The 56,348-nt window shown below is 42.0% G+C and carries 59 protein-coding genes and 3 tRNA genes (1 of these 62 running past the window's edge); 30 read left to right on the top strand and 32 right to left on the bottom strand.

The window, feature by feature from the left end; translation table 11 throughout:
- The 3 genes in view from OK344_RS09500 to OK344_RS09490 are tightly spaced (at most 40 nt apart) and all read left to right on the top strand, a layout consistent with a single transcriptional unit that may run on beyond the window.
- Positions 1 to 424, top strand: the 3' portion of a protein-coding gene (locus OK344_RS09500) for a dihydrofolate reductase family protein (RefSeq protein WP_265144565.1). The gene continues 143 nt to the left of window position 1, outside the view; 424 of the gene's 567 nt are visible here — the last part of the coding sequence; its start codon lies beyond the left edge, outside the window; the stop codon is at positions 422 to 424.
- Between the two features lie 40 nt (positions 425 to 464).
- Entirely contained in the window at positions 465 to 605 is a 141-nt protein-coding gene (locus OK344_RS09495) for a VOC family protein (RefSeq protein WP_265144564.1), read from the top strand.
- Positions 590 to 922: a VOC family protein gene (locus OK344_RS09490; protein ID WP_265144563.1), complete on the top strand. Its 333-nt coding sequence runs from the start codon at positions 590 to 592 to the stop codon at positions 920 to 922. The genes OK344_RS09495 and OK344_RS09490 overlap by 16 nt, the downstream gene beginning before the upstream one ends.
- Positions 923 to 988: 66 nt before the next feature.
- Here the strand turns inward: OK344_RS09490 and OK344_RS09485 are convergent, their stop codons facing one another.
- The 3 genes from OK344_RS09485 to OK344_RS13490 form a co-directional block, all read right to left on the bottom strand.
- Positions 989 to 3,193 (bottom strand): T9SS-dependent choice-of-anchor J family protein, encoded by a 2,205-nt coding sequence (locus OK344_RS09485; RefSeq protein ID WP_265144562.1) that lies wholly within the window; start codon positions 3,191 to 3,193, stop codon positions 989 to 991.
- 350 nt (positions 3,194 to 3,543) lie between these two features.
- Entirely contained in the window at positions 3,544 to 5,259 is a 1,716-nt protein-coding gene (locus OK344_RS09480; protein ID WP_265144561.1) for a T9SS-dependent choice-of-anchor J family protein, read from the bottom strand.
- Between the two features lie 331 nt (positions 5,260 to 5,590).
- Complete coding sequence (locus OK344_RS13490; RefSeq protein ID WP_507161291.1) at positions 5,591 to 5,701, bottom strand: T9SS type A sorting domain-containing protein; 111 nt, start codon at positions 5,699 to 5,701, stop codon at positions 5,591 to 5,593.
- A 538-nt stretch (positions 5,702 to 6,239) separates the two neighbouring features.
- On the opposite strand from OK344_RS13490, the gene OK344_RS09475 reads away from it, so the two are divergent.
- The 4 genes from OK344_RS09475 to arsB are packed head-to-tail and all read left to right on the top strand — an operon-like array spanning position 6,240 to position 8,815.
- The gene (locus tag OK344_RS09475) at positions 6,240 to 6,572 is read left to right on the top strand and encodes an ArsR/SmtB family transcription factor (protein WP_265144560.1); all 333 of its coding nucleotides are present in this window, start codon (positions 6,240 to 6,242) and stop codon (positions 6,570 to 6,572) included.
- 26 nt (positions 6,573 to 6,598) lie between these two features.
- Positions 6,599 to 7,063 (top strand): DUF6428 family protein, encoded by a 465-nt coding sequence (locus tag OK344_RS09470; RefSeq protein ID WP_265144559.1) that lies wholly within the window; start codon positions 6,599 to 6,601, stop codon positions 7,061 to 7,063.
- A gap of 58 nt (positions 7,064 to 7,121) precedes the next feature.
- On the top strand, positions 7,122 to 7,751 hold the full coding sequence (locus OK344_RS09465; protein WP_265144558.1) for an arsenate-mycothiol transferase ArsC: 630 nt from the start codon (positions 7,122 to 7,124) through the stop codon (positions 7,749 to 7,751).
- The gene (gene arsB, locus OK344_RS09460) at positions 7,751 to 8,815 is read left to right on the top strand and encodes an ACR3 family arsenite efflux transporter (RefSeq protein ID WP_265144557.1); all 1,065 of its coding nucleotides are present in this window, start codon (positions 7,751 to 7,753) and stop codon (positions 8,813 to 8,815) included. Before OK344_RS09465 ends, arsB begins: the two co-directional genes overlap by 1 nt.
- Positions 8,816 to 8,826: 11 nt before the next feature.
- Here arsB and OK344_RS09455 read toward each other — a convergent pair whose 3' ends face one another.
- The gene (locus OK344_RS09455; protein WP_265144556.1) at positions 8,827 to 9,288 is read right to left on the bottom strand and encodes an Lrp/AsnC family transcriptional regulator; all 462 of its coding nucleotides are present in this window, start codon (positions 9,286 to 9,288) and stop codon (positions 8,827 to 8,829) included.
- A 156-nt stretch (positions 9,289 to 9,444) separates the two neighbouring features.
- Between OK344_RS09455 and OK344_RS09450 the strand changes: the two genes are divergently transcribed.
- The 3 genes from OK344_RS09450 (at position 9,445) to OK344_RS09440 (ending at position 13,275) form a co-directional block, all read left to right on the top strand.
- Entirely contained in the window at positions 9,445 to 10,647 is a 1,203-nt protein-coding gene (locus OK344_RS09450) for an aminotransferase class I/II-fold pyridoxal phosphate-dependent enzyme (RefSeq protein WP_265144555.1), read from the top strand.
- 322 nt (positions 10,648 to 10,969) lie between these two features.
- On the top strand, positions 10,970 to 11,527 hold the full coding sequence (locus OK344_RS09445; RefSeq protein ID WP_265144554.1) for a tRNA methyl transferase PRC-barrel domain-containing protein: 558 nt from the start codon (positions 10,970 to 10,972) through the stop codon (positions 11,525 to 11,527).
- Between the two features lie 2 nt (positions 11,528 to 11,529).
- Entirely contained in the window at positions 11,530 to 13,275 is a 1,746-nt protein-coding gene (locus OK344_RS09440) for an endonuclease (protein ID WP_265144553.1), read from the top strand.
- A 129-nt stretch (positions 13,276 to 13,404) separates the two neighbouring features.
- Here OK344_RS09440 and OK344_RS09435 read toward each other — a convergent pair whose 3' ends face one another.
- Genes OK344_RS09435 through OK344_RS09425 form a run of 3 tightly spaced genes read right to left on the bottom strand, consistent with a single transcriptional unit; the run spans position 13,405 to position 15,511 of the window.
- The gene (locus OK344_RS09435) at positions 13,405 to 13,668 is read right to left on the bottom strand and encodes a hypothetical protein (protein WP_265144552.1); all 264 of its coding nucleotides are present in this window, start codon (positions 13,666 to 13,668) and stop codon (positions 13,405 to 13,407) included.
- 58 nt (positions 13,669 to 13,726) lie between these two features.
- Entirely contained in the window at positions 13,727 to 14,485 is a 759-nt protein-coding gene (locus OK344_RS09430; protein WP_265144551.1) for an NUMOD4 domain-containing protein, read from the bottom strand.
- Between the two features lie 42 nt (positions 14,486 to 14,527).
- A complete protein-coding gene (locus OK344_RS09425; RefSeq protein WP_265144550.1) occupies positions 14,528 to 15,511 on the bottom strand; it encodes a hypothetical protein in 984 nt (327 codons plus the stop codon).
- Between the two features lie 175 nt (positions 15,512 to 15,686).
- On the opposite strand from OK344_RS09425, the gene OK344_RS09420 reads away from it, so the two are divergent.
- Entirely contained in the window at positions 15,687 to 16,364 is a 678-nt protein-coding gene (locus OK344_RS09420) for a DedA family protein (RefSeq protein ID WP_088469040.1), read from the top strand.
- A gap of 59 nt (positions 16,365 to 16,423) precedes the next feature.
- Here OK344_RS09420 and OK344_RS09415 read toward each other — a convergent pair.
- Positions 16,424 to 16,505 (bottom strand) — tRNA-Leu (locus tag OK344_RS09415).
- Positions 16,506 to 16,703: 198 nt separating this feature from the next.
- Between OK344_RS09415 and OK344_RS09410 the strand changes: the two genes are divergently transcribed.
- Together OK344_RS09410 and OK344_RS09405 are read left to right on the top strand one after the other, a co-directional pair.
- Positions 16,704 to 17,417 (top strand): 3-ketoacyl-ACP reductase, encoded by a 714-nt coding sequence (locus OK344_RS09410; protein ID WP_265144549.1) that lies wholly within the window; start codon positions 16,704 to 16,706, stop codon positions 17,415 to 17,417.
- 308 nt (positions 17,418 to 17,725) lie between these two features.
- Positions 17,726 to 18,265: a hypothetical protein gene (locus OK344_RS09405; RefSeq protein ID WP_265144548.1), complete on the top strand. Its 540-nt coding sequence runs from the start codon at positions 17,726 to 17,728 to the stop codon at positions 18,263 to 18,265.
- 72 nt (positions 18,266 to 18,337) lie between these two features.
- Here OK344_RS09405 and OK344_RS09400 read toward each other — a convergent pair whose 3' ends face one another.
- Both OK344_RS09400 and OK344_RS09395 read right to left on the bottom strand, forming a co-directional pair.
- Complete coding sequence (locus OK344_RS09400) at positions 18,338 to 18,838, bottom strand: FKBP-type peptidyl-prolyl cis-trans isomerase (RefSeq protein WP_265144547.1); 501 nt, start codon at positions 18,836 to 18,838, stop codon at positions 18,338 to 18,340.
- Positions 18,839 to 18,948: 110 nt separating this feature from the next.
- Complete coding sequence (locus OK344_RS09395; protein WP_265144868.1) at positions 18,949 to 21,066, bottom strand: type IA DNA topoisomerase; 2,118 nt, start codon at positions 21,064 to 21,066, stop codon at positions 18,949 to 18,951.
- A gap of 380 nt (positions 21,067 to 21,446) precedes the next feature.
- Between OK344_RS09395 and OK344_RS09390 the strand changes: the two genes are divergently transcribed.
- Complete coding sequence (locus tag OK344_RS09390) at positions 21,447 to 22,010, top strand: YeeE/YedE family protein (protein ID WP_265144546.1); 564 nt, start codon at positions 21,447 to 21,449, stop codon at positions 22,008 to 22,010.
- Positions 22,011 to 22,074: 64 nt separating this feature from the next.
- Positions 22,075 to 22,521, top strand: coding sequence for a DUF6691 family protein (locus OK344_RS09385; RefSeq protein WP_407936709.1), 447 nt, complete (start codon positions 22,075 to 22,077; stop codon positions 22,519 to 22,521).
- A 28-nt stretch (positions 22,522 to 22,549) separates the two neighbouring features.
- Here the strand turns inward: OK344_RS09385 and OK344_RS09380 are convergent, their stop codons facing one another.
- The 7 genes from OK344_RS09380 to ku all read right to left on the bottom strand — a co-directional run bounded on the left by OK344_RS09380 (position 22,550) and on the right by ku (position 28,919).
- Positions 22,550 to 22,810: a hypothetical protein gene (locus OK344_RS09380; RefSeq protein WP_265144544.1), complete on the bottom strand. Its 261-nt coding sequence runs from the start codon at positions 22,808 to 22,810 to the stop codon at positions 22,550 to 22,552.
- A 33-nt stretch (positions 22,811 to 22,843) separates the two neighbouring features.
- Positions 22,844 to 23,947, bottom strand: coding sequence for a DNA topoisomerase IB (locus OK344_RS09375; protein WP_265144543.1), 1,104 nt, complete (start codon positions 23,945 to 23,947; stop codon positions 22,844 to 22,846).
- A 16-nt stretch (positions 23,948 to 23,963) separates the two neighbouring features.
- The gene (locus OK344_RS09370; protein WP_265144542.1) at positions 23,964 to 24,821 is read right to left on the bottom strand and encodes an SDR family oxidoreductase; all 858 of its coding nucleotides are present in this window, start codon (positions 24,819 to 24,821) and stop codon (positions 23,964 to 23,966) included.
- Between the two features lie 20 nt (positions 24,822 to 24,841).
- Positions 24,842 to 25,006: a phosphatidate cytidylyltransferase gene (locus OK344_RS09365; RefSeq protein WP_265144541.1), complete on the bottom strand. Its 165-nt coding sequence runs from the start codon at positions 25,004 to 25,006 to the stop codon at positions 24,842 to 24,844.
- A gap of 49 nt (positions 25,007 to 25,055) precedes the next feature.
- Positions 25,056 to 25,493 (bottom strand): DUF6526 family protein, encoded by a 438-nt coding sequence (locus tag OK344_RS09360; RefSeq protein ID WP_265144540.1) that lies wholly within the window; start codon positions 25,491 to 25,493, stop codon positions 25,056 to 25,058.
- Positions 25,494 to 25,571: 78 nt separating this feature from the next.
- Entirely contained in the window at positions 25,572 to 28,115 is a 2,544-nt protein-coding gene (gene ligD / locus OK344_RS09355) for a DNA ligase D (RefSeq protein WP_265144539.1), read from the bottom strand.
- 24 nt (positions 28,116 to 28,139) lie between these two features.
- Positions 28,140 to 28,919, bottom strand: a complete 780-nt coding sequence (gene ku, locus OK344_RS09350) for a non-homologous end joining protein Ku (RefSeq protein WP_265144538.1) — start codon at positions 28,917 to 28,919, stop codon at positions 28,140 to 28,142.
- A gap of 120 nt (positions 28,920 to 29,039) precedes the next feature.
- Here ku and xth point away from each other — a divergent pair, with 120 nt between their 5' ends.
- Complete coding sequence (gene xth, locus OK344_RS09345) at positions 29,040 to 29,810, top strand: exodeoxyribonuclease III (protein WP_265144537.1); 771 nt, start codon at positions 29,040 to 29,042, stop codon at positions 29,808 to 29,810.
- Between the two features lie 59 nt (positions 29,811 to 29,869).
- On the opposite strand, the gene OK344_RS09340 is transcribed toward xth, so the two are convergent.
- Entirely contained in the window at positions 29,870 to 31,420 is a 1,551-nt protein-coding gene (locus OK344_RS09340; protein ID WP_265144536.1) for a M20/M25/M40 family metallo-hydrolase, read from the bottom strand.
- Positions 31,421 to 31,569: 149 nt separating this feature from the next.
- On the opposite strand from OK344_RS09340, the gene OK344_RS09335 reads away from it, so the two are divergent.
- The 3 genes from OK344_RS09335 to OK344_RS09325 all read left to right on the top strand — a co-directional run bounded on the left by OK344_RS09335 (position 31,570) and on the right by OK344_RS09325 (position 34,513).
- On the top strand, positions 31,570 to 32,037 hold the full coding sequence (locus OK344_RS09335) for a DUF2147 domain-containing protein (RefSeq protein ID WP_265144535.1): 468 nt from the start codon (positions 31,570 to 31,572) through the stop codon (positions 32,035 to 32,037).
- A 25-nt stretch (positions 32,038 to 32,062) separates the two neighbouring features.
- Positions 32,063 to 32,407, top strand: a complete 345-nt coding sequence (locus OK344_RS09330; RefSeq protein ID WP_088469056.1) for a phage holin family protein — start codon at positions 32,063 to 32,065, stop codon at positions 32,405 to 32,407.
- Positions 32,408 to 32,518: 111 nt separating this feature from the next.
- Positions 32,519 to 34,513, top strand: coding sequence for a S9 family peptidase (locus OK344_RS09325; RefSeq protein ID WP_265144534.1), 1,995 nt, complete (start codon positions 32,519 to 32,521; stop codon positions 34,511 to 34,513).
- A gap of 63 nt (positions 34,514 to 34,576) precedes the next feature.
- Here the strand turns inward: OK344_RS09325 and OK344_RS09320 are convergent, their stop codons facing one another.
- Complete coding sequence (locus tag OK344_RS09320; RefSeq protein ID WP_265144533.1) at positions 34,577 to 35,125, bottom strand: hypothetical protein; 549 nt, start codon at positions 35,123 to 35,125, stop codon at positions 34,577 to 34,579.
- A 58-nt stretch (positions 35,126 to 35,183) separates the two neighbouring features.
- Here OK344_RS09320 and OK344_RS09315 point away from each other — a divergent pair, with 58 nt between their 5' ends.
- From OK344_RS09315 to OK344_RS09280, 8 genes are all read left to right on the top strand, one after another.
- Complete coding sequence (locus OK344_RS09315; protein WP_306400484.1) at positions 35,184 to 35,687, top strand: DNA-deoxyinosine glycosylase; 504 nt, start codon at positions 35,184 to 35,186, stop codon at positions 35,685 to 35,687.
- Positions 35,684 to 36,331: a hypothetical protein gene (locus OK344_RS09310; RefSeq protein WP_265144532.1), complete on the top strand. Its 648-nt coding sequence runs from the start codon at positions 35,684 to 35,686 to the stop codon at positions 36,329 to 36,331. Before OK344_RS09315 ends, OK344_RS09310 begins: the two co-directional genes overlap by 4 nt.
- A 100-nt stretch (positions 36,332 to 36,431) precedes the next feature.
- The gene (gene queA / locus OK344_RS09305) at positions 36,432 to 37,481 is read left to right on the top strand and encodes a tRNA preQ1(34) S-adenosylmethionine ribosyltransferase-isomerase QueA (protein WP_088469060.1); all 1,050 of its coding nucleotides are present in this window, start codon (positions 36,432 to 36,434) and stop codon (positions 37,479 to 37,481) included.
- A gap of 76 nt (positions 37,482 to 37,557) precedes the next feature.
- The gene (locus OK344_RS09300; protein ID WP_265144531.1) at positions 37,558 to 37,905 is read left to right on the top strand and encodes a four helix bundle protein; all 348 of its coding nucleotides are present in this window, start codon (positions 37,558 to 37,560) and stop codon (positions 37,903 to 37,905) included.
- 50 nt (positions 37,906 to 37,955) lie between these two features.
- On the top strand, positions 37,956 to 38,990 hold the full coding sequence (rlmN, locus tag OK344_RS09295) for a dual-specificity RNA methyltransferase RlmN (RefSeq protein WP_265144530.1): 1,035 nt from the start codon (positions 37,956 to 37,958) through the stop codon (positions 38,988 to 38,990).
- On the top strand, positions 38,990 to 39,709 hold the full coding sequence (locus tag OK344_RS09290) for a YoaK family protein (protein WP_265144529.1): 720 nt from the start codon (positions 38,990 to 38,992) through the stop codon (positions 39,707 to 39,709). Before rlmN ends, OK344_RS09290 begins: the two co-directional genes overlap by 1 nt.
- Entirely contained in the window at positions 39,706 to 40,569 is an 864-nt protein-coding gene (locus tag OK344_RS09285) for a YncE family protein (protein ID WP_265144528.1), read from the top strand. Before OK344_RS09290 ends, OK344_RS09285 begins: the two co-directional genes overlap by 4 nt.
- A gap of 120 nt (positions 40,570 to 40,689) precedes the next feature.
- On the top strand, positions 40,690 to 41,667 hold the full coding sequence (locus OK344_RS09280; RefSeq protein ID WP_265144527.1) for a polyprenyl synthetase family protein: 978 nt from the start codon (positions 40,690 to 40,692) through the stop codon (positions 41,665 to 41,667).
- A gap of 2 nt (positions 41,668 to 41,669) precedes the next feature.
- Here the strand turns inward: OK344_RS09280 and OK344_RS09275 are convergent, their stop codons facing one another.
- The 9 genes from OK344_RS09275 to OK344_RS09235 all read right to left on the bottom strand — a co-directional run bounded on the left by OK344_RS09275 (position 41,670) and on the right by OK344_RS09235 (position 49,414).
- Positions 41,670 to 42,395, bottom strand: coding sequence for a DUF72 domain-containing protein (locus tag OK344_RS09275; RefSeq protein WP_265144526.1), 726 nt, complete (start codon positions 42,393 to 42,395; stop codon positions 41,670 to 41,672).
- The gene (locus OK344_RS09270; protein WP_265144525.1) at positions 42,385 to 42,987 is read right to left on the bottom strand and encodes a hypothetical protein; all 603 of its coding nucleotides are present in this window, start codon (positions 42,985 to 42,987) and stop codon (positions 42,385 to 42,387) included. Before OK344_RS09270 ends, OK344_RS09275 begins: the two co-directional genes overlap by 11 nt.
- A gap of 15 nt (positions 42,988 to 43,002) precedes the next feature.
- The gene (locus OK344_RS09265) at positions 43,003 to 43,542 is read right to left on the bottom strand and encodes a type 1 glutamine amidotransferase domain-containing protein (protein ID WP_265144524.1); all 540 of its coding nucleotides are present in this window, start codon (positions 43,540 to 43,542) and stop codon (positions 43,003 to 43,005) included.
- Positions 43,543 to 43,613: 71 nt separating this feature from the next.
- Positions 43,614 to 44,147, bottom strand: a complete 534-nt coding sequence (locus OK344_RS09260) for a ferritin-like domain-containing protein (protein WP_088469074.1) — start codon at positions 44,145 to 44,147, stop codon at positions 43,614 to 43,616.
- An 86-nt stretch (positions 44,148 to 44,233) separates the two neighbouring features.
- The gene (locus OK344_RS09255) at positions 44,234 to 46,879 is read right to left on the bottom strand and encodes a copper-transporting P-type ATPase (protein ID WP_265144523.1); all 2,646 of its coding nucleotides are present in this window, start codon (positions 46,877 to 46,879) and stop codon (positions 44,234 to 44,236) included.
- A gap of 75 nt (positions 46,880 to 46,954) precedes the next feature.
- Positions 46,955 to 47,515, bottom strand: coding sequence for a helix-turn-helix domain-containing protein (locus OK344_RS09250; protein WP_265144522.1), 561 nt, complete (start codon positions 47,513 to 47,515; stop codon positions 46,955 to 46,957).
- Positions 47,512 to 47,907 (bottom strand): acyl-CoA thioesterase, encoded by a 396-nt coding sequence (locus OK344_RS09245; RefSeq protein ID WP_088469077.1) that lies wholly within the window; start codon positions 47,905 to 47,907, stop codon positions 47,512 to 47,514. The genes OK344_RS09250 and OK344_RS09245 overlap by 4 nt, the downstream gene beginning before the upstream one ends.
- 28 nt (positions 47,908 to 47,935) lie before the next feature.
- Positions 47,936 to 48,694 (bottom strand): peroxide stress protein YaaA, encoded by a 759-nt coding sequence (yaaA, locus tag OK344_RS09240; RefSeq protein ID WP_088469078.1) that lies wholly within the window; start codon positions 48,692 to 48,694, stop codon positions 47,936 to 47,938.
- A 108-nt stretch (positions 48,695 to 48,802) separates the two neighbouring features.
- The gene (locus OK344_RS09235) at positions 48,803 to 49,414 is read right to left on the bottom strand and encodes an L-threonylcarbamoyladenylate synthase (protein WP_088469079.1); all 612 of its coding nucleotides are present in this window, start codon (positions 49,412 to 49,414) and stop codon (positions 48,803 to 48,805) included.
- 90 nt (positions 49,415 to 49,504) lie between these two features.
- Here OK344_RS09235 and OK344_RS09230 point away from each other — a divergent pair.
- From OK344_RS09230 to OK344_RS09220, 3 genes are all read left to right on the top strand, one after another.
- A tRNA-Met gene (locus tag OK344_RS09230) sits at positions 49,505 to 49,577 on the top strand.
- Positions 49,578 to 49,632: 55 nt separating this feature from the next.
- Positions 49,633 to 49,705, top strand: a tRNA-Met gene (locus tag OK344_RS09225).
- 248 nt (positions 49,706 to 49,953) lie between these two features.
- Positions 49,954 to 50,646, top strand: a complete 693-nt coding sequence (locus OK344_RS09220; protein ID WP_265144521.1) for a class I SAM-dependent methyltransferase — start codon at positions 49,954 to 49,956, stop codon at positions 50,644 to 50,646.
- Here OK344_RS09220 and OK344_RS09215 read toward each other — a convergent pair.
- The 4 genes from OK344_RS09215 to mef(C) all read right to left on the bottom strand — a co-directional run bounded on the left by OK344_RS09215 (position 50,643) and on the right by mef(C) (position 56,119).
- Positions 50,643 to 52,229, bottom strand: a complete 1,587-nt coding sequence (locus OK344_RS09215; RefSeq protein ID WP_265144520.1) for a glycoside hydrolase family 10-like protein — start codon at positions 52,227 to 52,229, stop codon at positions 50,643 to 50,645. The genes OK344_RS09220 and OK344_RS09215 overlap by 4 nt on opposite strands.
- A 329-nt stretch (positions 52,230 to 52,558) precedes the next feature.
- On the bottom strand, positions 52,559 to 53,197 hold the full coding sequence (locus OK344_RS09210; RefSeq protein WP_265144519.1) for a DUF6266 family protein: 639 nt from the start codon (positions 53,195 to 53,197) through the stop codon (positions 52,559 to 52,561).
- An 810-nt stretch (positions 53,198 to 54,007) separates the two neighbouring features.
- Complete coding sequence (mph, locus tag OK344_RS09205) at positions 54,008 to 54,892, bottom strand: Mph(E)/Mph(G) family macrolide 2'-phosphotransferase (RefSeq protein ID WP_225540531.1); 885 nt, start codon at positions 54,890 to 54,892, stop codon at positions 54,008 to 54,010.
- Positions 54,893 to 54,895: 3 nt separating this feature from the next.
- Positions 54,896 to 56,119 carry a macrolide efflux MFS transporter Mef(C) gene (gene mef(C) / locus OK344_RS09200; protein WP_225540529.1) on the bottom strand — a complete coding sequence of 408 codons (1,224 nt, stop codon included), beginning with the start codon at positions 56,117 to 56,119 and terminating at the stop codon, positions 54,896 to 54,898.
- Between the last annotated feature and the right edge of the window lie 229 nt (positions 56,120 to 56,348).

Below are 56,348 nucleotides of genomic sequence, written 5' to 3'. Positions count from 1 at the left end.
TGAACTCATGCAGTACTGGCAGACCGTGCTGACTCATCCGACAGGGATCAGAGAACAGGATGATTTCGCGCATGCCATCGACCGGATCCGGAAGGTTGTTTTCTCGCGCCACCTCAAACAAACCGGCTGGGAGACCGCTACCCTTGCCACTGAACCTCCGGAAGTGCTTGCAGTTGATTTAAAACAGCAGTCCGGACGTGATATTCTTATCGGCAGCCCGGGTTTAATCATCCGGTTTCTGCAGCTTCATCTGATCGATGAGCTGCAGCTCTGTGTACATCCGGTTATTGCCGGCAGCGGAAGACTTTTATTTGAAGACCTGAAGGACCGCCATCTGTTCAGGCTTATTAAAACCAAAGCGCTGCACAGCGGAGCGGTAATACTGTATTATCAATCCACAGGCAACGATGAAGGAACACGGTAGCAGATGAATATGAAACTGTTTCACTTTAAGAATAGTAAACATGAACGCACAGGATGTAGTCCGAATGGACAATACGGGAATCGTGGTGGAAGCTCTGGATGATGCCATTGCATTTTTTCAGGAACTGGGCATGACGCTGGAGGGAAAAACGATGATTAAAGGAGAGTGGGCGGCCGTGTAACGGGTCTCGGGGACCAGGCCGTAGAAATTGCCATGATGGTTACTCCGGACGGGCACAGCCGCCTTGAACTTTCAAGATTTATCTCTCCCCCAATCGCTTCCGATCACCGAAAGGCGCCTGTGAATGCTTTAGGCTATCTGCGCGTGATGTTTGCTGTTGCAGATCTGGAGGGAACGCTGGCGCGGCTTTATTCGCACGGGGCAGTGATGATGGGAGAAGTGGTGAGGTATGAGAATTCCTATAAACTCTGTTATATCCGCGGACCGGAAGGGATTCTGATCGGTTTGGCGGAGCCATTTTCAGACCTAAAAAAATAGGGTTAATCGATACAAAAAGCCACTGCAGCAATGCAGTGGCTTTACATTAATAATGAACTGAAATATCTATTTTTTAATCAGCTTCACCGTTTGGAGTCCCTCATCGGTAAAGATCTGAAGCAGGTAGATTCCCTGGGTAAGATCCTGAATATTTATTTTGCGGTCGGCGTTCAGTGTTTTTTCAGCTGCTTTTCTTGCATCGGCCGAGAAAATCACCACGCGGCTTATTTTCGCATTTCCCGTGAAGGCAACGGTTTCGCGTGCGGGATTTGGGTATATCTGAATTTTAAGGTGACCGGCTGCCTGCTCAGTACCCAAAGACACATTATACGCAAGAACCGCTAATGAGGATGTAGACTCGCATCCGCTTACCGTCTGCGTCGCATAGTAGGTGGTGTTGTTTACAATAAGGGTCTGGGCCGGAAGTTCATTCTGATGCAGTGCCGCATCCACTGCTGAAGCGTACCATTTGATATTGCTTCCGTTAACCGTCAATGCACTAAGCGCATCACCGGCATTAAAACTCTGTGTCGCCTGTCCCGTAGGAGCGGAGGTAGAATTTACCGTGAGTACCGCAGTAGTGGTAGCTGCTGCTGGCGTACATGTTCCTGTTGCGATTAACCGGTATACATATCCGTTCATTGAAGTGGTAACGCCCGTAATATTCAGACTCGCGGACGTCACTCCGGAATAGATTCCTCCGTTGCTGATATTTGTAAATCCTGCACCCTGATCTACCTGCCACTGATAGCCTGTAGCATTTACTACAGTAGCGGAGAATGTTGTAGCCGCACCTGCACAGACTGTTTTTGCCCCAGGCTGCGCGGTAATAGCCGGCGCGGATTTCACGATAAGTACTGCGCTGTTGGAGATGGCTGGCTCACAGAGACCTGTGGCTACCATACGGTATTTGCTGCCATTAAGGGACGCCGGTGCACCGGTGATGGTAAGGGTAGAAGTGGAGGCACCCGAGTAGATACCACTGTTGGTGATGTCCGTAAATCCAGCGCCGCTATCCACCTGCCACTGATATCCTGTAGCATTGCTGGCGGCAGCGAAAATCTGCGTGCTGCCTCCTGAACATAAGGTGCTTCCTGTAGGCTGTGCTGTGATGGTTATTGCTGGATTTACAACGATTGTTTTACTTATGCTATACGTGCAGCCGTAAGGGTCTGTATAGGTGTAGGTGATGGCCTGGGTTCCTACGGCAGGATCAAACTGGCCACCGGTTACGCCGGTTCCGCTGTATGTTCCTCCTGCAGGAAAACCTTCGGACAGGGTATAAATTGCACTATTGGTACAAAGAACCGGGAAATCGGAAAGTGTGGCGACGTTGCTTCGGCAGAGCGAAGTTATAGAATAGCTCGCCGATCCAGAACATCCGCTCGCATCATTGACGGTCACAGTGAAATTGAAGGTTCCTGTAGCGGTAGGGGTTCCGGAGATTGTTCCTGCTGCTGAGAGCGATAATCCCGGCGGAAGCGCCCCTGAGGTCACCATAAAATTCGGTGCTCCAAGCGCACCGGTCTGCGTAAGCTGTGCAGTGTAGGCAACCCCTGCCTGCGCATTGGCCAGTGATCCGGAAGGGGTCATGGCAAATGCCTGGCATACATACGGGGTGTAATCCACCTGATCAATCCCGATATAATCTGAATTGGTGCCTAAACTTCCGGCACCTGTTACAAAATAGCGGAAGGCAATCCGTCCGGATGTTGGTGCAGGGAGTCCTGAAACGGTAATCGTAAACTTAGTCCAGACCTGAGGGTAAACATTCGCCACCAATGTGGGATTGATGCTGAGAAGCACGGTGGTGAAATCACCAACAGCCGTGGCACCCGCGCCTACATTGGTGCTTGCGCCATTGGTGCTCATACGGACTTCCAGACGGTCCGGATAATCGGTCTGTCCACCTCCTATAGTTGGTTTCCGGGTATAAAAAGTAAATACATCACCATTTCTTAAGGTTCGGTTTGGAGTCATGAGCCAGTTGCTAATGGTCCCTGTACTCCCCGTACTGTTGAAGTTGACTGCAATGTAGGAGTTTGCTGCGCCATTAAATGAGTTAAAAGGCCCGGGCGTTGGAGTCGCGGTGGTGGAGGTGCCCTGAAACCAGCTGAGCGATCCCACCGGCGAACTGTTGTTCTGCATCACCCAACCGCTTGCTGAAAGCGTGGTGATGTCATCGAAATTCTGTGAAAATGACTGTGCGAAATTCATCTGTGCACAGAACAGAAAAACAGAGAGTAGTAATTTAAGATAAAGTTTTCTCATTGTTCATTGTTTAATAGTTATCTGATTATTTGAGGACGGATTTTTTTTAGGTTAATCTCACCGGTCATTCTTTTGTCACCTTGCAGAATAACCGACGGCAAAATAAAGTGAATGCATGCATTCTGACAAAAAAGCAGGGGGGACAAATGGGGGACAAATTTATTTTTCACTATTATTCTGCTGTGATTGAATACTTTATATATGGGCGTCGCCGGGCTTTTGAAGTCTGATCAGGATTTCAGGACCGGAAAATCTTTACTGACCGTGTGAAAATTATCCCGGCAGTTTTAAAATTTCCTCCACAGAAAAAGGTTACCGGAATGGTAACCTTTGATCATTTTAAAGAACACTTATTTCTTAATGAATTTCACCTGCTGTTCACCTTTCGCGGTGGTGAGTTTAAGCACATACATCCCTGCAGGAAGCTGAGTCACATCCAGGTGATCGAGTGATGGGTTAGATTTTACCTTCACCACTTTGCCGTCTGCAGCGTAGACCTGAAGATTCAGTACTTTCTCTTTTGAAGCGATCTTAAGAACATCAGTTACCGGGTTCGGATAAATGTTGATCAGTTTGGAGAGATCTGCCGCGGAGGTTCCCAACGTAGGATCCTGCTGTACTTCGAGTCTTAAGGCGTACGATTTAGCAAAATTGCTTCCAAAATCCTCATTGTGTGCCCAGACGCCTAAAGGATTACCCGGCCAGTTCACGAAAGTAGTTCCCGGCGTGAAGATATCGTTGGTCATGCCAACGGTAAGTATGGCATCAAGTTCTACCGCGGTAAGCACATAGGTGCCCGGCGCTAGAACTACCGGTGCGCCTGCAAAAGAAAGGGTAGTGGTCAAAGCTGCGGTACCTTTGGTCTGGGTCGCCGTTTCTGCGATAATGGTCAGTGGTTTGCCCGTGGCAGGATCCACATTCCATAAAGCCAGACGGTAGGTGGCAGCTTCTGCACTTTCACCGAAACTCACCGTGGCTCCTGTAGCCACAGACGTTACTTTGGTTGTGAAGGCCTGCCCCAGATACCCCTGCGTATTGGCACCAATTCCCAAAGTGCCTGCAGGAACACCGCTGTCGCGAGCCATGGTAGATTCTGTAATTTGCAATTCCAGGGATTGCTTCATGTTGTTCGTAGGGTTTTGGTCCGGAGAAGCCAGAGCCACTTCGTAACGGATCCGGTATTTTCCCTTCGCCAGCACCGGCATCGCCGGAAAATCCGGTGAAGATTCCTGTTGCGGATTCAGCGTCATGGCCACTGACAGCACTGTAGCGATAACCTGGTCCGTTTCGTTAATCAGACTGGCTCTGATGCGGGCACCGGTAAGCGTTGCCGATCCCATGTTTTTAATCGTGGCATTTAAAGGGAGGCCTGCGGCAGAATGAGAAAGTGGGTATTGGGTATATTCGTAATTCTTTACCGCAGTAATGGCAGCGTCAGTATTGTTCAGAGCAGACACTTCAACATCATCAATGACAAGAATAAATTTATCGGTGGAATTATTGCGGAAGGCAATTCTGAAGGTTTTGTTTCTGTAACTGTTCAGGCTCACACTTCTTTCAGTCCAGCTGCTGTTTTCTGCCGCAATGTTAAAGAGCTGAACCGATGAGGTGAGCTGATTGCCCATCACTCCAGGTCCGCCGGTAGGCTCTGTAGGATCCACCATAATTCTCACCTCATATCCATCCGCATATGCTGGATCATAGGCTTTGGCATTCCACTTTAAGACTACATCGGCACCGGTATCGGGTACCGTGATTTTTGGGGTCCACATCCAGTCGTCTGCCTGTCCTGCCGGTTCGTAGTACGAGGTACTGAACGCTACGGAATCAATCACGTTGGTCTGAAAATCTTCCCTTCTTTCCCACGCCTCATTCACATAGCCAACCTGGCTGAAGGGAGTTTTATTATCGACGTTCCGGAGCAGCCAGCCCGGAGGGAAGTTATAGGTACCCGGACCGCCGGTGGCAGATCCGCTGATTCCGTCGAACGTTTCTTTGAAAATTACCTGTGAATAACTGAAAATTCCCAGCATAATCAACAGGAAAACTGATAATCGTTTTTTCATAATAATGGTTTAAAAAATTTGTCGCTAAAAGTAACATCAGTGATCGAATGCACCAAAAACGAGAGGGGGACAAATGAGGGACAAAATGTTGTGCAAATCAGTGATATTGGTAATCAGCTGTTTAGCTGTTATTCGCTCCTGGTAAATGATGAACTTTATGCACTTGCAGACTGAAACACGATAGGAGAAAGGGCAATCTGTGGAAATACGCTTAGTCCATCACCAAAGGAACGTGATGGACTGTACAGAACAAACCTCCTTTAAATGGTTTTGAAGAAGGTTTTGCAGTGTTAAGATTTCGGATGAGCTTTATCCTTTTCGTGGCATCAGTTTACAGCTTCATCAGTTTTGTAATCTTCGGACTTTCGCTGCTGTTAATTTTTAACAGATAGTTGCCCTTCGGAAGGTCAGAAATCTGATATTCATCGGCACTTCTCAGCAATTTTACCGTTCTTCCGCCGGCATCTTAAAGGCTTTCAGCGTCTTTCTTTGTATAGGGAATCTCCGGTAATGTACATAGAACTTCGCTCATCATCGGGCTTTCAACAGGTATATTATACGCATGGCAGAGGTGCAGATCTGCTTTCAGGCCTATCGCAAGGTTCAGGGCTAAACGTGCAGCGTTTCTGGAAGGATTTCAGAAAGCGGAGGTACAATAATCGTTCTCACAACTTGTGTTTTTAGTGATTGAGTAATTTCCAACCTCGCGTATTCCCTAGAATTTGAACCCTGTAAAGAAAAGATCAGTAAAACACAGGATTGTCTTTGTTATGTTTTATTTATATATTAAAGTTACGAAATTTCATGTGTGATGTAAATTATTTTTTCAACTTATTTATAGACGGATATGAACGGTAATCTTGTTTGAATGTAAATATTTACTGAAGAGTCATATTTAAAGTTTTTAAAAAAATGTATGATGGTATTTATATTTATCGTAATATTGCAATATTAAAACGCGATCAAATAATTCAATCATTATGGGACTCACTAAAACAGAACATTTTACTGATGAACAGAACGAGATGGCTGTACTACTGAAAGCCATGGCTCATCCTGCGAGAATTGCCATTATTGAATATCTGCTCACGACCAACACCTGTATCTGCAATGATATTGTGGATGTTTTGCCGCTCGCACAGCCTACGGTATCGCAACATCTCAGGGAACTGAAAAATGCCGGAATTATACAGGGAAGTATCGACGGGAAAGCCATCAACTACTGTATCAATAAAGAAACGATTAAGAAATTTGATACATTCATCAGTCATATTTTCCACAAGATCGATACGCTAGAAAACAACAAGTGTTAAACTCATCACCATAACATCAAAGAATTATGAAACTTTCAGAAATCAAGAAAATTCTTACCAACCTTCAGGAACTGCATTTTGTATTAGAAAACGGCCAGCAGGTTCCCGACCATTTCCATGTTACCGAAATCGGCCAGATTAACAAAAGATTTATCGACTGTGGCGGCGTCGTTCGGGATGAAAAGGCTATTAATTTCCAACTGTGGTTTTCAACTGATAACGATCACCGTCTGGAAGCCGAAAAACTCAGAAAAATCATTGCCCTTTCCGAAGAAAAACTGGGCCTGGAAGATGTGGAAATTGAAGTGGAATACCAGCAGTCTACCATCGGCAAGTTCGGTCTCGATTTCAATGGAACAGCATTCATTCTTACCACAAAAACAACAACCTGTCTTGCTCAGGATGGCTGTGGAATTCCCCAGAACAAACCGAAAGTACAGTTATCTGAACTTCAGGTTGCAGGCTGTACTCCCGGAGCAGGCTGCTGCTAAGGTTTAAACTCCCTTTAGAGAATATAAAGAGCCTGAGAACCGTATAAAAAATAAAACCATGTTCAGAAACTTAAAAGAAACCATCGATTTAATTGCAAGCATTCCGGTGTCACCTGAAAGAAAGGAAATCCTTCAGCCTCTCGCTGAGTTCATTCAGAAAAAAGCTGATGTCGGAGAAAGAATCAATCTAAACTTCATCTGCACCCACAATTCCCGCAGAAGTCACCTTTCCCAGATCTGGGCACAGGTGATGGCTGAATATTTTAATATTAGAAATGTGTATTGCTATTCCGGCGGAACTGAAGCGACAGCAATGTTTACCAAAGTAGCGGAAACGCTTCAGAAACAGGGCTTTCATATTCAGAAACTTTCCGATAACGGGAATCCGGTGTATGCGGTAAAATATGCAGAAAATGCGCATCCCGTTATCTGCTTCTCCAAAAAGTTTGATGATGCCTTTAATCCTGGCTCCGGTTTTGCCGCGGTGATGACCTGTTCCAATGCCGACGAGGGTTGTCCGTTCATCGCCGGCGCAGAAAAACGGGTGGCAGTAAAATTCGAAGATCCCAAATCCAGCGACGGAACCCAGGAAATGAACCGTGTCTATCTTGAACGAAGTCTGGAAATCGCAGCGGAAATGTATGAAGTGATGAGATCCGTTACTGAAACCTTAAAAAATTCCCGCTAATGTCTGCAAACAACTGCGCACCGCACGAGAGAAAGAAACTTTCTTTCCTCGACCGAAACCTGACGCTCTGGATATTTCTCGCTATGTTTCTGGGAGTGGGAATCGGTTATTTTTATCCGGGTTCTTCCAAGGTCGTCAATTCATTTTCTTACGGCACAACCAATATTCCTTTGGCCATCGGCCTGATTTTAATGATGTATCCGCCGTTTACGAAAGTGCGGTACCGGGAGTTGCCCAAAGTTTTTCAGAATACAAAAATCCTGGGCACTTCACTGCTGCTGAACTGGGTGATAGGACCTGTTTTGATGTTTACTCTGGCCATCATCTTCCTTCACGACAAACCTGAGTACATGACCGGCCTTATCCTGATCGGTCTGGCACGCTGCATTGCCATGGTGATGGTCTGGAACGAACTGGCCGAGGGTAACCGCGAGTACGCCGCCGGACTGGTAGCGATCAACAGTATTTTTCAGGTGATTTTCTACAGCATCTATGCTTTTCTTTTCATTACGGTTTTACCTCCGCTGTTCGGCATCACCGGCTCTGAGGTGGATATCACGATCGTGCAGATTGCCGAAAGTGTGGCCATTTACCTGGGAATTCCTTTCGTTTTGGGATTCTTCACGCGGTATTTTCTGCTGAAAGCAAAAGGTGAAGAATGGTACAATACGGTTTTCGTCCCGAAAGTTTCACCCATCACTTTAATTGCGCTGCTTTTCACCATTGTGCTGATGTTCAGCCTTAAAGGCGAAATGATTGTGCAGATTCCCTTTGATGTGCTGAGGATTGCGCTTCCTTTGGTTATTTACTTCGTCCTGATGTTTCTTGTGAGTTTCTTTCTGGGCAAAAAACTTGGAGCGGACTATTCGAAGAACGCCGCGATTTCGTTTACCGCGGCAGGCAATAATTTTGAACTGGCCATCGCGGTGGCGATTGGGGTATACGGCATCAATTCCGGACAGGCTTTTGCGGGTGTCATCGGTCCATTGGTGGAAGTTCCTGCGCTTATTGCTCTGGTGAATGTGGCCTTTTGGCTGAAACGCAGATGGTATCCGAACAGTTGAGAACACTTTAATTATTCCATATTTACCGCGGTAGTGCTTTTCACTTCCTTAATCATAAATGAACTTTGGGTACTGGCGATATGCTGAAGATTCGTGAGTTTCGTCACCATGAAATCCCGGTATTCCTGAATGTCGCGCACCGTGATTTTAAGGATGTAATCGTAATCCCCGCTGACGTGAAAGCATTCCTGAACTTCGGGAAACTGGGTAATTTCTCTTTCGAACTGGGTGATGTATTCTTTCTTATGCTGGCTTAGTTTTACATGGCAAAGAACTAAGAAATCTTTCTGAATAAGTTTTCGGTCAACCAAAGCCACATATTTTTCGATGATTTTCAGTTTTTCGAGTTTTTTTATGCGCTCGAAAACAGCCGTAACGGACAGCTCGAGGTCGGCAGCCAGACTTTTGGTGGTTCTTTTGGAGTCTTCCTGAAGTAAAAGTAGAAGCTGGCGGTCTTTTTTATCGAGGTTCATCGGAAAAATAATTGGTGCTTGTAATATTCTGTACTCAAATATAGAATTAAAATCTATGAAATGTGTAATTGTACACTTTATTTTCGGTTGAATAATTAAATCCTTGTTTTATAATTGGAAAACCGGGAATTTTAAAGAACTTAAATAATCATTATCATGGAACAATTCGATGCAGCAAACAGCATTCAGGACCTTCAGTATTTCGGGGAATTTGGAGGCGTAAATCCTTCAATTTCCGACAGTTCTACCTATACTTTCCTTTCCGCAAAAACCATGTTCGATACTTTCGAAGGCAATGCAGAAGGCTGTTATCTTTATTCACGGCACTCTTCGCCCAGCAACCTTTACCTTTCCGAAGCTCTTGCAAAGATGGAAGGAACAGAAAACGCCAACGTTACCGCCTCCGGAATGGGTGCGATTACATCAGTATTGTTGCAGCTCTGCAAATCCGGCGACCATATTGTATCGAGCAGAACAATTTACGGCGGGACTTATGCTTTTATGAAAAATTTTCTGCCGGGCTTAAAGATCGACACTTCTTTTGTTGACATCACTGATCTGGCAAAAGTAGAAGACGCCATCAATGAACATACAAAATTGCTTTACTGTGAAACCGTGAGCAATCCACTTCTTGAAATCGCCGATCTGAAAGGCCTTTCTGAACTGGCAAAAAAGCATGACCTGAAGTTGGTAGTTGATAATACCTTTTCTCCGCTTACCGTTTCACCGAAGTTTTTGGGTGCTGATGTCACCATACACAGCCTTACCAAATTCATCAATGGCAGCAGTGATGCCGTGGGTGGAGTGGTATGCGCCAGTTCAGCATTCATCAATGACCTCAAGAATGTAAACAATGGGGCATGCATGCTTTTGGGACCTACCATGGACAGTCTGCGGGCAGCAAGTATTCTGAAAAACCTCAGAACGCTTCATCTGCGTATGAAAAAACACAGTGAAAATGCCCAGTATCTGGCAGAACGGTGGGAAAAAGACGGCCTCAATGTAAAATATCCGGGCCTGAAAAGCCACCCTCAACATGAACTTTTTACCGGGATGATGCATCCGGAGTACGGCTATGGGGGCCTTATTGCGCTAGACGTGAAAACCGTGGAGAAAGCCAATGAACTCATGGAGATGATGCAGCATGAAAACCTGGGCTATCTTGCGGTAAGCTTGGGCTTTTACAAAACCCTGTTTTCTGCCTCAGGTACTTCCACTTCTTCGGAAATTCCGGAAGATGAACAGAAGGAAATGGGACTTTCGCCGGGCTTAATCCGTTTTTCTATCGGTCTGGATCATGATATTGAAAGAACCTACCATAAAATGCGGGAGTGCATGGTAAGAACAGGTGTTCTTTAACTATTTTTAAAATATATCGTAAAAAGCTTCCTTAAGGAGGCTTTTTTGTTGATTTACTGTATTGGAATCTGTCGGTTTTGATGCTCAAAAATCTGGAGATGAGGCTCCTGTGATATTATTCATAATAAAGAAGTTTACTGTCTCTTTAATGTATGTCTTTGAAAATAAATAGGTTGTGTTGAAAGCGGTTAATTGTTTTTTTTACCGGATTAAAAAAATATATAATAATGATTTCCATCACTTGCCAGTTCGTTTTTAATCAGTAGATTAGCTGCCCCTTTATCGGGAACTGAGCACCAGCATTTTTACTGTGCAGAAAATAATGAGTACAAAAGGACAGCTTGTCGAAATTCCCGAACATTCTCCGCTTTATCGCAGAAAAAAACCACTTTTCCCATCAAAGGAAGAGGAACTCCGTTGGGAATCACAGGTGCCTCATTATTCCTTATTCGATGGCTTTCTTGTAGGGGATCATTCGGGAACGGAACATTATAAACTGGGCCAGCGAAAAGGCATCAATGTCGGCGGAAAGAAGGTGCCACTGTACGTCATTGCCATCGACCACACTGAAAACCGAGTTTTTGTAGGAGGAGGCAAAGACCATCCGGCACTTTGGAGGAAAGTTTTGGTATTTAATCCTGAACAGCTTGAAGGAATGCATGGATTTAAATTCCCTCAGGAAAAATTAGAAAACGGGATTCCTGTCGCTGTAGAAGCGCATTCTTTGGAAAATCCGGCCCAAGCCATACTCTATGTTTTCGGCTCTGAAGTCTTCCTGGAAGCTGAAAATCAGTTTCCGCTCACTTTGCTGGACGAAAACTTAATTCTTCGTGACGAACAGCAAATCATCGCAATTTTAAAAATCAAAAATATCAACTGATTATGAAACTAAGATTATCTTTTTTAGTAAGTATTTTTTCGTTCTTACTTTATGCGCAAAGCGCACCCAGCTACTATGCAGGGGTGAATTTCAACAAAACCGGCAATGGTCTGAAAAGCGAACTGGCCTCTTTAATCACAGCGACGCATACCAAAGTGATTTCTTACAGTGAGCTGCAGACCCTCATGAAAACAAGTGACGCAGATCCTGATAAGCCGGGAAACCTCCTGTTAATCTACGGATCACAGGCATCAGGAACCCACCAGAGAAGCCGGCCTGTAGGCGGAACCTGGAACCGTGAACACGTGTACGCCAAATCTAAAGGAACACCGAATTTAGGAACTTCAGGTCCAGGAGCCGACGGACATCACCTGCGTCCTGCAGACAATACGTTGAACAGTACTAGAGGAAGCCTTCTTTTTGATGACGGTACCGGCGCAACAGCCTATAAAACGAGCCGTGGTGGCTGGTATCCCGGAGAAGAATGGAAAGGCGATGTTGCCAGAATCCTGATGTATATGTACGTAAGATACAACACCAGATGTCTGCCTTTGAATATTACCATGACGCCCAATACGTATTCGCAGGACTTTCCGGATATTCTCCTGAAATGGAATGTTGAAGATCCTGTATCCGCATTTGAAATCCAGAGAAATAACGTGGTTGCTCAAACCCAGAAAAACAGAAACCCCTTCATCGACAATCCTTACCTGGCCACTGTAATCTGGGGCGGACCTGCAGCACAGAACAACTGGCCCGATACTTTCAGTGGCGGAACAGCCGGAGATACCGAAGCACCAAGTATTCCAATGAATCTTGCAGTAACGGCAACGACTTCTTCTACGGTTTCACTCACCTGGTCTGCATCTACAGATAACGTATCGGTGAGCAGCTATGACGTATATATGAACGGCGCGCTTAAAGCAAATGTATTCGGTACTTCAGCTACAGTTTCAGGACTCAATCCTTCTACAGCCTACACTTTCCATATTGTGGCTAAAGACAATTCAGGAAACGTTTCAGGTAACAGTGCAGCGGTACAAGCAACTACACAGCCCGCCAGTACCGGAGAAGGAACTTCCTGCGGAACTGAGGATTTCGAAAACATTCCTGCGGTATCTTCATCTTATGATGACAGAACCTGGTCGAATAAAGGAATTGTATGGACCGCAACCAAGGCAAGAACTGATGCTCAGATCTATATTGACGGTACAAGCAGAGCAATCTGTTTGAGAAAGGGATCATTAAAATCTTCTCTGATTTCAGGTGGAATAGGCACTTTAACGGTGAAAACGTTTCTTCCGTTCAGTGATTCCAACGGGAATTATACTTTGAAAATCAATGGAGTGGTAAAAGGACAGATTCCTTACTCAAAAAATGCTGCAACGATAACCATTGAAAACATTAATGTAAGCGGAGATTTTACCATTGAACTGATTGATGAAACCACCAGCAACCGCGTTTCTTTTGATAACCTTGCCTGGACCTGTTATGCACCAATGTCGGCAAACGATACGGCACTGATCAACCAAAAACTAACAGTATATCCTAATCCTGTAAGAAACGGTGAATTCTTTATCAACGGAATTGATAAAAAAGAAACGCTAAAGATTTATTCTGTTACCGGGCAGTTGCTGAAATCATTCGAAAACGTAGGAAACAACGAAAAAGTAAATGTGCAGTCGCTCGCGAAAGGGGTATATTTTATTACCACAAAAACCCAGTCGGCTAAGATTATCGTAGAGTAATTTATAGCAGACGATTATACAATCGGAAAAACCGGAGGATCATTCTTCCGGTTTTTTTATGACTGAAGTTCTTTCGGTAAGAGATTTTAAACAAAAGTTATACATCACGCTCTTACTTAGTCCACTTTTTTACATCCTGGACGGTTCGCTGTGAAAGGTTTTTACAAAGGCACAGCGTTCAACGAAACCGGCCGCTATATCTCGACCTGGATTTTCGAGCACGGCGTTTGGAAGATGGTCAGCGATCACACCAGCCAGATAAAGTACAAAGCTGTTAATTAAAAGCGTCAGAAGTTTTTTTAATTCTAACAACGCTGTGCCAGCCATACAGGCTGCTATGCTGTGCAAAAAAGAATCATGCTGAAGATAACCTATATAAATTTTGTTTCTCACATGATGCGCTTCCCGATGAGGGAGGGATTATTCTAAGTTTTGTAATAATCAAACCTATCTAATCAGGAATCTTAATGCTGGACCAGTTTTCGCCTGATTTAATTCGCCACACCTGCATTTCTGAAATACCAAACTGCTTGGCAATCTGTTTGGCGGGTTTTTTCCGGCGCAGCTGCAGTTTTATATGAATGACCTGCGAAGAGGTGAGTTTCATTCCTTTTGTACGGGGTTTTTGTTTGTATTTGCGCCATTTTTTCTCGGCAATCACTTTGGGATTTTTGCTCTGGTGGAGCGAATGTTCTTCCTGATTCATCCATTTCAGGTTGGTAACATTGTTGTTGAGTTTGTCGTAATCCATATGGGCGACAATGGTTTGGTCGGGTTGCGGAGCAGGCAGAAAATAAGCAGCCACCAGTCTGTGAATCATAAAATGATGGTTAATGGTTCGCTTTTTCAGGTTGCGCTCCAGTTTTTTGCTTAGCTGGCTTTTCTTTTTTTCGATAAGTTGCGTAAGCTTTTCGGTTTCGGAAACGTTGTTTTTCTTTATGGTTTCTCTCCGCTTCGCATATAGTTCAGAAATTTCTTTTTTCAGAACATCGAATTGCTGTTCCTCTTTTTCGGCTCTGGGTTTATAAAGTTTTAACCGGATTACCTTAAATCCTTCAGTCAAAGAGCCGTTAAGTATACGTCCATCAGAAACTTTATTAAAACTTCTTACGTTACCGCGGTTTGAAACCTCAAATCTTGTCTTATTGGTAAATTCGAAGTCAAATTCTACCGTTTTCCATTCTTCTTTTAAAATTTTAGATCTGATCATGTTACTGTTCAAAAAGGTTGAATATTATAAAGGTCCGCATATTTACCAGGGCAGTGAGATTGATTCCGGATCAATAAATTCCTGAGTGTAAGGATTCTCCAGAAAACTCAGAAACGGCTTTTGGAATTTAATGATATCTTCTTTCTGTATGGCATAAACCTGCCAGTAATTCGCGAGCAGCTGGGCAAACATATCCTGATCCCAAAAACCAAAAAGTGGGCGCTGGGCATTGGCTACCATTGGTATACCTTCAATGGTAATTTGATTTCCGTGGTTTTCAATCAAGTATTCCGGTTTGTACTGTAAGATATAATCGGAATAATGAAAGCGTGCATACAGTTCCTCGAACTGAACGGGATGCAGGATGTGGCCCTTCATTTTAGTCAGAAGTTCCTGTTCCTTTTCCGCAATCGCGCCATTGTCCTGAAGACATGCAATATACCCGAAACCGTTGACCCCGAAGGAGAACAGCAGGTTAATCGCATCATCACGGTAACTGATGATATCTGCCGAATATTTGAGCGGAAAGACGATGATGCTCCATGGTTTTTTTCCGATAAAAGAAACAGGTTCTATAAGCGACTGGAGCATGAGATGAAAGTTCCCAAACCGCTCGCGTAACATCGGAGAAAGATCGAAGTTTCTGCCCTGTTTAAGGATTCTGTTGCTCTCGTACTGCATTTCGTAATACAGCAGACCATAAACCATTCTTCCGGTCCAGAGAAAGAGCAACTGATCATCAAGAGCCGCTATACCTTCATATCCCTTGTCATAAGCTTCCTTAATCTTTACATCGAGTTCCTCAAATGCTTTTTTCACACGGGGTGCACACGGCAGCTGAAGGTCGGCATAGACATACGTTTTGGATTTATCCATCATCTCAATCCTGTCGGTATCAAATTTAAAATGCTCCATGAGCCACATAGGGAAAACCGTCATTTTTTCGGTGGTTAGTTCGCCCGTAAGAAAGCAAAACTGCTCCCCGAATATTAAATCTTCAAAAGGATTGAAAAGCTTTAGTGCCATAAAAAGTATGCGTCTTGATTTGTAAACTCAGTGCAAAGATAAAGATTATCGGTGATTTCATTTTCTATCATTCGTTTTCATTCGCGGCTTTTTATATTTTACATTAAAATTGTTCACAGATTTCGGTTTCAGGATAGTTTGGTGTATTTTTGCGGACATTATATTTAAAGCAACTATGGAGTTTATACAAACGGTACTTGATTTCTTTCTAAACCTCGATCAGCACCTTTTCACCATGATCATCGATTATGGAGTGTGGATTTATTTGATTCTCTTTCTCATTATTTTTGTGGAAACCGGTTTAGTCGTAATGCCTTTTCTGCCTGGTGATTCATTGCTTTTCGCCGCTGGAACATTCTGTGCAGGGGTAATCGGTGCATCCGGAGAATCGGCCCATCTTAATCTCTGGCTTGTATTGGGGCTGCTTACGGTGGCAGCGATTCTGGGTGATACCCTGAATTATACCCTGGGGAAAAACATCGGTTTAAAAATGCTGAACTGGAAGATCGGCGAAAAACAGCTTGTGAATCCGAAATACATTGCTCAGACTCAGGAATTCTACGAAAAGAACGGTCCCAAAACCATAATTATCGCAAGATTTGTCCCTATTGTAAGGACTTTTGCACCGTTTGTGGCAGGTATTGGAACTATGAATTACAACACGTTTATTAAGTACAATATCATTGGTGCTGTGGTTTGGGTTTTCGGTTTAACCCTTCTGGGATATTTTTTCGGAAATATGCCGATTGTTCAGGAGAACTTCGAAACGGTAATCTTCGGCATCATCGGAATTTCTATTCTGCCCATGGTTTGGGAATTCATCAGTGCTAAATTTTTGAAGAAAAAAGCTTAGCAATCTTTAAGAAAAAAACCATATAAAAAAGCCTTCAGGAAAAAAGAAGGCTTTTTCTGTGCCCGGAACAGGACTCGAACCTGCAAGCTTGTGGGCACTCGCACCTGAAACGAGCGTGTCTACCAATTTCACCATCCGGGCAGTGAGGTGCAAATATACAAATTCAGGTTTTATATCCTATAAGTCTGTAGTTATTTTTTCAATTGAACTCCAGTGTAAAATAGAACGGCGATTCATTTTATTAATGCCGGGAATCAATTTAAAATAATAACGATAGATGAGCTTAATTGGAAGCAGAAGCACAAATCCTTAGATTTGTGGCGCATTAAAAATAGTAATATGAATTTAAAAGGAAAAAATGCCATCGTAACCGGTGGAGGCAGAGGTCTTGGTAAAGCGGTCGCGGTCGCTTTGGCAAAAGAAGGAGTAAATATTGGCCTGACAGGAAGAAATGAAGAACATCTTAAAAATACCGCTGAAGAATTAAAAGCCCTCGGCGTGAAGGCTTCTTATTCCGTTTTCAGTATTGATGATGAAACAGCAGTACAGGCGGGAATCGCGACTTTAGCTAATGAACTTGGCGGAATAGATATCCTGATCAACAATGCTGGAGTTGGTGATTTCGGATTGATTGCTGACATGCCCTCCGAAACCTGGGAACACGTCATCAAAACCAATCTTTTCGGGGTTTATTATGCAGCAAAAGCGGTGTATCCGTTCCTGAAGGAGCGTGGAATGGGCGATATTGTAAACGTTGCATCCACCGCAGGTCTGAAAGGCGGACCGAATATGTCGGCGTATGCTGCATCGAAAGCGGCTGTAGTTACCCTTTCGCAGTCGATGATGGCAGAGTGGAGAAAAGAAAACATCCGTGTGATTACCTTAACCCCAAGCACGATTGCCTCGGATATGTCCATACAGGGTGGGCTGACCGACGGAAATCCGAATAAAGTGCTGCAACCTGAAGATTTCGCAGAATGGGTTCGCGATATTCTGAAAATGAACAGAAGAGCCATGATTGCCAGTGCGTCGATCTTCTCTACCAATCCTTAATGGGACAATGATTTTAACCCAATTTTTAAACCGTGCTGCAGCAAAACGCCAGCGCGGTTTTTTTTGGTTGTTAATTTTTTTTATGGATCACATTCGTCAGGTCATGATAAAAACTTTCGTAGTCGATATAGTTTTTCTACTTGTAAATCTGTCATCTACAGTGTTTTTAAAATTGTATTAAAGTTAGTAAAATAAGCACAGATTTTATCTTAAAGGGGATGTTAAACAATGTTAAACCGCCTGTCGGTGGCATTGATATTGAATTTAATCAAAAACCTTAAACAAAATATTAACTTAAATTTACTATTATGGAAAATTCACAGTACAAACCAGAATTCAGGAATGATTATGTTTCAAGAGTTTTTAGAACAAGAGAAGAAGCCGACAGGGCTTACGAAGATCTTCATGGAAGAGGATACACTAAAGATGATGTAAACGTAATGATGTCTGACAGTACCCGCGACCGTTATTTCACCAACTCCGACACGCATACAGATCTGGATGATAAAGTGGCCGAAAACGCCGGAAAAGGTTCGTTAATCGGAGGCGGAATCGGAGCCGTTGTAGGTGCAGTAGCCGCGATTGGATCTAATGTACTGCTTCCCGGATTGGGACTGGTAATTGCAGGGCCTCTGGCAGCAGGATTGGCTGGTGCAGGAGCAGGTGCAGCAACCGGAGGTTTAGTAGGCGCTTTAACCGGAACAGGAGTTCCTGAAGATGAAGCGAAAATATACGAAAACGAAATTAAAGATGGCGGAATCTACATGGGTTATAAACCAAAAAATGAAGAAGACGCACGTTACACTTACGAAAGATGGTATAACGACGATACTGAATCGAGATTGTAATATATAGCAGATTATAGATAAAGAAGCACATTGCAAGGCAGTGTGCTTCTTTTTTATTTTAAAAACGGAAGATTAATGTCCAGAGTTTCCGTCGATGCCGTGTGCATGTCCGTGTGCCAGTTCTTCTTCGGTTGCCGGGCGGGTTGCCACCACTTCGATATCAAAGTGAAGGGTTTTCCCGGCCATTGGATGATTAAGGTCTACTGTTACCGCTTCAGGAGAAACTTCCAGAACCACAGCATTGAGGTGGTTTCCTTCAGGATCCTGTAATGGGAGGATCGCACCCACTGGCGGCATTCCAGACTGTTCAAACATTTCTACAGGCAACTGCACCGTAGCGTCTTCCTGTTTTTCACCGTACCCTTCTTCTGCGGTGATGGTAAAAGATTTCTGTTCTCCGGCAGACATTCCCTGAAGTTCTTCTTCAAATTTAGGAAGCATCATTCCCACTCCGTAAAGGAAAGTGAAAGGATTATCGGCATCTGTTTTTTCAATAAAAGATTTTTCCCCGTTCTCTTCCAGGGCGTTTAGCGTGTAATGAACAGCTACTACGTGGTGTTTTTCTATAGTCATAATAATTGAATTGTGAGGAAATCTTCCTCTAATTAAAGTCTGTAAGGCTGGCAGCAAAGGTAAGGTTTTGCAAGAGAATGCATTTACTGATGCCTGATTATTTTAATGCATTACTCCGCAGTAAGTTCCAAATCTCCTTGAGCAGAAAGCCGCAGAATGCCTTCTGATAAATGATCAGGATGTTCTGTAAAGCCTTTCAGTTTTGAGGATCTTCCTTTAAGAATGATATCGTGAATCTGTTTCTCGGTCAGTTTCTTTCCGAAGACAACAAATGGCAGTTTGAACCCACAGCCTTTGAAATTAGAACAGCCCACGGCGGTTTTTCCTTTCATAAGTTTACTGGTTTTGCATTTCGGGCAGGTTTCGTCTTCCCAGGAAATTACGGTTGGTTTCCTTGCTGCTTTTTCTTTCTTTTCTTTAAGTTGAACTTCGTCATTGAAAGAAATTATCTTAGGTTTTTCACTGATTACTTTTCTGGTAAGTTCAGTAACCATAGTGATTAATTCGTCTTTAAACTGATTGGCTTCATATTCGCCGCGTTCAATTTTTCTAAGCTTAAATTCCCATTCTCCCGTAAGTTCAGGACTTTTCAGGAGTTCATCTTCAATCGTGTCGATCAGTTCTATACCCGTCGTCGTGGCGAGGATATTTTTCCTTTTCCTTTCAATATATTTGCGTTTGAAGAGCGTTTCGATAATATTTGCACGGGTAGAAGGCCGCCCGATACCGTTATTTTTCATCATTTCCCGCAGCTCTTCATCATCAACCTGTTTTCCGGCAGTTTCCATCGCACGCAGCAGCGTTGCTTCGGTATAAGGCTTGGGCGGACTGGTTTTTCCCTGATGAATTAATGGTTTGTGTGGTCCTTTTTCGCCAACTTTAAATTCCGGAATCGTCTGTTCTTCGTCTTTGTCTTTTTTCTCGGTTTCGTCTTTTTTCTCGAAAGCATATACTTCGCGCCAGCCGTGTTCCAGAATCTGTTTTCCTGACGCTTTGAATGGAATGGTACCTACCTGACCTTCAACCAAAGTATTTGAAATTTTACATTCCGGATAAAACACAGCGATGAAACGCTTGGCAACCAAATCATAGATCAGTTTTTCCTCTTTCGATAAACTTGAAGAAGGCGGGATTTCGGTCGGAATAATCGCGTGGTGGTCTGTTACTTTAGAATCATCGAAAACCGCTTTCGATTTTGGAATCGGTTTTGTGAGCAGTGGTGCGGTAAACTGGGCATAAAAATTCATCGAACGCAGGATTCCCTCAATTTTCGGATGAAGATTTTCAGACAGGTAAGTCGTATCAACTCGCGGATACGTAGTATGTTTTTTCTCGTAAAGACTTTGGATGTATTTCAGCGTATTTTCTGCTGAATAGCCGTATTTTCGGTTGGCTTCAACCTGCAGCGCCGTTAAATCAAAAAGTCTTGGATTTTTTTCTTTTCCTTCTTTAATTTCAAAAGCGATGATTTCGAATTCATGCTGTTTGAGATATTCCAGGCCTTTTTCTGCTTTTTCTTTCGTCTTCAGCCGGTCAATTGCCGCTGCGAAAAGTACATCGCGGTATTTGGTTTTCAGTTCCCAGTATTCTTCGGTTGTAAAAGCGTTGATTTCTTTTTGCCGCTGCACAATCATTGCAAGGGTAGGAGTCTGCACGCGCCCAATAGAAAGAACGCCTTTGTTGCCGCCAAATTTGCGGGTGAAAAGGCGCGTTGCATTAATCCCAAGCAACCAGTCGCCAATCGCGCGGGCATTTCCGGCGAGGTAAAGATTCTGATAGTCCTCGGCAGGTTTCAGGTTGGCAAAACCTTCTTTTATAGCGTCTTCGGTAAGTGAGGAAATCCAGAGCCTTTTCATGGGTTTCCGGCATTTGGCTTTCTGTAGAACCCAACGCTGTATGAGTTCTCCTTCCTGACCGGCATCCCCGCAATTAATGACTTCTTCGCAATCTTCAACTAATTTTTCAATGATTTTAAACTGCTTTTCAACGCCGGGATTCGGAATGAGTTTAATACCGAAATTCTGTGGAATCACAGGCAGAAAGATAAGGTCCCAAGATTTGAAATGCGGGCTGTAATCCTGAGGTTCTTTGAGGGTGCAGAGGTGTCCGAAAGTCCAGGTTACCCAGAATCCATTACCTTCAAAATATCCTTGTTTAGGCAGGTCGGCGCCCAATACTTTGGCAATATCTCTGGCAACACTTGGCTTTTCGGCAATACATAATTTCATCATTCAGCTTCATTTTGAGGACGGATGCAAATTTGCGCTTTTTTTCTGAATAAAGGATTTTAAAGATCGTCACGATTATTTAAAATTTAAATCTAAATACCTGTTTACGGTGAAGACTTTGCTCTGTAACGGTCTCATATAATTTAATTCTTTTTACTCAAATTTAAGGATTTAACATCGGTGTGAATTCATTTAATGTAATTTAACTTTCATTTAAGAAACTCGTGAATAAATTATAGAGTTCCCGACTTTAACAAAACATTTGGGTAAATTTGCAGTTTGAAAAAAAACTGATTTACAGATTTAATCGAATCAATTCCATTGGTTTTGGAAAATCTAACCGGTTTTGCAATAGTATTTAAAACTGAAAATTAAAATTTATGATAGAATTTATGCAGCAGCCTTGGCCGTGGTATATCGCCGGACCATTAATCGGACTTACAGTTCCGGCGCTTCTGATCCTCGGGAACAAAAATTTCGGTATATCTTCTTCGCTCCGGCATATCTGTGCATCGTGCCTGCCGGCAAATATTCCTTTTTTTAAGTACAACTGGAAAAAAGAGGTGTGGAATTTATTTTTTGTGTTCGGAATTTTCCTTGGCGGAATGATTACAGCGCTGTTTTTTACCAATCCGAATCCGGTTGAAGTGCATCCAAATCTGGCTGCAGAATTAAGAGGTTACGGAATTACAGATTTCAGAAATCTTGTACCAGCGGAACTCATGAATTGGGAATCGCTATTTACGCTTCGCGGTGTTGTGATGATGGTGGGCGGTGGATTTCTTGTGGGTTTCGGCACACGCTATGCTGGCGGCTGCACGAGCGGACATTCCATTATGGGAATAGCTAACCTGCAACTCCCGAGTTTAATTGCCACCATCAGTTTTATGCTCGGCGGTTTCCTAATGGCCAATGTGTTACTTCCAATTATTCTTTCACTTTAAAATTAAAAACATGCAAAAAGATATTAATAAAAATGACGATTTGGAAAGGAGGTCTCTGGACAGTATGTGTGTTAACGAAAGCATGCTGGAACACCGCTGGTATCATAATTTAAAGTATCTGCTTCTGGGAATTTTCTTCGGAATTGTCTTTACAAAGGCCGAAGTCATCAGTTGGTTCCGCATTCAGGAAATGTTCCGGCTGCAGTCTTTTCACATGTACGGGATCATTGGAAGTGCGATTTTGGTTGCGATGATTTCAATCTGGTTGATTAAAAAATTCAACATTAAAACAATTTACGGAGAAGAAATCGTTTTTCATAAAAAGGAATTCAATAAAGGGCAGATTTATGGCGGGCTGATCTTTGGTTTTGGATGGGCGGTTACTGGCGCATGCCCGGGTCCGCTGTTTGCACAAATCGGTACCGGTGCTACCGTAATTGTGGTAACACTCGTCAGCGCTATTGCCGGAACATGGGTTTACGGATATTTCAGAGAAAAGTTACCCCATTAATTAAGAGGTAATGTGATTCCAGGATTACTTATTTTTCCAGATTGTCATACAGATGATTTTCGGATAAATAAACGATGAGGCTGGCATCAACCTGATCTTTGTTCATCATGTAAAATTTTTGCGGATCGGTAAAATCTGCTCCTGTGCCGTTGGGTCCAAGGATAATGTTGCGCTGGAATTCGATTCCATTAATTTCAAATGTTACTTCACGTTTCATTACGCCGTTTTCTTCTTGAGACGGACCTAATTTCACGATTGTAATTTCGTTTTCCTGAAGTTCAATTTTCATAATATGTTTTTTTAATGTTGTTGATCATTGCATTTACAGTTTTTCGTTTTCAAGGATTTTCATCACAATGGCTTCCTCTTTTGTGAGTCCTGCTTTTCCGTCATCGATTTCAATCTCATCGAGTTCGTCCAGATACTTTTTAATCGACTTGTTCTCGTAAAGGTTGATGACGAGAGGATGTACATAGTATTTTCGGCAAACGGTCGCCGTATTTCCAAGATTGGCAGCGACCATTTCAAGCGCTTCCTTTACCTTTGATTTGTAGGCAGTGTCGCTTTCTGTTTCGCCGATTTCTTTGAAGGCGATTAGCGCATTTACAGTTCCTGACCAGGTCCGGAAATCTTTTGCGGTAAAATCGTCGCCGCTTATTTCTTTTATATAATCATTCACCATTCCGGAATCTATGGGATGTCTTTTGCCATCTTCGTCGTAATACTGAAAAAGTTCTTTCCCCGGAATGTCTTTACAGTTCTGTACGGCTTTTGCGAGTTTTGCATTTTTAAGGTCGATGTCGTGATAAATGCCTTTTTTTCCTTTGAAGGAAAAATTTATTTTTTGTCCTTTAATGTTAACGTGTTTATCCTTTAATGTGGTAAGACCAAAGGAACCATAAAGTTTTTCATAGACATTATTTCCGATCCTAATATTGGTTCTTTCCATTAAACTCACTACAACGGCCAGTACTTTTCGTTTCTCTAAAGTCTTCAGTGAAAGATCTTTTTCGAGGTTAAGACGTATTTGAGGAAATGCATAGCCAAACTGCAGCATTCTGTAAAATTTCGTATGATTTCGCAGTGCGTTCCAAATTGGATGATAACGGTATTGTTTGCGCTTTTTAGCATCGATGCCGGTTGCCTGAAGATGACCGTTCTGCAGTCCACAAATCCAGACATTCTCCCAGGCAGGCGGAATGGCCAGTTTATTGATGCGCTGGATTTCTTCTTGGTCCTTTATTCTTTCGTCACCGTAATAATACACGTATTTTTTTCCGCGTTTTCTGCGGGTAATTCCGTCTGATTCACGGTCATTCGTATACACCAGACTTACTGCCTTGGCAGATTTTACAGGGTCCTTCATGATTTTTACAATCTTTGAGGGACTAAGTGAGATTACAACATCGCTCTCGGAAGTTTTCATTTGATCATTCAGTTTTTTAACCGTTAACAATTTCACCCCCATTCGGGTGCAATACCTGTCCCGTCATGTACGAGGAATCTTCACTGGCAAGGAAGAGGAAACAAGTCGCTACTTCATTCGGTTCGCCGGCACGCTTCATTGGCGTATCGCTGCCAAATTCGGAAACTGCTTTATTAGAGAGGGTAGAGGCAATTAGCGGTGTCCAGATGGGTCCTGGTGCCACCGCATTTAAACGGATTCCTTTTTGTGCAAGATTTGCGGCAAGACTTCTCGTAAAAGACAGGATTGCGCCTTTGGTTGCAGCATAATCCATCAGGTGATCACTTCCACGGTAGGCCGTAACAGAAGTAGTGTTGATGATGCAGCTGCCTTTCTTCAAGTATTTCATGGCATATTTCGTAAGCCAGAAAACTGAAAAGAAATTGGAATGAAAGGTTTTCATCAGCTGCTCTGTGCTGATGTCTTCAATTTTCTCGGATTCCCAATGAATGCCGGCATTATTGACGAGGATATCAAGTTTACCAAAAGTTTTAACGGTTTCGGTGATTACTTTTTTGCAGTTGTTTTCTCTGCCAAGATCGCCTTTGATGAGGATGCATTTTCTACCCAACTTCTCAATCTCCTTTTTGGTTTCTTTTGCATCGGAAGTTTCACTCAGGTAAGAAATAACAATATCAGCGCCTTCCGCAGCAAAAAGCAGGGCAGTCGCTTTTCCAATGCCACTGTCGCCACCGGTGATGATGGCGGTTTTGCCTGTTAGCTTTCCATTCTGCTGAATAGGTTCACTTTCCGGAAGTGGCGAGAGCTTAGCCTCGAGTCCCGGCTTTTTCTGTTTCTGCAAAGGCCGGATTTTGGTTTTTGATTTCTTCTGCATGATCTGTGGAATTAAGAACGTTATTTTCTACCCCGTCCTAAAAGCCAGAAGATAAGTCCGATTACGACTGCAACAAGAAAAATTCCCCACCACATCCCGGCTTCGAAAATTGTTCCTATCGCATCACATCCCGTAAGGGTAAACATTGCCAGTAAAGCTAAACTGAGTAACATAAATTTTTTCATAACAGTGATTTTTAATGGTTTATATTTAATGTTTATGGAATCGATTGTTCTAAACCCTGTGATAATCCGGACGCCAATCTGTGATTGATTTTTTAATCTCATTACCCGAAACGTCTTTGTTTAGCGCTTCTGCAAGTAACGTTTTAAATTCTTCATCATAAGCAAAACGGAGGGCTGCAATTTGACTGAAACTCAGTTGTTCTGAAACCTCATCAGACCTTTCCCCAAAGATTTCAAAGTACCGCTGTTGAAATTCGAGGCGGATGATTCGGTTCTGATTTCCGAGTGCGTAATGCTGCCTCAACATTACGGTAAGATAAAGGATCAGGAAAATGATTACTGAAAACAGCAGCCAAACCAGCGTGTTTTCGTTATCGGTGAAATATTTCCAGAAGCCGAGTACCTGAAGTCCCGCGAGAATCGGCAGAAAAATAAAATGATGCGGTGCGTAATATTTTTTGTGATTGCTGTAGTTTTGAGTTTTCATAAAATTCTTCTATCAAAAATTTAACCAAAGCCGCCGGAAGCGTATCGATAAGGGAATTTCAGCGTTAAACACTATGTATTATTCCTTTTCCAAAAGTTCCAAAGCTTTAAGCATATCAAAGCCTTTCCCGAGCACCGGTTTAAAAATATCACCTTTCTGTTCAATTCTTTGCAGTGCGTTTTCGATGTTGAAATCGGTAGGTTTTAGCCCGGTTTTTAGTTCGTCCCATTCGATTGGCATTGAAACTGGCGCTCCGTTTTTAGGTCTCAGGCTGTACACGCTTGCAAGGGTTTGGCCGCGTCGGTTTTGGAGGTAATCGAGATAAATTTTTCCTTTGTCGCGTTTCTGAAGGTTGCGTTCCAGAGTGGTGATGTCGGGAATCTCTTTCTGTACCATCTGCATCATCACGTGTGCAAAATCTTTCACCTGCTCGAAAGAATACTTTGCTCCCGCAGGAATGTAAATATGGATTCCGGAACTTCCCGAAGTTTTGCAATATCCTTTTACCTTCGCCTTGTCCATTACTTTTTTTACCGTTTGCGCGGTAAGAATTACGTCTTCAAAAGTATTGTTGTCGGAAGGATCCAGATCCAGCACCAGGTAATCGGGTTTGTCGGTAGTATCTTTCCGGCTGGTCCAAACATTGAGTTCGATGCATCCCAAATTGTTCAGATAAGCCATCGTGGCTTTATCATTACAGAGAATATAGTTGATGTATTTGTCGGTAGATTCGGAAAAAACTTTCTGGGTTTCAATCCAGTCCGGGATTTCGTCGGAGGCATCTTTTTGGTAAAAACTCATGCCTTCAATACCATTCGGGAAACGGTTCATCGATTGTGGACGGTCTTTCAAATGAGGCAAAATATATTTTGAAATGCTCTGGTAGTAAGCAATAACGTCGCCTTTTGTTACTCCGTCCTTTGGAAAATAAATTTTACTCTGGTTGGTAAGTTTCACTTCCTGCTTCCCGAATTTCTGCAGTTGATCAGTATCTCTTTTCATTGTTGTTTTTTTTAAAGGTTTCGGTTCCGGGATATTGGTTTTTTCATCTTTTTTAAAGTTCAGATCTTTTGGATTTAAATCTTCCCTTAAACGCAGAAAAACAGGATGACGGAAGATGTGATCACTGGTGATTTCCGTAAATTTAATTTCAGCAATGAGTTCAGGTTTCAGCCAGGTAGCTTTATCATTAGTTTTCGGAATTTTTTTGAAAGGAGATTCCGCTACAATCAGAGGTTTCATTTTATCGTAAAGTTCTACCAGCATTTTGTCACTGAAACCCGTTCCGGTATGGCCGCAGAAAATAAGTTCATTCCCATGATACCGTACCAAAATAAGCGACCCGAATTTTTTGCGGCTGCCTTTGGGTGCGGTAAATCCACAAATCAGGACTTCTTCGGTTTGTTGCCTTTTAATCTTCAGCCAGTCGCCGTTTCGTGTGCCGCGGCTGTAAGTGCTGTCGGTTTTTTTAGCGATCATTCCTTCGAGTCCTAATTTTTCTATCTGCATGAAAAATGCTTCTCCTTTTTCAAGAATATGGTCGTGGTATTTGATATGTTCAGTTTCTACCAAAGCGTCTTTCAGAAGTTCTTTCCGCTGAAGAAGACTAAGGTTTTCAGTCGAGTGGCCATTCAGCCACAGAAGATCGAAAACCTGGTAAATTATATTAAGATTGGGATTTTCGCCAATGCGCTGCAGCCACTGGAAATTCGGTTTTCCTTCGTTGTCATAAGCAACAAGTTCTCCGTCAAGAATCATTTCGTGCTCCTGAAATTTCAGTGAATTGCTGATTTTTTTGAATTTTTCTGCGTAGGAAAGTCCGTTCCGTGAATAGAGTTGAATGTCTTTTCTGAGATCTGCAATAGCCCTGTAGCCGTCCCACTTTATTTCAAACGCCCACTCCGGCGAGCTGAAAGGTTTTGCCGAAGTTCCAGCAAGCATGGGAGTAATGAATTTGGTGAGTTTTCTTTCCCCTGAAAGAGCAGGAGCATGGTTTCTATAAGACTTCATCTCAGGAGCAGATGACTTGCTTACTTTACTGCTTTTTTTTTTCGACTGAAGATAGGCACTTACTTTTGAATCCGGATCAGTATTTTCTTCGGCATCATAATGATCAACAGAAAACTGGTCTCTGTGTTTAATCAGCAGCCAGGGATCGCCACTTTCGGCGTTTTTTATTTTTACAAGCGCAAACTCGCCTTTCAGTTTTTTTCCGGAGAGTACAAATTTCATCGATCCGGTGTGGAGTTCGTGCTGCATGATGAGATCATCGGTCTTTCCTTTCACTTTTTCCAACGGCTCATACGTGCCTTCATCCCAGATTTCGACTTCGCCGGCGCCGTAATTTCCATCCGGAATAGAGCCCTCAAACGTTCTGTAAGCAAAAGGATGGTCTTCAACCATCATCGCAAGGCGCTTGTCTTCTGGATTGAGTGATGGACCTTTGGGAATGGCCCAGCTTTTCAGCACTCCATCCATTTCCAGCCGGAAGTCATAATGCAGCCTGCTCGCTGCATGCCGCTGAATCACAAATTTCAGTTTGCCTTTTCCAACCGCGGCTTTGCCCTCGGGTTCGGCAGTCTGCTTGAAATCTCTTTTTTTATTGTATTCCTCAAGTGGCATGATAGAGATGAATTAAGTTTAAACTTAACCGACTTTTACTTTCCCGGCTTCCAGACTGGCTTTCAGCTGAGCCATAAGATCGGTGGCTTTCGCGCTGACTTCTTCTTTGGTTTCTACCTTTTTCACTTTACCCTTTGCCTTTGCTTTAATGATTTTCATCAAATCATCATTGTAGGTATTTTTATATTTTTCAGGATCGAATTTTGTCGCACGCTGTTTTATGAGGGATTCTGCCATCTCCAGTTCTTCGGCTTTGGGATTTTTGGCATTTGGGATTTTCAGATCTTCAAAACTTCTCAATTCTTCCGGATAACGCATTCTATTAACCATCAAAATTTTGTCTTGGTAAGGACGTATAAGACATAATATTTCTTTTTCTCTCAGGATAAAAGTCCCGATACCGGCCATTTTGGTTTTTAAAAGTGCCTTCAGCAATAATTTGTAAGCCTCTTCACCATTTTTTTGTGGTTCCAGAAAATAGGAAGTTTCAAAATAAGCACTGTCGATTTCGTTGATGTCGACAAACTGTTTGATGTTCAGGATTTTTGATTTCTCAGGATTTACTTCATCGAAATCTTCCTGAGTGAGAACTACGTAACGGTCTTCAAGTTTATAACCTTTTACAATATTTTCCCATTTCACTTCTTTGCCGGTATTGGCATTTACTCTTTTGAAATTGATGTTTGAAAGGTCGTCTTTATCCAGCATATCCAAATCCAGATTGCTTTCTTCGGTTGCTGAATATAATTTAATCGGGATATTTACAAGGCCAAAACCGATGGCGCCGTTCCATATTGCTCTCATAATTTGATTTTTGTGATGGGTTTAGTCAGATATCAAAAACTGCACCTTTCAAGATCAAAGTATTGCATGAAGCAGAAATCGTTTGCCCGGTTTTTGTATTGAATTTTAAAAATTTAATTCATGAAAATCGCAACTTATAATGTAAATGGCGTGAACGGACGGCTTCCCGTACTTTTGAAATGGTTGAAGGAAGAAAAACCCGATGTGGTCTGTCTGCAGGAGCTTAAGGCGCCACAGGACAAATTTCCTGAAGCAGAAATCCTCGAAGCCGGTTACAAGTCAGTCTGGTTAGGGCAGAAAAGCTGGAATGGAGTAGCAGTGCTTTCGAAAAAATCGGAACCCATAATATCACGTAAATCTCTGCCCGGTGACGATAGCGACGAAGCGAGCCGGTATTTGGAGGTGAAAATCGATGATTTGATTATCTGCTGTATTTACCTCCCGAACGGAAATCCTGTTCCGGGACCTAAATTCGATTATAAAATGCAGTGGTTCGAGCGGCTTCAGGCTCATGCCGAAATGCTCATAACCTCCAGAAAAAAAGTTTTGCTGATTGGTGATTTTAACGTGATGCCTACAGAAAAAGACGTTTACAAACCTGAAAAGTTTGCGAAAGATGCGCTCTTCTTACCCGAAGTACGTGATGCCTTCCATGATTTGATTGGACAAGGCTGGACTGATGCGCTGCGTCATCTGCATCCAGACGAAACAATATATACCTTTTGGGATTACTTCCGAAATGCTTATCAGAGAAATGCCGGTTTGCGAATCGACCACTTCCTGCTGTCGCCGGAAGTTCTTCCCCAACTCAAGAAAGCGGGTGTGGACAAAGAGGTGCGCGGTTGGGAAAAATCCAGTGACCATGCGCCGGTTTGGATAGAATTGGAATGAAAATAAAAAGCCGCCGCGGTGAAACCGCGGCGGCAAAACTGTAAAATAAAACACAAAGTTTAATCTAAACCGCCTTTTCTTGTCGGTTCCTTTACTTCTGGCCAGGCCATTCGTTCGCCTGTTCTTTGGTTTACCGGAAGTTTAATTTTTTCCGCAGAAGCTTTCTCAGGATCTTCGCTTGCCATGTAAGTCATTATGGCGATTAACGCGACGTTGCTTTTTACATCATCAAAAACAATTTTATCATACGTGTCGCGGTTGGTGTGCCAGGTATAGTTTCCGTAGCTCCAGTTCAGTGAGCCCAACATGAATGCCGGAACTCCTGCTGCCACAAAAGACGCATGGTCGGATCCGCCACCGCCAGGTGTTCCTGGGAAAGTGGTTTTTATATCTTTAGTGAGTTCTCTGGGTACCGCAGCAAGCCATCTTCCCAAGTAATCATAAGAATTCAGGAATCCTTGTCCGCTGATGTTCGCAATACGGCCCGTTCCGTTATCCTGATTAAAAACCGCCTGTATTTTCGGCATCTGTTCTTTGTGCGCAGATACATAACCGCGTGATCCGTTAAGTCCCTGTTCTTCACTTCCCCAAAGTCCTACAATGATTGTTCTTTTGGGATTAGGATAAAGTTTTTTCAGGATTCTGGCAACTTCCATCATGGTAATGGTTCCTGTTCCGTTGTCGGTTGCACCGGTTCCGCCATCCCAGGAATCCAAGTGTGCGGATAAAATGATGTATTCATCAGGTTTTTCAGAACCTTTGATTTCTGCAACGGTATTGAAGGTTGGAGCCATTCCTTTGTCTTTAGAATTGGCTGTAATTTTCAGTTTTGGAGTGGTGCCGTTTTTCAGCATTCTGTAGAGTTGTCCGTAATCTTCCAAAGAAACGTCCATCACCGGGATTTTTTTTGTTCCTGCAGAAAATATTTTGTTTACACCGAATCCGCGAGACCAGTTGGAAGAAATAATTCCGGCTGCACCGGCTGCTTCAAGCTTTGCATTTAAAGTTCTGCTGGTTTCTCCGGTTACTTTTATTGAATTCTGCCACGCTTCAGAAGCTGCTTTGGATTCATTCTGCATTTTTTCGAAAGATTCCGGTGTTGCAAATTCCTTCCAGTTATACTCCGGTCTTCCGGATGGCTGATATTGAGAAACCATTACCAGTTTTCCTTTCACAGAAGAAAGCCATTTGGTAAAATCTTCTTTACTGCTAAAGGTTGGCAACATTACAACATCTGCAGTTAATCCTTTAGACGGTGTCGCAGGGCTGAAGGCAAGCTGCATTCCTTCCAAAGATTTAACATAAGGAAATACCATTTCAATAGAAGAAGTTCCCCGTTCCCAGGATTTCCATTCGCCCCACTGTTCGTTGCGGGCATCGATTCCCCAACTTTTGAATTTGCTTACTGCCCAGTCGTGCGACTGCTGCATTTTGGGACTCCCTACAAGACGTGGACCTATCCCGTCGAGCAATTCGTAAGCGAGCTTTTCGAGCTGGGAATTGTTGTAGGTTTCATCCATAATAGATTTGGTCATCTGGTCCTGCGTCTGGGCATTTAACCCCACCGAAAACACGGTTGAAAGCATTAAAACTTTAGCGTAGTTCTTCATTATATATAAGTTTTGGTGATGAAGATAATAAAAATTGGTAAAGTAAAAAAACTTGTTGATGAGCTCAAACCGCAGCAGAATAGGATTTTCCTAAAATTCAATATCAAATTTGATTGTCTGAATGGCAAAATACTTGTATAAGGATTAACATGCTTATAAAAAATCTCACTTTAATCCTTTATTTTTGTTTTTTTAATCTCGGTGCCCAATCCAAATCGGATGCGGTGCTTGGAAAATGGCTGGCAACCGACCAAAGCGTGGCAGTGGAAGTCTATAAACAAAGCGGCCAGTATAGAGCCAAAGTGATCTGGTTTGATGAAAAGTTAGGAACTGGCAAACCAATGCATACCCGCACCGATTTCGAAAATCCTGATCCTAAACTCAGAAATCGGAAGATTCTGGGAATGGAAGTGCTGGAAGGACTGGTCTATAATCCGAAAAAGAATGAGTGGGAACATGGAAAAATTTACGATGCGAGTTCCGGCCGGTTTTGGGATTCTGCTGCGCATATAACAGAGCAGGGGTTGCTGAAAGTAAGAGGTTACTGGAAATTCAAATGGATTGGAAAATCGCTTACCTTTAAACGGACAAATCACGCAATGCTAAGCAAATTATAAATTTTTAAACTATAAACTATAAACTATGAATTTAATTATCAGACTTCTTGTAACGGCGGTTGTCGCTTTTTTTCTTACCAAGATTTTATCGGGGGTTCATTTCGACGGTTTTTCCACGGCCATTGTTTTCGCAATCGTTCTGGGAATTTTAAACCTGATCGTTTCACCAGTGTTAAAAATACTGGGATTACCGCTTACCATTCTTACTTTGGGGCTTTTTTCTTTAGTGATTAACGCTTTGGTTATCCTCATTGCTGATTATTTTATTGACGGAATGACAATCGATGGCTTTTGGTGGGCATTCATCTTCAGTATCGCGCTTTCACTTATCACTTCTTTGGTGAATGGGATTTTCACATCTTCTGACTAAATAAGATTTAAATAATTCAAAGAAAAAATCGCCAACTCCTTGCTGGTGATTTTTTCTATATTTGTAGCTACAGTTGCAGTCCGCAGCTGTAAGGATTGAAATTAATTTTTTATGAAGCTAAAACATACCTTAATCGCAGTAGCTGCGCCATTTCTTATGAATGCACAAAATGTGATGACGCCCGAACTCCTCTGGACTTTAAATAAAATCGGCGTATCTGCAGTATCACCCGATCAGTCTTCCCTCATTTACACCGTAGGAAAAACAGACCTTAAAACTGAAAAAAACAACAAGAAAACTTATTTCCTCAACATTAAAAACGCTGAAGCTACCAGCCTGGATTTGGGAAAAAAAGCCTTGATACAATGGGATAAAAACGGACTTTACGCACAGGAAAAAGATATTATTTATCTTTCAAAAGATGCCGGAAAAACCTGGGCAGAATTTTATACCATCGGAGAAGTTGACAATATCGTAATTTCACCAGACGGGAAGAAAATTGCCTTCAGCAAACAAGTGTTGGTTGAAAAAGTTTTAGGAAAAGATAAATATACCGACGTGCCGAAAACGACAGCACATATCTACACCGACCTGAACCACCGTCATTGGGATTATTTTAATGAAGGAAAATACAATCATGTTTTTGTGGTGAATGTTTCCGAAAAAGTTGAAAATGCCAAAGATTTACTGGAAGGTAAAATGTGGGATTCGCCACAGCGGCCTTTCGGTGGAGCAGAAGATTTTGTATGGAGCCCGGATTCCACACAGCTTCTGTATGTTACCAAACCTTTGAGCGGGGCAGAATATGCGCAGTCTACCAATACCGATATTTTTGCATACCATCTTAATTCCGGTACCACAAAGAATCTTACTGAAAGCAACAAAGGATATGATGTTGCTCCGAAATTTTCACCAGACGGAAAAACTTTACTCTGGATGTCGATGGAAAGAGACGGCTACGAAGCTGATAAAAACGACATCAAAATCATGGACTGGAAATCTCACGAAGTGCGCAATCTGACAAAAGATTGGGATGAAAGCGTGGTGGGCGATGTTTTCTGGACTCAGGATTCCAAAACGCTGTATTTTACCACGGCATTTAGAGGAACAAAACAATTGTTTTCCTTAAGCCCGAAAACCGCGAAGATTCAGCAAATAACACAAGGTGATTTTGATGTAACTTCCATTTACGCGCAAAATAAAAATACGCTTTTGGTTGGCAGAACCGATATGAACCATAATGCGGATTTGTTTTCGGTGGATCTGAAAAAAGGAACCATGACTCAGGTCACTGAAGTCAATAAGCAGAATTACGCTAAAATCACGCCTTCTAAAACGGAACTTAAAATGGTGAAAACTACCGACGGGAAGGAAATGGGCGTATGGTTTGTGTATCCACCGGATTTCGATCCCAATAAAAAATATCCTACACTTTTATACTGTCAGGGCGGTCCACAATCTGCGCTTACACAGTTTTTCAGCACAAGATGGAGCCCTGCTCTGATGGCGGCCAACGGCTATATCGTAGTAGCGCCAAACCGTCGCGGAATGCCGGGTTGGGGAACAAAATGGAACGAAGAAATTTCTAAAGACTGGGGCGGACAGGTAATGAAAGATTATCTTGCAGCGACAGATTATGCCAAAACATTGCCTTACGTGGATAACGACAGAATGGGTGCTGTAGGTGCGAGTTATGGTGGATACAGCGTATTTATGCTGGCCGGAATTCACGACAACCGTTTCAAAACTTTTATTGCACACGACGGACTTTTCGATATGAAATCCTGGTACGGAACTACTGAGGAACTCTTCTTTGCCAACTGGGACTTAGGCAAACCAACAGATTTGCCGATGCCAAAAGCCTATACAGAATTTAATCCTTCAAATTTTGTTGACAAATGGAACAAGCCCATCATGATCATACAGGGTGGACTCGATTTCCGGGTAGGATATGAGCAAGGTCAGCAGGCTTTTCAGGCAGCTAAACTTCACGGTCTGAAATCAAAATTCCTTTATTTCCCGAACGAAAACCATTGGGTTCTGAATCCGCACAACGGGTTGGTTTGGCAGAGAGAATTTTTCGAATGGCTGAAAGAAACGCTTTAATCACTAAATTAAAAAAGGCTTCTGATTTGATCAGAGGCCTTTTTGTTGTTGACATTAACAACGTTATAACTGAACTTTTACCTTAAAACCGGAATTCATTTTCATCGTAATCTGGTCAGCGTTTACCGCATTGGCCTGGATTTCAAAAATTAATGAATTCTGGTTTGTCCTGAAATAATTAATGAGTTCTTCATCGGGAACCGAAAAGGTGATGTTGTTTTGATTTGTATTATTCGCCACTGTTGCGATCAGCTTTTCAGGCTGGTTTGGGGCTTTAATATAAATTCTTGCATTTTTAATCACATCGAGCTTGGTATCGAACTGCGAACTCACATATTCAATGTCTAAAGTGCTCATCTTAACCGATTTCAAGTTGTTGATGGAGTAGTTGGGGTTATTCTGCTTAATTTTCGCATCCAAATCAATATTCATAGGTATTTCCGGAGTTCTGGTGTAAGTTGTTGTACTTACGTTGGCAAACGGAACCGCTAATGTTGTGGTAAACGGTACATCAAAAGGCGGCAACACGTCCAAAACCGAATTCACGATATCTCTGCAGCTTGTTGTAAAAAACAGCACAAGCATTCCCATAATTAACGATAATTTTTTCATAACTGATTTTTTTAATATTTTTAAAGTCTGCATTTATCGTTCCAAATTCAAGGTGTAAATGCTGAGTCATAAAATGCAGAAACGAATTTCATCTTTCCCGCCAATCATTTCAGAAGGTTCTAAAATCCTGATTTTAGGTTCAGTTCCGGGTGTTAAATCGCTGGAAATGCAGCAATATTACGCACATCCGCAAAACCAGTTCTGGAAGATTATTTTTCAACTTTTCGAAGAAGATTTCACGGCAGATTACCGAAAGAGAACTGAAATTATCAGGAAAAATAACATCGCACTTTGGGATGTAATCGATTCCTGCGAACGCGAGGGAAGTCTCGACACAAAAATCCGCAATGAGGAGCACAATGATATTTTAAAAATTCTTCGACACCACCCTAATATAAAAGCAGTCTTCTGCAACGGCCAGAAATCATTCAAGAATTTAAAGAAAATTTTAGGTAAAGAATCAGAAATCCCAATATTTGTTTTACCTTCAACAAGTCCTCTTCATACGGTTTCATTCGATAAAAAACTGACGGAATGGGAAATCTTAAAAACATTTTTATGAGAAATTTTTATTTCTTGGCCTTTATTTTTGCGTTTGTGTTGAGCTCTGCACAGACTTATTCATTTGATACCGTCACCAAATACGTACTTAATAACGCGAAGAAAAAGGGTATTAAAGAATCGGTTAATTATTTTAATTCCGATGATTTTAATTATTTCCTAAAGGTTACAAGGGTCCCGGACTATCTTAGTGCCACACTCTTTGATTCCAAAACTGATCTGGCACATCATTTTACGGTAAAAGAAAGTAAGTCAAACGGAAACATTTTTTTCGCTTTTGAATATGATTATTCCTACAAACTCAACACGAAACATTTAATTAATCAAAAGCAGTATATTACTTTTGGTGAAATATCAGAATCTTACCCAAAGCAGGTTTCAATGCAGATTTTCAGTTCAAAAAAAGCAAATAAACCTATTGCTAAACATATTCTTACCCTGCAACCGGCCAGTAAAAATATGTTTCCAATGTTCGCTTTAAGCAGAAGTCTTAATTTTATGTTGACGAGTGATGCAGATTTACCGGGAAATTATATGGTAGTAAGGGACGATATCACCGAAAAAAAAGTGAGTTGTGAATTTGTGCTTGAAGATCATAACGATGTAAAACTTAAAATAACGCTTCCTAAAACGCTGAACTACTAGATAAATCGTTAATCGCTTGACTTTGCCTTTTCAAAGCCGTATATTTGCAGTCCGAAAATTATCTGGTTTTCGGGCTAATTTTTAAACCGTAATTTAAAAAATGAAAACATCTGATTTCAACTTCCACCTGCCGGAAGAACTTTTGGCAGAACATCCAGCAGAACACAGAGACGACGCTAAACTCATGGTGCTCAACCGTAAAACGGAAACCATTGAACATAAATTATTCAAAGACGTAGTAGATTATTTCGACGAGCACGATCTTTTTATATTTAACAATACCAAAGTTTTTCCTGCCAGACTCTACGGAAACAAAGAAAAAACCGGAGCTAAAATTGAAGTTTTCCTTTTGAGAGAACTCGATAAAGAAACTCGTGTGTGGGACGTTTTGGTTGATCCGGCAAGAAAAATAAGAATCGGAAACAAGTTATTTTTCACTGAAGACGAATCTCTGGTTGCAGAAGTCATTGATAACACCACCTCAAGAGGCAGAACGTTAAGATTTCTGTACGATGGATCTTACGAAGAATTCCGTGCTAAACTGAAAGAACTTGGCGAAACTCCACTTCCTAAATACATCAAGAGAGCCGTAGAACCTGAAGATGCAGAGCGTTACCAAACCATTTATGCAAAACACGAAGGGGCTGTAGCAGCGCCAACTGCAGGTTTACACTTTTCCAGACACCTAATGAAAAGATTAGAAATAAAAGGAATCGACTTTGCTGAAGTTACGCTTCATGTAGGTCTCGGAACTTTCAATCCCATCGAAGTTGAAGATTTAAGCAAGCATAAAATGGAGTCGGAAGAAGCCATTATCGATCAGCTGAATGCAGACATCATCAACAAAGCTGTTGCAGAGCAGAGAAGAGTTTGCGCAGTGGGAACCACTACCATGCGCGCTTTGGAAACTTCGGTTTCATCAAATAAAAAAATTGGCCCTTACCATGGGTGGACAAATAAGTTTATTTTCCCGCCACATGATTTCGGAGTGGCTAACTCCATGATTACCAATTTTCATACTCCAAAATCTACACTCATGATGATGGTTGCGGCATTTGCCGGGAAAGATTTCCTGATGCATGCTTATGAAGAAGCCATTAAAAACGAATATAAATTTTACTCTTACGGAGACGCAATGCTGATCCTGTAAGAATCAAGTAAAAAGTAAAAAGAGCCAGGTGAAGTGTAGTGTCATTTAAAAGTTTATATTTATTTAAATTTTTTAAATGATGAAACAGAACGATTTATTAGAACGAACTTTCGTATTTGGAATAGACTGTTTAAAGTTTTTAAGACAGCTACCTAACGATTATGAATACAGATTGATCCGATTTCAATTAGGTAAATCTGCCACTTCACTTGGCGCTAATTACGAAGAGTCCCAAGCCGGTTCTTCCAGGGCCGATTTTAAGAATAAATGCAGAATATCGCTACGGGAAGCGCGGGAATCAAATTATTGGCTTCGAGTTATCAATGCGCTTGAGGACAAACCTGAGGAAACTTTAGAAAAGCTTTTAAAAGAAAGTGCTGAATTAAAAAATATTTTTGGGGCAATAGTGAATAATACAAAGTAACAGCTCTTAACTCTTTTTACTTTTTACTTTTTACTTTGCTCTTTGGAACGATGAAAGATATACGGACATTAAGTTTAGACCAGTTAACCGATTATTTCAGAGAAATCGGGGAAAAACCTTTCCGTGCGAAACAGGTTTATGATTGGTTATGGAGTAAAAACCTCCATTCTATTGATGAAATGACGAATCTTTCAAAAGATTTACGCGATAAACTTTCAGCTGAATTTACCATCAATCCTGTTTCTGTGGATTTGCTGCAGAAATCAAAAGACGGAACCATAAAAAATGGAGTGAAACTTCACGACGGACTTTTAGTAGAATCTGTCTTAATTCCAACAGAAACTCGTACGACGGCCTGTGTATCCTCTCAGGTAGGCTGTTCCCTCAATTGTGAATTCTGCGCGACCGCTCGGCTCAAACGCATGCGGAATCTGGAAGTTGCAGAAATTGTGGACCAGGTTGCTTTAATCGACAGACAAAGTAAACTTTATTTCAACAGACCGCTTTCGAACATTGTATTCATGGGAATGGGCGAACCGATGATGAACTACAAAAATGTAGTAGATGCAGTAAGAAAAATTACTCAGCCTGAAGGTTTGGGAATGTCGCCGCGGAGAATTACCGTTTCTACATCAGGAATTCCGAAGATGATAAAAATGCTTGCTGATGAAGATTTGCGGGTAAAACTTGCACTTTCTTTACACTCGGCGATCGAGGCGAAAAGAAATGAGATTATGCCTTTCTCTGATAAGTTTCCGCTCACCGATATCATGGATTCTTTAAAATACTGGTACGAAAAAACAGGAAGTCCAGTCACTTTTGAATACTGTGTATGGAAACGAATTAATGATCAGGACGAAGACATCAAAGCACTCATCCGTTACTGTAAACAGGTTCCGAGTAAAGTGAATTTAATTCAGTACAACCCAATCGGCGACGGCAAATACGACAAATGCAACAAAGAAGCCGAGGAAAATTATGTACGCCAACTCGAAAATGCCGGAATCACTGTGCTGATCCGCCGAAGTCGGGGAGGCGACATTGATGCAGCCTGCGGACAGCTCGCCAATAAATCCAGTGAGTAATGTTCAGTCACATAGGAAAAACCCGCACCGCTAAGCATAATCTTGGGATTGCCTCACTGCTGAGTTTCGTCGCAGGTTTGGTAAATGTTGTGGGATTTTTCTCTGTTCAAAAGCTTACTACTAATGTTACCGGTCATTTTGCTTATTTTGTAGACGAAGCTTTCAAGCAGGATTTCCGGAGCGCCTTTCACGGGGCACTATATATCTTCTTCTTTTTTCTTGGAGCCTTTTTTTCCAACTTTATGGTTGAGATTTATTCGCGCCGGAAAGAAAATCTAATTTACATCATTCCTACCGTTACCGAAGCCTTTATTCTTGCAACGCTTGCAATCACCGGAAGTTTTCTGATTGAAAAAAATCCCGATCTTATCGCTTTCAGCCTTTTGTTTGCAATGGGAATGCAGAATTCTCTGGTTACAAGCATCTCGAACGCGGTAGTTCGTACGACGCACTTAACTGGACTTTTTACCGACATGGGAATTGAGTTTTCGCAGCTTTTCTTCTATAAAGATCAGAAACACAAAAAGAAACTCATAAAATCGATAAAACTGCGTTTAACCATCATCTGGCTGTTTTTCGCGGGTGGAGTTTCAGGCGGAATTCTTTACATGCATTTCGGGATCAGAACCCTAATGTTCGGAAGTTTCATTTTACTTCTGGGATTGCTTTACGATTTTGTGAAAATCCGCTTATTGCTTTTAAGACGTAAATTATCATGAAGAAATTAGTTTTCTTTTTTTCTTTTTTCTTTTTTTCTAACGGTTTCGCTCAGGAGACCGATTTTTTAAAGATCGCCAAATACCGGGTTTCTTATCTCAGCGATTCTTTGAAAGAAAATTCGGGCCTTGATTTTTTCCGTGGAAAACTTTACACCATGAACGACGGCGGAAATTCTTCTGAAATTTTCGAAATCGATAAATCTTCAGGTAAAATACTTAAAGCCATAAAAACCGGACTGCAAAATCACGACTGGGAAGCCATTGCGAGCGATTCTTTGCATCTTTATACCGGCGACTTCGGCAATAACGTCGGAACCAGAACTGATCTCAGGATTTATAAAATTCCGTTTGAAAATTCCTGTGAAACTAAGGTAATTTCATTCTTTTATCCTGAACAGAAGGATTTCAGCAGAAAAGTCTTAAAAACAGATTTCGATGCAGAAGCACTACTGATTCTGAATGGAAAAATACATGTTTTTACCAAAGAATGGTCTTCCAGATCGACAACACATTATGTCCTGAATCCTGACTTTACAGAAAATCAGGCCGCCGAAAAAACCGAAAGTTTCAAAACGGGTTTCTTTGTTACTGATGCTGCATATTTTCAGGGAAAGCTTTATTTAATCGGCTATACAAAGAATACGGAAGTTTTTCTGTCAGTCTTTGATGAAACGGAACCCGGCGTGTTTTTCAAACAACAGCCCAGAAAATATTATCTCGGTTCTTCATTGGTCATCGGCCAGATTGAAGGAATTGCGGTAGATGAAAGTGGAATTTATATTTCCGGAGAAGAATTCCGCACTGCTTTGGGTACTGCAAAACAGGCATTTTATTTTGTTCCCGCCGATAAAGTAAAGTAAGTTTTTTTCATCTGAAACAGAAAATCGATCGATCTTTTTATCTTTAATATTCTGCGAAACCTGCGGTAAATTTAATTATATTTGTCAATCTTTAACTTTCAACATCTTTATTCATAGTACGTGGCGAATACCATAGAAGAAATCAAGAAACCCATTTCCGGTGAAATGAAACTTTTCGAACAGAAGTTTTATGAATCCATGCAGAGCAATGTGCCGCTTTTAGACAAAGTTACGCGGTTTATTGTAACCACCAAAGGCAAGCAGATGCGGCCAATGTTTGTTTTTCTGTGTGCAAAACTGGTGGGCGAGGTGAATGAAAAAACCTTCCGCGGCGCCTCGATGATTGAACTTATTCACACTGCAACTTTGGTGCATGATGATGTGGTGGATGAAAGTTTCAAGCGCAGGAATTTCTTCTCCATCAATGCCTTGTGGAAGAATAAAATTGCGGTATTGGTAGGCGATTATCTGCTTTCTAAAGCAGTGCTGCTTTCTACCGACCATAAAGATTTTGATTTGCTTGCGGTAATTTCCCGAACCATCCGTGAAATGGCTGAAGGTGAACTTCTTCAGCTCGAAAAAGCGCGCAAACTCGACATTACGGAAGAAGTGTACTACGAAATCATCCGTCAGAAAACAGCTACGTTAATTGCTGCATGTTGCGAAATCGGAGTGGTATCTAACAATGTTGATGAAACGATGGCAAAAAAGATGATGGAATTCGGAACACTTACCGGTATGGCGTTTCAGATTAAAGACGATCTTTTCGATTACCTCACGTCAAACATTATCGGCAAACCTGTCGGGATCGATATTAAAGAGCAGAAAATGACTTTGCCTTTGATTTATACCTTAAAAAAAGCCACCGAAACCGACCGAAAACATTATTTCAACACGATTAAACGGTATAATAATGACACAAAGCGTGTGAAAGAACTCATTGCTTTTGTGAAAAGTTCAGGCGGACTCGATTATGCAATTTCAGTGATGAAAGATTACCAGCAGCGTGCGAAAGATATTCTGAATGATTTCCCGGATTCGGAAGCCAAACATTCACTAAACCTGATGCTGGATTATGTGATTGAAAGAAAATTTTAATGCTATTCCAAAAGTTTTTTCAGAAAAAGCGCATTCTTTAAAGCCGCAGTTCCCCACGTATTGTTGAAAAATACGAAGACTGTTTCTTTAGCCTTCTTTATTTCATCAGCTAAATTCATCAGCTCTTCATCAGAATATTCTGATTTGAAAAGAACGGGGACGCCATGCAGCCTGTAATACGCAAATTTATTGCTGTTTGTGATAAATTCGTCCGGAATTTCTTTCGGAAAACTCACTCCGGAGAAAACAATATTTTTTTCTTTTAAAGTTTTAAAAACTTCTTCATTCCACCAGGATTTGTGGCGGAATTCCACCACGTTCAGGAATTCAGGATCTACAGTTTCTATCAATTTTTCTAAATGTTCTTCACTGAAATGAAATGTCGGAGGCATCTGGAAAAGAAATCCCGCCAGCTTTTCTTTGATTCCGCTATGAATATGATTGCAGAAATCACCGGTTTCTGCTGCAGTGTTCTTCAGCCGCTTAATATGCGTAATGGTTTTAGGGATTTTAATGAAAAATTTAAAATCTTCACCTGTTCTCTCATACCAGTTCTGTAAAGTCTGTGGACGTGGCCTGCGGTAAAAAGTAGAATTGATTTCAACCGTATTGAATTGGGTTGCATAAAAGTTCAGCTGTTCTTTCGACGGTAAATTTTCCGGAAAGAAAAAGCCTTTCCAGTCGCGGTTTGAGAATCCTGAGCAGCCAATGTAGATTTTATTCTTCATGCTTAATGAGGCCCTCTGTAAGCGATTTCCACTGGAATTTGCTGCCTGCAATCATTCCGCCAACGGCAACGAGGCTGTTCCGGATTTTTTCAATCACATTCAGGTTTTCAGTGTTTGGAATTTCGTTTCTTCCGTGAACTTCAGCAATTATTTTCTTTCCCTCTCTCTTAATGAGGAAATTGGAAGTTGCTTTGGAATCAAAAAAGTGCGCAGTGGTATCTTCAGGTTTGGTTGGATCAGAAGTTGGCCGCACTCTGATGTAAAGACATTCTGAATTTTCGTCTTGCTCTTTTTCAAATTTTTCAACCTGAACCCAGTCGTATCCATCGCCGGTAGGATTATGAAGTCCCGGCACTTTTATTCGGAAATAATCTCCGACTTTCGGATGATCCAGCGATAATTTACCTTTACCGTCACGAAGTGAAAATTCCGCCTTTTCAGTTCCTGCAAAAAGTTCCCAGCAATTTACATCCAGGAAACGCCTTTTCACCTTGTCGAAATGGTCTTTTGCTAGCGCAACTGAATCCAGTTCGATTTCTGAAATGGTGTCGCTTTTTGCACCGGTTTTCTGTGGCGGAATTTTTTCGTGCACTTTAAGGATTTAATATTATGCTTTTCCGAATTCTTCAACAATTCTTTTGTTGAAAGCGGGTAAATCTTCGGGCTTGCGGCTCGTGGTAAGATTTCCGTCAGTTACCACTTCTTCATCTACCCAGTTTGCCCCTGCGTTCTGCAAATCTTTGGAAACGGCTTTAAATGAAGTCATCTTCACACCATTTACCACTGCCGCATTAATGAGCGTCTGAGGCCCGTGACAGATTGCAGCAACAGGCTTATTCTTGCTGAAAAAGTCTTTTACAAACTTTATCGCATCCTTGTCATCGCGCACCGCATCGGGATTTAAAACTCCACCGGGAAGCAGCAATGCATCATAATCGGATTCTTTGGCTTCTGAAACTGTTTTATCTACAGCTACGGAATTGCTCCATTCGTGGCCTTTCATGGCTTTAATTTCACCCGACTTCAGGGAAATAATTTCTACTGTTGCACCTTCGCTTTTGAGTGCATCTACTGGACTTTCAAGTTCCGACTGTTCGTAACCGTCTGCAGCCAAAACTGCAATTTTCTTATCTTTTAAACTCGACATATTTCTTTTATTTAGTGGTTGTAAAAAGGCAACAAAAAAATGTTGCATGAATAATTATTAACTGTGTGCAATTATTTTGCTTTAAGGTTGATTTCGGATTTTGCCAGTTTGGTTAAATCTTTATCAGTTGTTTTTTCTTCATTTAGCGTTTCAAGCATCAGCGAAAGTACTTCTTTCTGACCCAATAATTTAGCATAAGTTGCGATGGTACCATAAGATGCAATTTCGTAATGCTCAACCTTTTGTGCTGCGGCGATAATTGCTGCATCCCGCACTGCGCCCGGTTCTGTTTCTTCAAGGATTCCTTCAGCTTCTTTAATGAGACCATCCATGGCATCGCATTTTACAGCTTGGGGTTTCAGTTTCAGTGCTTTGAAGGCGTCTTCCAGTCTTTTCACTTGGGTTTTTGTTTCTGCTAAATGCCCGTTTACCGCGTCTTTAAGCTTTTTGGAAGTGGCATTTTTCGCCATTTTAGGCAGATTCTTAACCAGTGCTTTTTCTGCCCAGTAAAGATCTTTCATCCCGTCTACCATAAAATCTTTTAGTTTGTCAGCTGCATCAGCTTTAGGAGCGACTTTACCGCCTGTTGTTGTTTTCTTTGCCATAATTATATATTTTAATGTTTGGTTTCGGTTAAATTCCAGCTGAATCTTTAATACTGACCTTACAAAACTTGATGGCTCTGAAAAAATTAGCTTTTTGGAATATTTAAGTTTACCCTGTTTAATCTCAACGAATTCAGAATTACAGATACAGAACTGAAACTCATTGCTGCCGCTGCAATCATTGGACTCAGCAGGATTCCGAAGATCGGGTACAGTACTCCTGCTGCAAGCGGAATGCCAAACACATTATAAATAAATGCGAAAAAAAGATTCTGTTTAATATTTTTCAGTAAATGTTCGCTTAAAATCTTTGCTTTTGCCACGCCCAAAATATCGCCTTTAAGCAACGTGATTTCTGAACTTTCGATGGCAACATCGGTGCCGGTTCCCATGGCAATTCCTACGTTAGACTGGGCCAGTGCAGGCGCATCATTGATTCCGTCGCCCGTCATTGCCACTACATTTCCGGCGTCCTGAAGTCGCTTAATTTCTGCCAGTTTATCCTGCGGAAGCTGGCTTGCAAAATATTTTGTAATTCCTACTGATTCGGCAACCGCTTTTGCGGTGTGTTCGTTGTCGCCGGTCATCATAATTACTTCTACATTGTTTTTCTGAAGATATTCGATGGCCTGTTTCGAAGTCTGTTTAATTTGATCTGAAAAGCTCAGGAATCCGAGAATTTTGTCCCCGGAAGATAAGTAAGAGATGGTTTTCGCTTCATCCTGCTTGCGGATGACTTTGTTTTTAAGTTCTTCAGGAATGTTGATGTTGAAGTGGTTAAGTAATGCTTCATTTCCCAGGAGAACAGTTTGGCCATTGATGATTCCTTTAATTCCTTTTCCGGAGATATTCTCGAAGTTTTCAACTTTATCAAGTACAGAATTTTCTTTCTTGAATTCATGGAGAACTGCACCGGATAAAGGATGCTCTGAATTCTGGTTCAGTGCTGCCGCCAATTTCAGGAGTTCATTTTTATCGGCGTTTTCTGTCACGTAGATTTCATTCAGACTTGGTTTTCCTTCGGTTAAAGTTCCAGTTTTATCTGTAATCAGAATATTGACTTTCTGCATCTGTTCCAGCGCTTCAGCATTTTTAATAAGAATACCATTTTTGGCGCCTTTACCGATTCCCACCATGAGACTCATTGGTGTCGCCAGTCCCAAAGCACACGGACAGGCAATGATCAGCACAGCAACCGCATTTATAAAGGCCAAAATCAGACGGTTTTCGCCACCGAAAATATACCATAGTATGAAAGTGAGCACCGCTGCCACAATAACTGCCGGAACGAAAATCTTTGAAACTTTATCCGCAAGTTTCTGGATTGGGGCTTTGCTTCGGCTGGCTTCATTTACCATTCGGATGATTTGGGAAAGCAAAGTTTCATCACCGATCTTTTCAGCTTTCATGATAAAAACACCGTTGCCGTTGATGGTTCCGGACGTTACATAATCATTGGTTTTCTTTTCAACCGGAATGGGTTCTCCGGTTATCATACTTTCGTCGATATTGGAGATTCCTTCGGTTATCTTTCCGTCTACCGGGATTTTCTCACCTGGTTTTACGCGCAGCAGGTCGCCGATTTTAACCTGGGAAAGCGGAACTCTTTTTTCGGTTCCGCCGGTGATTAGATTTGCTTCGTCCGGGGAAAGATTCATCAGTTCTTTAATGGCATTTCCGGTTCTTTTATGTGCGCCGGCTTCCATCAGCTGTCCTAAAATTACCAGCGTCAGGATAACGCTCACCGCTTCAAAATAGAGGGGAACTTTTCCATCGTGAACCATCTCGTGAGGAAAAATATCCGGAAAAAAGAGGGCCGTAATACTGAATAGAAATGCAGCAGCTACGCCCAACGCAATGAGTGAAAACATGTTCAGGTTCCAGGTTTTAAAGGAAACCCAGCCACGCTTCATTAAAAACCAGCCGGCATAAAAGAGCACCGGAAGCGTTAAAACTAATTCTAAAATCCCCTGAACCTCATGGGAGAACGGAAAAGTAAACAGCATCCCGCCCATGGAAAGGATAAATACCGGAAGCGTAAATATTAACGCGATAATGAATTTCTTTTTCAGAATATTAAAGGTCTCATCTTCGTCATCATTGGATTTCGAAGGAATCAGGACCAGATCCATACCGCAAATCGGGCAGTCGCCAGGCTCGTTTCGGACGATTTCGGGGTGCATAGGACAGGTATATTTGGCTGCTTTTGTTTTCTCAGGATATTTTACGAGATCCATTCCGCAAACCGGGCAGCCTACGTTGGAATCGTAAACTTTGTCGCCTTCGCAGTACATCGGGCAGTAATATTTTCCGGCATGATTTTCCGCATTGGCAGAAGGCGGCTCAGGATGATGCGAATGGGAATGTGTAGCGCCGTGGTGCTGGGTGTGTTGGGCAGCATTTTTAATTAAATCCTGTGTAATTTCTTCCAGATGCATGTGACAAACCGGGCAGCCGGTATCGGAAGCGTAGGTCTTATCACCTTCGCAGAACATGGGGCAGAACCAGTCACCGATTTTATCTTTAAAGTTTTCGGGTAAATTTGTTTTGGAGAAGGTTTCCGGCTTATTCTTATAATCATCTCTTTCCTCAATGGGAACAAGGAACATGTTACAGACCGGACAGCGTTTTCCGGATGCGAAATATACTTTTTCGCCTTCGCATTCCATTGGGCAGTAATACACGGAACTTGGCGAAATTCTTTCTGAAGGATGGGTATGATGATTTTCCATATGCTTATTTATTGTTCAAATTTCTTAAAATGAAACCGAACACTGTTATAAATATATGGAAGAATCTTATACTTTTCAGATTTTATCGAGGGGAATGCGGTTTTTTACTTTCAGTTTTTTGAATTCCGAAGGGGTAAAACCTGTACTGTTCCGGAATTGTGAAGACAGGTGCTGAACACTTTTGTACCCAAGTTTTCCGGATATTTCGGTTAGAGAGAATTCATCATAAAACAAGAGCTCTTTTACTTTTTCAATCTTCTGAAGGATGAAATACTGCTCGATCGTCACACTTTCTTTCTGTGAAAACATTTTTGATACGGCGCTGTAATCGCGGTGCAGTTTTTCCGAAATAAATTTGGAAAGGATGAAGTCTTCCGGAATATCCAGTCCATCAATCAGCAGGATCAGCTCTTTTTTTACTTTGGCAATAAGCTGGTGTGCAGCATCTTCAAGAATCTCAAAACCTGCTTCCTTAAGACGCTGATTAAGTTCCTGCAGGTCTTCGGCTTCCAAATGATTTTTTATTTCAACTTCGCCCAGTTCAACCGCGGAGAATTTCAGTCGGAAATCTGTCAACACTTTTTCTACCGCAGCGATACAGCGGTTACAGACCATATTTTTGATATAGAGTTTCATTCTACATTTTTCAGCCGGTCAGACACAAATTCGATTTTGGTTTTTCCGTGTTTGGTTGGTTTTCCTTCTTCATCTACGCCTACAAAAATAATTTTATCAATAGTAATGATGGTTTGCCTGGTCATCATATTGCGAACTTCGCAGGTGAGGGTGATGGAGGTCTGGCCGAAATTGGTGGCTTCAATCCCGATTTCAATAATATCGCCCTGTTTTGCGGAACTGATGAAGTTGATTTCAGAGATATATTTGGTAACACATCTTGGAGTTTCCAGCTGAACAATGGCGTAAAGCGCGGCTTCCTCATCAATCCACTGCAGAAGTCTGCCTCCGAAAAGGGTATGGTTAGGATTTAAATCTTCAGGTTTGATCCATTTTCTGGTATGGTAGTTCATCTTTTTTAAATTTAATGGTTGACAGTGATTAACGGGTAAAAACAAGTTTTGTTTTGGTCGAAAGCTTTTCATCGATACGGTAGCCTTCGAGGTTGAAGCTTTTTACATCATTCAGGGTTTTTGCCTGCTGCTGTGCACAGTAGCGTACCATCAGTCCGCGGGCATGTTTGGTGTACACCACGATGGTTTTGAGTTTTCCGTCTTTCAGTTCAAAGAAATCGAAGTCGATTACCGGTGCATTAAGTTTATTTCTATCGAGTGCTTTAAAATACTCACTGCTGGCTAAATTCAGGATGATATCGTTGCTTTTCAGTTCGCTGTTGAGTTTTTCTGTAAGTTTATCCCGCCAAAAACTGTAAAGGTTTTTATAATCATCAAACTCGAAATTCCTGCCCATTTCCAAACGGTAGAGCATTACTTTGTCTGATGGTTTCAGCAAGCCATACAGACCGGAAAGAATTCGGTAGTTTTTCTGAAGATAGTTGACTGCTTTTTTATCCAGTGTTTTCGCATCTAATCCCCGGTACACTTCGCCGGTGAAGGCAAACATGGCAGGAGCAGACTCTCTGGAAGCGGGTCTGGGTTTCCATTTTTGGTTTCTTTCCCAATTTTCATCTGCAAGTTTTGCCGAAATCTCCATGAGTTCCGAGAGATATTTAGGGGTTTTTTCTTTTAAATGGGAGTGAATAAATGCTGCTTCCTCAATGAACGCTGGGGTAGTAGGTTTCAGAAAATCTGTTGAATTTTCTATGTTCATGAGTTTTGCAGGAGAGGTAATAATTTTCATTGAGATGATGGTTGAAAATTTTAAAGCTGATAATATTCTTAAGGAATTAGCTGTGTTAGTAGTGGAATGTCTTTGAAAAAAACTGACGCACGGAATTAGTACAAAAAGCTACACAATTCCTTTCCCCTGGCGGATGATGTCGGGTTCGCCGCTGGTTAAATCTACGATAGTGGAAGCCACATTGTCACCGTATCCGGAATCGATAACGATATCGACCAAATGATCATATTTCTCTGCGATCAGCTCGGGGTCGGTAGAATATTCGATGACTTCATCATCATCTTTGATGGATGTGGAAGCGATGGGGTGCCCAAGTTTTTCCACAATCAGCTGGGGGATTGGATGGTCGGGAACGCGGATACCTACCGTCTTATTGCCTTTGTAGGCCAGGGGCAGGCTTTTGTTTGCTTCGAGAATGAATGTGAACGGTCCCGGGATCTTGCTTTTTAGAAAGCGGAAGACTGGCGTGTCGATCGCACGGGTAAAGCTTGATAAATGACTTAAATCGTTACAGATAATAGAGAACTGGGCTTTCTCGAGTTTTACTTTTTTGATGTGTGCCAGCTTCTCCATCGCGCGGATGTCGAAAATATTACAACCCAACGCATACACCGTATCAGAGGGATAGATAATAATTCCGCCGTTGTTGAGAGATTTAACCACCTCAGCAATAAGGTTTTCCTGTGGATTATCGGGATAAATTTTTAATATTTTAGCCATAGCACAAAGTTATTAAAATATGGTGAAATAAAAATTATTGCACGAAAGCTTGCTCTGAAACAAAATATTCGTATATTTGCAGTCCAATATCGCGGGGTAGAGCAGTAGGTAGCTCGTCGGGCTCATAACCCGGAGGTCGCACGTTCGAGTCGTGTCCCCGCTACTAAATTTAAGTTTCTGTAAGGTATCGCGAGCCGCAGAAATTTCTGAAGATACATCGCGGGATGGAGCAGTAGGTAGCTCGTTGGGCTCATAACCCAAAGGTCATCGGTTCGAGTCCGGTTCCCGCTACTAAGAGAGAATTACGAAAGTGATTCTCTTTTTTTTTGTGGCTGGTGGTGAACATGTAACGGGTCAAGACCAAAACCTGTGGGATTACGGATCAAGACCAAAACTTATTTCAATTTACACACAACTTTTGTAATTGATCGGGATTCTGGTGATTAATCTGTTTTGAAATGCTACTTAGAGATTTGACTTTTAGAAGGAAGAGCACCATTATTTTGATATCTTTGTTTTACGAAAAGAACCCTGCCCATATGATTGACCTTCCCGGAAAAGCCATCCATGATTTCCATTTTACTGAGCGTAGAAAGAAGCTTTTTGTTCACGACGAATTTGGGCCCAAAGTAGAGATGCCTGTTTCCTATTATTTCAGAAACTTCAGGAAGATGCCTGAACTGGAAAGGGTGGCGATTGAAGAATGTTCCGGTAAAGTGCTGGATATTGGTGCTGCCGCGGGTTCGCATGCTCTGGATCTTTCTAAAAAAGGTCTCGATGTTACCGCACTGGAAATTTCTCCGCTCGCGTGTGAGGTTATGAAGGACAGAGGGGTCGCCAATGTTATCTGCGAAGATTTTTTCACCTTTGAAGGGCAGAAATTCGATACGCTGCTTCTGCTGATGAACGGGATCGGCATTTCATCGACTTTGGAGGGTTTCAGGGAGTTTCTGAAAAAAGCCTCAACACTGCTGAATAATGACGGTAAGATTGTTTTCGATTCCTGCGACATTGCTTACATGTACGAGGATGTTCTGCAACCCTACAACAAATACTATGGCGAAATCAATACCCGCTACGAATTTGACCAGCAACTTACTGACTGGTTCGGGTGGCTGTATCTGGACCCTGAAACCATGATGGTGATTGCAGCCGAAGAGGGATTTCACGCCGAGGTAATTTTTGAAGACGACAATGACCAGTATCTGGCGGTACTTACTAAAAACGCTTAAAGCTTCACCGCATCGTAATCACTCTCATTGCTTAACCTGTCGATGGCTTTAATGGCTACGGTATTGAGTTTTTTACCGTTTCTGGTAAGCGGAAGTGTGTTGCCTGTATGATCGCGGTCCAGGATTTTAGTTTCCCAGGTATCGCCATATTTGGCAAAAAGTACCCAACGGAAGACTGTACCGTTTTCCTTTGAATCCCAGTTCACCCTGTAACCGTCACCTGATTTTGCTCCCGAGAGGGTCGGCGTCATGATTTTCTTTGTTTTAATCCACGGGGTTGCAGGCACCAGCGCATCCTCACGATAGAGGTTTTTCACCGCACTCAGCATTTCCGGGCTTTTCTTAAGACCATCGGTGCTGTAATGAATTTCACCTGCGCCGTTCTTTGGCAGCATGCGGCGGATGGTGTTCATCTGGCCGGTAATTTCATTAGGTTTGTTATCAGCTTTTACCCCTACGGTATTCAGGCCTGGCCACAGATGGATGTTCTTGATGTTTTCGTCTTTCCACCACTTCAGGAGGGCAGAAAAACTCTGTGCGCCGCCTTCTTTCCAGTAGAGCTGTGGCGAATAATAATCGCACCAGCCTTCATTCAGCCAAAGCTTTGCATCGGCATAAAGTTCATCATACTGTGAGGAGCCTGTAACGCCGGCAGGATAGCCCGGTTTCCAGATTCCGAAAGGAGAAATCCCAAATTTTACGGTAGCTTTCTCCGCATGGATCTCATCGTGAAGTCTTTTGATGATCTTATTCACATTAGCCCTGCGCCAATCTGCGCGGGAAAGGGTGCCGCCGGTTTTTTTATACTGATTCCACGTTTTGTCATCGGGGAAATCCTTTCCGCCGTGGTATTCTTTATAAGGATAGAAATAGTCGTCGATATGCACCGCATCGATGTCGTAACGTTTTACCAGATCTTTAATGACACTGGAGACATGGTTTTGTACCCTTTCATCAGACGGGTCCATCCAGTACATTCCGTTTCTCAGTTTATATACACTTTGTGACATGACCGAGGCCATGCTTGAGGATGTTACAGCGCCGCCGGTGGTGTGGTGGGCACGGTAGGGATTCATCCAGACATGGAGTTCCATGCCGCGTTTGTGTGCTTCTTCAATCCAGAATTCCAGGGGGTCGTAATAAGGGGAAGGTGCTTTGCCGGTCTGCCCAGTAAGGAAATAAGACCAGGGTTCCAGATCGCTTTTGTACATGGCATCTGCAGAAGGGCGCACCTGAAAGATCACCGCGTTGAAGTTGGCACCTTTCAGCATGTCGAGCAGCTCAATGGCCTCGTCTTTCTGTTGTTGGGTCGTGAGGTTGTTTCTTGTAGGCCAATTGATGTTGGCCACGGTAGCGATCCACGCTGCGCGGAATTCGCGATTGATTTCCGGGAGGTTGACTTTTACCACATCGGTTCCTGCAGAGGGGAGCGGGTTCGCCGGAGTCTTTGGAGGGACAGGTTTGGTCACCTGACTCTTCTTAGCTGTACTGCGGTTCTTTACCTGAGGTTTCTGGGTAGTACAGGAATTGATAAAAACGGCTGCTGCCAGCAGAAGGCTATATTTTAGGTTGCGGATATTCATGAAGCAAAAATACTACTATATCTGAAACTGAAAAATTTGGGATTGCGTATGTGGGTGCAGATGTTAATAAAATATCATCCTGCACTGCTGTAATCCCAATTTTGTAAACGGGCTTACGGGATGCATTTTTTATTTTTAAACAGATCCATGGTCATGAATTGTGTTTTAGAAAGTTTTAGACAGTCATCTAAATTAATGAAAAAAAGATTAATTGTGATTTTTGTAGATGAGAGACACTTTGCATTTCTGTTGAGAGGCCATGCTTTACTATTACTGGAAAAGAGACGCAAGGCATTGCGTCTCTTGTGGTGGGCTGTGTTTTGGTGGCTTTAGATAATGGTGCCCGCGTATACGGAGTTCGATACCTCTTCACCCAGGGTGTCCCGAAAGGCGAGCCAGACATAGAGGTCCTGACCTACCATTTGTGGCGGGACATTGGCGGTATAGGTTCCGGCGGTGCGCTGGGCTGCATTTTCGACAAAGGAGGTGAGGGGCTGGTCTTTTGCCGCAATGAGGATCTGCACCCAGTCGGTTTCACGGGCTGGGTTACCGGCAGAATTGTCCTGCCAGGTTACGGTGAGGGTTTCCGGAGTGGGCAGGGTTAGGGTCAGGGGTACGGCAGCCAGTAAAGATCCTTTTGAAAAGGAGATGGAAGGATACTGAGGGGTAATGGTTCCTGCCGCAAAATCGATCAGGAAATTGGTCATCAGGTTGGTCATTGCGAGGTTGTAACATGATTTCATCCCGATGCGTCTTCCGAAATGATCACAGGCGTAGGCACGGTAAGACTGCATGAATTCTGCGCTTAATCTCATGCGTTGGTAAATGAGCAGCTGTTTTGCACTTGGTGCCGAAGTTCTTTTGCGGGGACGGATTTTGGTGAATTCGTTTCCGAACATGTTGGCTACTACGATTCGGCCGGTTCGGCCCGAGGTTCCTGATAACAGGGAGTCATAAATTTTACCCATGGTATTTAGTTTTAATTGGTTAATGGTGTAAAGTTGAGGATTTAGAAGACGTGTTTAGAAAAGGAGGAAAAAGTTTCCAAAATTTTCCATTCGTTTCTTTACCTGTCATTAAAGGAGCGGTTTTATCCATTAATGGGATTGGTATCCTAAGTGTTCTTTATTCTGTAAAGGCCTGTTGCGAGGCTGGTTTAAGGGGAAAGAGGAAGCAATGACCGAAAAGAGATGAGTGCTTTTCACTATCCCCTGTATATGATTTGTCTAAGGGTTGTATATCCATTCTATATCCGGTGTATATAGACTAGCCGTATACTGTTCGATGTTGGAGTGATGAGTGATGGATGATGGGTGCGGGATGCTGGATGCGGGATGCTGGATAAAAAAGCAGGTACAGAAGGAAAAAAGGGGTAATTATGGTTCGCCGTATTTTGGTGGAGGAGGTTTTTGTAGTTTTGAAAAGGCTAAGGTTGTAAAGTGGCTCAAAGTCGGGAGACTTTGCGCAGCAGGTGCTGTTCATGTGGAAAGCTTATCCATATGATTGCCGCGGTGGTTACCGGTGGAAAAAGAAAAAACGGCATGATCGAAAATGATGTTCGCATTTTGCATAACTTCAGCATTTCGCATTTTGTATATCTCAAAGTTATAAAAATATAAATGACTATACAACAAGGGTTTAAAAATTTGGCAGTCTGGAATAATCTTCGCATATTTGAGAGTTAGCTGCAAGGCTACACAACACCGCTAATAGACAAACATCCCTTGAAATAATAGGGAGCTGACCCGATTAAGGTGTCAGCCCCTACTAAAAAAATTCTACTCAACACCTAACTGTAATTTTGCAGAACTAAGATGAATTTCATCTTGTGTTTCTAAAGCAAAATATCCATAAGCTAAAGGTGCGGCAGCAGCTCGCTCAACTGCTTGTTCAAACAGTTTATCCCATACTTCTCCACCTTGTTTTTCGTATGCCGAAATTAAATTTTTCAGACTTTCTACACCAAAAACAGTGACGTGACCTGAAAAATCTTGTGCTATATCGCTGACTTGTGCTGTTGACCAATCAATAATTCCACACAATTCTCCATTGATATGAGTAAGGGTGTGACCTGCATACAAATCACCGTGAATGAATTTTGTAAAATTCGGCCATAAGGCATCATTATCCACCCATTTTTGGTATCGATTTTCTAATTCGGTACTTATACCTAATTCAGATTTCACCAAAAGCAATCTTTCTGAAATCTCATTTCTGGCTTGTTCTGCCGTCAACACTTTTAATCCGTTACTAAGAACCTCTTGCGTTGGAATGGAATGAAGTTCAACCAAAACCTTCGCCAACGATGGAATGTAAAGTTCGCTGTCTTTAGCCATATTCCAAGTTACTTCATAGGTCTCAGTATCATAAGTTAGTGCAGGCTTTCCATCAAGCAAAGGATAGGCTACAAGTTCTTCATTAGCTATACGCCAGTCAGGAACTTGTACCGAAAGGTATTTCGACACCAATTGAAGAATACGTTTCTCATTCGCAATCTGTTCGCCTAAGTCTGTTCTTCTTGGGATACGCAACAACCACTTTGTCCCATCCTTATCTGTAGCGAAACCAACCTTAAAGTCAATTCCCATATCGTTAAAACTCATTTCATCCGAAAGAAATAAACCATTTCTTTCCGCTAATTTTTGAATATCTCTATTTTTCATTTTTTAAACTTTTTTGATTTTACCTAATAGCATTAAGTTGCGAGTGCTAAACGAAAGAATACCCACAACGATTGCCAAACAACCGCTTATGATAAACGTACTATTTACACCAATAACTTCTGCAATTAGACCTGTGAATAATAAACCGATTACACTTGGCAAAACTGCCAAACTGTAATAAAGTGAAAATACACGTCCTAATTTTTCAGGACTTACCTCTGTTTGTACAATTGCTGTAAAACAGCCATTGAAAACGGACAGACTGATACCGCCAATGGCTGTTACCATCACAAATCCTACAAACCAACTTGCAGGTAATACACCACTCAAAATAAATGTAAGTCCCAATAATACATACATAACATTGACTGCGACTACTTTTGAGCCTTTTAATTTGAAAATACTCAGGATGACACCGCCAATAAGCATACCTCCGCCCCAAACCACTTCTACAATTCCCATCTCCCATTTTCCTCCTGCATAATGCCCTGTTGTAAGCAACGGAAACATAATAGCAGCTGGCATTATAACAAAGGTTATCGCCATTGCATAAAGAAAAAGATAACGCAAACCTTTGTTTTTGGAAACAGTCTGAAACCCTTCAGAAAATTCTGTAGCAATAGAATGTGCAGACGATTTTGACTTCGCAACCACATTGGGAATTTTCACCATCACGAGTGAAAGAATAGCCAGCAATGCTCCAATCAAATCCAAGTACAATACTTTTGAAATGGGAAGATACGCAATGGCTAATGTGCCAATGGCAGGACCACCAATACTGCAAACCGAATGTAACACCTGATTAATTCCTGCTACCTTTATCAATTCATTTTGGGGTACAATCAGCGGAGCTATTGCCTGTAGTGCTGGAGCGTGAAAAGCATTACCAACAGAGCGTAAACCCAATAAAATGTAAATCCATATCAGATTAACATTTTCATTTTGTAGAATGACGAGTAACACAAGGGCACAGACAGCTATAAAAGCATCCGAAAAAATCATTACATATTTACGATTGAGACGGTCAACATATACCCCTGCAATTAAACCTACCAATGCCTGGGGCAACATTGCTGCTATTCCAGCGTAGGCTAAAACTTCGGCTGAATTGTACTCCAGACTAAGCCATATAACAATAGCGAACTGAACTGCATAACTTGTAAGCATTGAAGCAAACTGTCCAGCCCATATAAACATATAGGTCTTAAACCATTTACGGTTTTCCATAAAAACTTGATTAAATGATACAACAAAATAATTGTAGTATAATACTAAATAGTACTATACCATAAAAGTGGGTTTGAAGAGAATAACCCTATTATTTAATCCAAGGCTTAGCCACGTGTTGTATACTTTTTGGAAGTGAAGCCACAAAAGTACAAATTATTATCTCAAAAAATAAGCTATTTTAGCAAAATTAAGCCCAGCAGCTAATAGCTAAGTTTTCGTTGCGTGC

It is taken from the genome of Kaistella yananensis (genome assembly GCF_026107505.2).
Lineage (GTDB): Bacteria > Bacteroidota > Bacteroidia > Flavobacteriales > Weeksellaceae > Kaistella > Kaistella yananensis.
The sequence above is the reverse complement of the archived record's forward strand: the minus strand, read 5'-3'. Positions and strand labels throughout refer to the sequence as shown.

Bases quoted from the DNA above. Each gene is read 5' to 3' on its own strand.
- OK344_RS09285 (WP_265144528.1), top strand. From the start codon at position 39,706: ATGAAGAAATTAGTTTTCTTTTTTTCTTTTTTCTTTTTTTCTAACGGT.
- OK344_RS09320 (WP_265144533.1), bottom strand. From the start codon at position 35,125: ATGAAAAAATTATCGTTAATTATGGGAATGCTTGTGCTGTTTTTTACA.
- OK344_RS09405 (WP_265144548.1), top strand. From the start codon at position 17,726: ATGGAAAATTCACAGTACAAACCAGAATTCAGGAATGATTATGTTTCA.
- OK344_RS09470 (WP_265144559.1), top strand. From the start codon at position 6,599: ATGAAACTTTCAGAAATCAAGAAAATTCTTACCAACCTTCAGGAACTG.
- OK344_RS09400 (WP_265144547.1), bottom strand. From the start codon at position 18,838: ATGACTATAGAAAAACACCACGTAGTAGCTGTTCATTACACGCTAAAC.
- arsB (WP_265144557.1), top strand. From the start codon at position 7,751: ATGTCTGCAAACAACTGCGCACCGCACGAGAGAAAGAAACTTTCTTTC.
- OK344_RS09455 (WP_265144556.1), bottom strand. From the start codon at position 9,288: ATGAACCTCGATAAAAAAGACCGCCAGCTTCTACTTTTACTTCAGGAA.
- OK344_RS09495 (WP_265144564.1), top strand. From the start codon at position 465: ATGAACGCACAGGATGTAGTCCGAATGGACAATACGGGAATCGTGGTG.
- OK344_RS09260 (WP_088469074.1), bottom strand. From the start codon at position 44,147: ATGGCAAAGAAAACAACAACAGGCGGTAAAGTCGCTCCTAAAGCTGAT.
- OK344_RS09410 (WP_265144549.1), top strand. From the start codon at position 16,704: ATGAATTTAAAAGGAAAAAATGCCATCGTAACCGGTGGAGGCAGAGGT.
- OK344_RS09265 (WP_265144524.1), bottom strand. From the start codon at position 43,542: ATGTCGAGTTTAAAAGATAAGAAAATTGCAGTTTTGGCTGCAGACGGT.
- OK344_RS09360 (WP_265144540.1), bottom strand. From the start codon at position 25,493: ATGAAAACTCAAAACTACAGCAATCACAAAAAATATTACGCACCGCAT.
- OK344_RS09390 (WP_265144546.1), top strand. From the start codon at position 21,447: ATGATAGAATTTATGCAGCAGCCTTGGCCGTGGTATATCGCCGGACCA.
- OK344_RS09310 (WP_265144532.1), top strand. From the start codon at position 35,684: ATGAGAAATTTTTATTTCTTGGCCTTTATTTTTGCGTTTGTGTTGAGC.
- ligD (WP_265144539.1), bottom strand. From the start codon at position 28,115: ATGCCACTTGAGGAATACAATAAAAAAAGAGATTTCAAGCAGACTGCC.
- OK344_RS09475 (WP_265144560.1), top strand. From the start codon at position 6,240: ATGGGACTCACTAAAACAGAACATTTTACTGATGAACAGAACGAGATG.
- OK344_RS09315 (WP_306400484.1), top strand. From the start codon at position 35,184: ATGCTGAGTCATAAAATGCAGAAACGAATTTCATCTTTCCCGCCAATC.
- OK344_RS09450 (WP_265144555.1), top strand. From the start codon at position 9,445: ATGGAACAATTCGATGCAGCAAACAGCATTCAGGACCTTCAGTATTTC.
- xth (WP_265144537.1), top strand. From the start codon at position 29,040: ATGAAAATCGCAACTTATAATGTAAATGGCGTGAACGGACGGCTTCCC.
- OK344_RS09325 (WP_265144534.1), top strand. From the start codon at position 32,519: ATGAAGCTAAAACATACCTTAATCGCAGTAGCTGCGCCATTTCTTATG.
- OK344_RS09210 (WP_265144519.1), bottom strand. From the start codon at position 53,197: ATGGGTAAAATTTATGACTCCCTGTTATCAGGAACCTCGGGCCGAACC.
- ku (WP_265144538.1), bottom strand. From the start codon at position 28,919: ATGAGAGCAATATGGAACGGCGCCATCGGTTTTGGCCTTGTAAATATC.
- OK344_RS09335 (WP_265144535.1), top strand. From the start codon at position 31,570: ATGCTTATAAAAAATCTCACTTTAATCCTTTATTTTTGTTTTTTTAAT.
- OK344_RS09220 (WP_265144521.1), top strand. From the start codon at position 49,954: ATGATTGACCTTCCCGGAAAAGCCATCCATGATTTCCATTTTACTGAG.
- OK344_RS09250 (WP_265144522.1), bottom strand. From the start codon at position 47,515: ATGAAACTCTATATCAAAAATATGGTCTGTAACCGCTGTATCGCTGCG.
- OK344_RS09235 (WP_088469079.1), bottom strand. From the start codon at position 49,414: ATGGCTAAAATATTAAAAATTTATCCCGATAATCCACAGGAAAACCTT.
- OK344_RS09300 (WP_265144531.1), top strand. From the start codon at position 37,558: ATGATGAAACAGAACGATTTATTAGAACGAACTTTCGTATTTGGAATA.
- OK344_RS09420 (WP_088469040.1), top strand. From the start codon at position 15,687: ATGGAGTTTATACAAACGGTACTTGATTTCTTTCTAAACCTCGATCAG.
- OK344_RS09395 (WP_265144868.1), bottom strand. From the start codon at position 21,066: ATGAAATTATGTATTGCCGAAAAGCCAAGTGTTGCCAGAGATATTGCC.
- OK344_RS09275 (WP_265144526.1), bottom strand. From the start codon at position 42,395: ATGAAGAATAAAATCTACATTGGCTGCTCAGGATTCTCAAACCGCGAC.
- OK344_RS09465 (WP_265144558.1), top strand. From the start codon at position 7,122: ATGTTCAGAAACTTAAAAGAAACCATCGATTTAATTGCAAGCATTCCG.
- OK344_RS09380 (WP_265144544.1), bottom strand. From the start codon at position 22,810: ATGAAAATTGAACTTCAGGAAAACGAAATTACAATCGTGAAATTAGGT.
- OK344_RS09255 (WP_265144523.1), bottom strand. From the start codon at position 46,879: ATGGAAAATCATCATACCCATCCTTCAGAAAGAATTTCGCCAAGTTCC.
- yaaA (WP_088469078.1), bottom strand. From the start codon at position 48,694: ATGAAAATTATTACCTCTCCTGCAAAACTCATGAACATAGAAAATTCA.
- OK344_RS09430 (WP_265144551.1), bottom strand. From the start codon at position 14,485: ATGATCAGATCTAAAATTTTAAAAGAAGAATGGAAAACGGTAGAATTT.
- OK344_RS09245 (WP_088469077.1), bottom strand. From the start codon at position 47,907: ATGAACTACCATACCAGAAAATGGATCAAACCTGAAGATTTAAATCCT.
- OK344_RS09290 (WP_265144529.1), top strand. From the start codon at position 38,990: ATGTTCAGTCACATAGGAAAAACCCGCACCGCTAAGCATAATCTTGGG.
- OK344_RS09480 (WP_265144561.1), bottom strand. From the start codon at position 5,259: ATGAAAAAACGATTATCAGTTTTCCTGTTGATTATGCTGGGAATTTTC.
- OK344_RS09375 (WP_265144543.1), bottom strand. From the start codon at position 23,947: ATGAAAACTTCCGAGAGCGATGTTGTAATCTCACTTAGTCCCTCAAAG.
- queA (WP_088469060.1), top strand. From the start codon at position 36,432: ATGAAAACATCTGATTTCAACTTCCACCTGCCGGAAGAACTTTTGGCA.
- OK344_RS09330 (WP_088469056.1), top strand. From the start codon at position 32,063: ATGAATTTAATTATCAGACTTCTTGTAACGGCGGTTGTCGCTTTTTTT.
- OK344_RS09340 (WP_265144536.1), bottom strand. From the start codon at position 31,420: ATGAAGAACTACGCTAAAGTTTTAATGCTTTCAACCGTGTTTTCGGTG.
- OK344_RS09440 (WP_265144553.1), top strand. From the start codon at position 11,530: ATGAAACTAAGATTATCTTTTTTAGTAAGTATTTTTTCGTTCTTACTT.
- OK344_RS09445 (WP_265144554.1), top strand. From the start codon at position 10,970: ATGAGTACAAAAGGACAGCTTGTCGAAATTCCCGAACATTCTCCGCTT.
- rlmN (WP_265144530.1), top strand. From the start codon at position 37,956: ATGAAAGATATACGGACATTAAGTTTAGACCAGTTAACCGATTATTTC.
- OK344_RS09365 (WP_265144541.1), bottom strand. From the start codon at position 25,006: ATGAAAAAATTTATGTTACTCAGTTTAGCTTTACTGGCAATGTTTACC.
- OK344_RS09425 (WP_265144550.1), bottom strand. From the start codon at position 15,511: ATGGCACTAAAGCTTTTCAATCCTTTTGAAGATTTAATATTCGGGGAG.
- OK344_RS09370 (WP_265144542.1), bottom strand. From the start codon at position 24,821: ATGCAGAAGAAATCAAAAACCAAAATCCGGCCTTTGCAGAAACAGAAA.
- OK344_RS09485 (WP_265144562.1), bottom strand. From the start codon at position 3,193: ATGAGAAAACTTTATCTTAAATTACTACTCTCTGTTTTTCTGTTCTGT.
- OK344_RS09215 (WP_265144520.1), bottom strand. From the start codon at position 52,229: ATGAATATCCGCAACCTAAAATATAGCCTTCTGCTGGCAGCAGCCGTT.
- OK344_RS09385 (WP_407936709.1), top strand. From the start codon at position 22,075: ATGTGTGTTAACGAAAGCATGCTGGAACACCGCTGGTATCATAATTTA.
- mph (WP_225540531.1), bottom strand. From the start codon at position 54,892: ATGAAAAATAGAGATATTCAAAAATTAGCGGAAAGAAATGGTTTATTT.